Origin of the sequence: Bradyrhizobium sp. AS23.2, assembly GCF_001908185.1 — a bacterium.
Lineage (GTDB): Bacteria > Pseudomonadota > Alphaproteobacteria > Rhizobiales > Xanthobacteraceae > Bradyrhizobium.
On record NZ_LGHM01000018.1, the window covers coordinates 1 to 56,280 of the forward strand.

A 56,280-nucleotide genomic window follows, 5' to 3' on the forward strand; every position below is an offset into this window, starting at 1 on the left:
CGCAACCGCGCCCGACACCGGGTTCACCAGCCGCTGATACTGAACCGCAAAGATGTACGCGTTCGCGCCGGTCGGCATCGCCGCGAACAGCACGACCACGCCGGCAGCAAGCGGCGGCAGGTTCAACAGCTTGGCGAGCAGGAAGGCGGCCGCCGGCATCGCCAGCAGTTTTAGCGCGCTCATGACGATGATGCCGAGCTTCTCGCCCTTGACCTCGAAGCGAAACAGATTGATGCCGAGCGCAATCAGTGCTGCCGGCGATCCCGCCTGCGCGAGCAGTTCGATCGTCCTGTCGACGACGGGATTGAGGCCGGGGCCGGTGAGGCGCCAGACGACGCCGAAGCCGATCGCCAGCATCAGCGGATTGCGCGCGAGATCTGCCAGCACAGGCCGGATCACCGACAGGGGCGAGCCGGTTTGCTTGCGGCTGACCAACTCCATCTGCAGGATGCCGCAGAGCCAGAGCAGGGGAGTGTTTACCGACAGGATCAGCGCCATTGGTCCCGCGGCCTCGTTGCCAAGCGCCGAGAGCGTGAGCGGAATGCCCAGCATCACGATGTTGCCGTAGACCGAGCCGATCGCGAACACGACGCCGTCCTCGCGGTCCTCGCGCCGCTCGCGCAGCAGGGCCGACAGCGCCAGCGCCGCGATCCAGGTGATGGCGAGGGCGCCGTAATAGGCGCCCCACATCCGGTAGGGGCTGACATCGGGGAATTCCGACACGACGATGGTGCGGAACAGCAGGGCGGGAATGGCGATGCTGAAGGCGAATTCGGAGATGCCCTCGTGCGCGGTCTCGGAGACGAAGCGAAACAGCACCGCCGCATAGCCGGCCGCGATCAGGGCAAAGACCGGCGCGACAATCAACACGGTGGCCATGCGACCCTCACCTGAAGGGGATATCCGCTGACCACCCCACACATCCCTAGTGATCGCATCATGCCGCTGTTTTGCCCGACGTGTCAAAGGAGTTTCGTAAAATCCGCAAACGGTCGCTTCCGCCCTCATTGGCTACTGTGCATGGGGTTGTTTTCGCGTTTTTTGCCGGAGGGGCACGAGAGACCCACGCCGGACCCGATCTAGCCAGTTCTGCCAGAGGGTTAGCCGCAGTCTTCCCCACACACAGCTGTCATCCCCCGCGAAAGCGGGGGATCCAGTACGCCGCGGCCCCTCGGGGAACGTCAGACGCCTCTGGAATACTGGGTCACCCGCCCCAGTGCGCAATTGCGCACAAGGCGGGTGACGACAGCGGAGAAGATGCCAGCCTGACCGGCCTGTTGCCCAGAGCGCACAGCTCGCGGGTTTCGCTTTTCCGCGCGTTGCCAACCAACCGGCGTTCACCCACTATTCCCTCCGACTCGACATTTGGGAGGATCGATGCCGGCCTTTCGCTTGAGAACATCGTTGGCTGCCGCAACCTTCGGGATTGCCATGGCCGTCCTGGTCCAGCCGGGCGCTGGCTTCGCCTATACGCCCGAACAGCAGCAGGCCTGCTCGCCCGACGCGATGCGGCTGTGCGGCGAGTTCGTTCCGAACGTCGACGCCATCACCGCCTGCATGATCCAGAAGAAGGCGCAGCTCTCGCCGCAATGCCGGGTCTACTTCCGCCAGGGACCGGAGCCGGGCGAGGCCCGTGCCGGCAACCCGACCAAGCCGCACACCGCCAGGAAGAGCAGCAAGCCGGCTCCTAAGGCGAGCAAGAAGAAAAAGACCGAGCCAAGCTGAGCGCTTCGTCGCCCGTTCCAATCGTGAAACTCCGTCATGCCCGGGTAAAAGCGCGAAGCGCGCTGGACATCCCGGGCATTCGCGTTTCAGGCGCCTTTGTGCACATTCGCGTGTGAATGGACATGAGCGCGGCGGCGATATCCTCCGATCGCGGGAGGCGTGACATCGTCTCGCAGCCCTGAGTCAAAATGACTGACATCAGCTACGCGACAGCCACCGGACTCCTTTTGTTCGCACGCACCGCGCGCATGCTTGCGGCGATTTCAGCGCTAGCGATGGAAAAGGGTTTGCGCGGAGAGGTTGCGTTCCGGTTTTTCCCGCATTGCTGCCTGGAAAACGCACGAATGCCCGGGTGAAAGGCGTTTCATTGCGATTTGTGACTCATCGCACGGAGCAGTGTGACTCAAAAGCCAACACGTCTTGTTATTTCATGACTGCGACGCAACCGCCGGTAAATATTTCTTTCCCGAATCAGCGCGCTGATTCATTTTCGCCGCCTGGGGTCAACTGGAGGCCAAGGTATGAACGTTATTGTTTTTGCATCGCGTAAAGGCGGCTCGGGCAAGAGTACCCTGGCCGCACATCTCGCCGCGCAGATCAAGGCGAGCAAGCAGGTCATGCTCGTGGACGCGGATCCGCAGGGCTCGCTCACGCTGTGGCACAAGCTGCGTGGCACCAACGAGCCGCCGATCAAGGCTGCGGTGAACTCCGTCAGCGGCATCGTCTCCGCTGCCAAGCGCGACGGATATGAATGGGTGTTGATCGACACGCCGCCGAATCTGTCGGCCGTCGTCGACGACGCGATCAGGAACGCGACGATGGTGATCATTCCGGCGCGTCCCGGCGTGTTCGACGTCAACGCGGTGCAGGAAACGATCCAGATGTGCCGCGCGGCGCGCAAGCCCTACGCGGTCGTGGTCAACGGGGCGCCGGCCCGTCGCGACGAGTCCGAAAGCCCGATCGTCACCATCGCCCGCGAAGCGCTGGCAAAATTCCGTGCTCCGGTCTGGGGCGGCCAGATCACCAACCGTTCGGACCTCTTGATGGCGCTGAGCCATGGCGAGGGTGCACGGGAATATCAGGCCGAGAGCCGTGCGGCTCAGGAAATTGCAAGGCTGTGGGCGGCGATCGAGCGTTCGGTTAAGGCTATTCGCGGCACAGCGTCGGCATCCGGCGCAATGCACAAGCAGGCAGCATAATTTTCATCATTCATTCCCCGGACGAAAAACGCGCAGCAGTCTGCGCGTTTTGCGTTTTTCGGGGATGATGACGAGAGCACGATCCGGACTCGAATCCGAAGGGATCGTGCTCAAGCAACAGAGTGGAGCGCGATGACGACGCGCCCTACGCCACCAGCAGCATGTAGAACACGATGACCGGCGACAGCGTCAGGATCACCGACCAGATGCCGACGGACCAGAGAATGTCCGCGGTGGTAAAGCTCTGCTCTCCGGCGTCATAATGTGACACCGCTTCATTCCGACTATTCACAAACGCCCCCGCGATTTCTTCGCTTATGGACGTGAACGATAGGCGGGATGTTTTAAGATTCCGCCCGGCAAGCCAGTGCGCATTTGAACACAGGTGCTACCCACGGATTAACCATCCGCGTCAGCCGATCAGCCAGACGCGAAAGCCGTGGATGCGCCATGCCGCGGCCGCGAAGGTTCTTCGCGAGCGGTTAACCACGGGCGCGCCGTTTCACTCCTTCTCCTCCGCCGTCATTCCGGGGCGCGACGAAGTCGCGAGCCCGGAATCCATCGTTCGGCGAAGTTGGTGGATGAATGGATTCTCAGATGCGCAATTGCGCATCATAGCTCGCGCTGCGCGCGCCCCGGAATGACGACAAGTACTCCCCCGCACGCGGGGAGAGGCAAAGAAAGCGCTACGCCGCCACCTGCATCCTTCGCTCGATCTCGCGATCGAGCGTGGCGGCGAGTTCGCTGCTGACTTCCACCATGGGCAGGCGCACTTCGGGGCTGTCGATCAGGCCGCATCGCCACAGCCAGTACTTCGCCGGCGCGGGGCTCGGTTCGGCGAACAACAGGCGCGTCAGCTCGGCGACCTCGTGCCAGCGTGCCAGCGCCGCATCGTGGTTGCCGCGCTTCAGCTCGGCATAGACGGCAGCGAACGTCGCGGTCTCGACATGGGCCGACAGCACGATGCCGCCGTCGGCGCCGTCGGTGAGCGCCTCGAAGTAGTTCGCATCCTCGCCGGTGAGCACGCGAAAACCCCTGGGTCTGTCGCGCAGCAGCGCGATCGATTGCTCGCGGTTCGCGCCGCAATCCTTCAGCCCGACGATGTTGGGGTGTTCGGCAAGCCGCAGCAGAGTCTGGTTGGTGATGTTGACCGAGGTGCGATAGGGGATGTTGTAGAGTGCGAGCGGCCAGGCGGCATGATCGGCGAGCGCCTCGAAATGTGCCAGGAGTCCGCGCTGCGACGGCCGCACATAATAGGGGCTCGCGATCAGATAGCCGTCGATCGGCCAGTCCGCGGTCTCGTCGAGACGATCCTTCAGCCGCGAAGTGTCCGCGCCTGACAGTCCGAGGCAGATCGGTAGCTTGCGGTGGCCGGCCGCCATCTCGTCGCGCACGACAGCGACGAGGCGCTCGAGCTCAGCCTCGCGCAGCGTCATGCCCTCACCGGAGGTCGCCCCCAGTATGAAGCCGTCGACGGCTTGTGTGCTGTAATGCCGCGTCAGCCGCCGCAGCGACGTCTCATCGAGACGACCGTCGCGAAACGGTGTCACCAGCGGCAGCCACAGCCCGTGCAAATGATCTTGTAAACCGGTCATGTTCCTTCTCCTTCTCTGGAAGACCTGAGACGGAGGGCACATGAAAAAACCCCGTCCAGGCGGCGGGGTTTTCGGGATTTGCTGCGATGACGAAGCTTATGAGCGCGCGCAGAAAACCGAGGTCCCCGGATGGGGGCCTTTTTTCGAGACGATTGCGCACGACTTCGTGATCATTGGTAAATGATGCGGGGTATGCCCGGAACTGTCAATACACGCGGAGGGCGAAAGCCAATTTGCATGAAAAAAAGCCGGGCCCAAGAGAGCCCGGCTTGAGGTATTGGCCACGTGAGGCCGACACAATCACCTTCCAAGAGGGATTACTGAACTTCCGCGCCACTGGAGGAGGGGGACAAATGCGCAACGCGAACGTTCAGCGTGGAAACATTATGGGCTCGCCTCACGCCATGCAGCAACCGTCCAGGTCGCATGTCAGTCATGCGGAAATCAGGACGGCCAGCGCTGCGCCTTGCTCACCACGAAGTCGCGGAACACCTGCACGCGCGCGACCGTCTTCAGCTCCTCGGGATAGACGAAATACGTGTCGAGCTGGATCGAATCCGATTCACCGAAGAGCTGCACAAGCTTGCTCTGTTCCTCGACGAGATAGTCGGGCAGCGCCGCGATGCCGAGGCCCTGCTGGCAGGCGCGCACGAGGCCGAGGATGTTGTTGACCTTGAAATAGGCTTCGCGCGGACCCGAGCCGTTGCGCCCGGCTTCGATCAGCCAGTTGCGGTTCTGCAAGTGCGGCGCGAAGGTGCCGTCGGAGAGCGTGATGATGCGGTGCGAGTCGAGTTCTTCCAGCGTGCGCGGCGTGCCGAAGCGCTTGATGTATTCCGGCGAGCAATAGGCGTGGAAGCCCATCGCGAACAGCTTGCGCTGGATGAGGTCCGGCTGCGTCGGCTTGCGGGTGCGGATCGCAACGTCCGCCTCGCGCATCGACAGGTCGAGCTCCTCGTCGGTGACGATCAGCGAGATGCGAATCTCGGGATAGAGCGCGGTGAATTCGCCGAGCCGCGGGATCAGCCAATTGATGCCGACGCCGGGCGTGGTGGTGATCTTGAGATCGCCGCTCGGCCGCTCGCGGCTGTCGGTTAGTTTCGCGCGCGCCGCCTGGAGCTGCATGAACACGTCATGCGCGGTGCGGAACAGCAGGTCGCCCTGCTCGGTGAGGATCAGGCCGCGGGCGTGGCGGTGGAACAGCGAGACCGAGAGCTCCTGCTCCAGCGCGGAGACCTGGCGTGACACCGCCGATTGCGACAGGCCGAGCTGCTCTCCCGCATGCGTGAAGCTTCCCGCTTCCGCCGCCGCGTGAAACACCTTCAGCTTGTCCCAATCCATATCCGTAAATCCGTCGCGTGTTCGAGGCATGATCTTTATTCCGCTGCCGCGCGCTCGCTGGCGCGCAGGGCCAGGAAACGTTCGGCTTCGAGAGCTGCCATGCAGCCGAGGCCGGCGGCCGTGACGGCCTGGCGATAGGTCTCGTCGGCAACGTCGCCGGCGGCGAACAGGCCTGGCACCGAAGTGGCGGTCGAGTTCGGGGCGACCTCGACATAGCCCGACGGTTTGAGCTTGACCTGGCCCTTCACGAGCTCGGTCGCCGGCGCATGGCCGATGGCGATGAAGACGCCGTCGGCCTTCAGCTTGGTGAGTGCGCCGGTCTTGACGTTCTTGAGGCGGACATGGGTGACCTTGCTCGGATTGGAGTCACCGCAGATCTCGTGGATGGCGCTTTCCCAGACCACCTTGATCTTGGGGTGCTTGAACAGGCGCTCCTGCAGGATCCGCTCGGCGCGGAAATGGTCGCGGCGGTGAACCACCGTCACCTGCGAGGCGAAATTGGTCAGGAACAATGCTTCTTCGACCGCGGTGTTGCCGCCGCCGACCACGATCACTTCCTTGCCGCGGTAGAAGAAGCCGTCGCAGGTGGCGCAGGCCGAGACGCCGAAACCCTTGAAGGTCTCTTCGGAGGAAATCCCGAGCCAGCGCGCCTGGGCGCCGGTGGCGAGAACGACGGTGTCAGCGAGATAGACGTCACCGGAGTCGCAGGTGAGGCGGAACGGCCGCTGCGAGGTGTCGAGCTTGATCACCAGATCAGTCTTGATCTGGGTGCCCATATGCAGCGCCTGCTTCTCCATCTGTTCCATCAGCCAAGGGCCCTGGATCACGTCGGCGAAGCCCGGATAGTTCTCGACGTCGGTGGTGATGGTGAGCTGGCCGCCCGGCTGGATGCCCTGGATCAGGATCGGCTCAAGCATCGCGCGCGCGGCGTAGATCGCCGCGGTGTAGCCGGCGGGGCCGGAGCCAATGATGACGACCTTAGCGTGGACAGCGGACATTTTGACGGACGCCTTTCACGGGGGATTTGCAGCGCGGGCGCGGAACGTGCCGGGAGGGCCTTGCGGAGGCGCTGAAATATCAGAGCTAATCTAAGCCTTCTGGTGAGCCATGCAAGAATTGCATTCCCAATCAGCGGATTTTTCCAACAAGGAACAAAAGTCGATTGGCGTGATTGCGCAATAAAATTGCGCAACGGGGCGGGACTGGCTATGAGGATTGCATCAGACCCACCCGATACCGCCATAAAGGCCAGGAGTTCCAATCACGTGTCGCGGAACCTAGACGAGATCGACCTCAAAATTCTCGCCGAGATCCAGGCCGACGGTCGAATCACAAATGTCGAGCTGGCCAAACGGGTCGGTATTTCGCCCCCGCCCTGCCTGCGCCGCGTCCGGGCGCTGGAGGAGGAGGGCTACATCCACGGCTACCGGGGGCTCCTCGATGCCCGCAAGCTCGGCTTCGACGTCACGGTGTTTGCCGCGGTGCACCTGTCCAGCCAGGCCGAGACGGATTTGCGGGCCTTCGAGGAGTTCGTCCGCGCCGAGCCGCTGGTGCGGGAGTGCTGGATGCTGTCGGGCGAGGTCGACTTCATCCTGAAATGCGTCGCGCCTGACATGGCGACCTTCCAGGATTTTGTCACCCACCTCACCGCCGCGCCCCACGTTCGTAACGTGCGGACCTCGCTGGTGCTGCACAACTCGAAATATGAGGCGGCGGTGCCGCTGGACGTGAAGGGACGAAGGTAGCTTTCTCAATTTCGTGCGGCGGACGCAGCGCAGCGCCATAAGCGCGTTTGCGCGCGTCTTCGACGCGCTATAGCGGTGCGCTGCAGAGCCGGGGCCCTCATCGCGCCTTCCCGTGTTGCCTTCTGGGTCCCGGCTCTGCGCAGCAACGCTAAGGGCGTTGCAGCGCGTCCGGGACACGAGAGCGAGGGCGCCGCCCCTTCCGTCATTGCGAGCGTAGCGAAGCAATCCAGAGTCTTTCTGCGGAGACAGTCTGGATTGCTTCGCTACGCTCGCAATGACGAGTGGTGAGGCCGAACGCCTACGTCTCACAAGCCAAGCAGCACGCAGAAACAAAAAGGCCGCGCGGGGCGCGGCCTTTTCAAACGTCAACGCGGACGACGGCAAATCCTTACCGCCACTCCACCTTGGTGATCTCATACGCCTTGGCGCCGCCGGGCGTGTTGACCTCGACGGAAGAGCCCTTCTTCTTGCCGATCAGCGCGCGTGCGAGCGGCGAGGTGATGGAAATGCGGCCCTTCTTGGCATCGGCCTCGACCTCGCCGACGATTTGCCACACCGTCTTCTTCTCGGTGTCCTCGTCGACCAGCGTCACGGTTGCGCCGAACTTGATGGTGTCGCCGGAGAGTTTCGAGATGTCGATGATGTCGGCGCGCGCGAGCTTGTCCTCAAGCTCGGCAATGCGGCCTTCATTGTGCGACTGCTCTTCCTTCGCGGCGTGATATTCCGCGTTCTCCGACAGGTCTCCGTGCGAGCGCGCCTCGGCGATATGCTCGATGATCCGCGGACGGTCCACGGACTGGCGATGCTTCAATTCTTCCCCGAGCGCGGCAAATCCGGCCGAAGTCATCGGAACCTTTTCCATCTCTTCTCTCGTCCTTCGGTTGCGCGCCCCAGGAGCGAGGGTGCGACAACCTTGATTCGTCGGTATTCCTGGGGCTGAACACACGGCCACCGGAACGTTTGTGGGTCTGGCGCCGGAACAGAACAACCACATGGCCGGACAGTTCCTCCGGCCATTGTGGCTTCATCGCCAATCACTTAGCGGAGGCTTCGCCGCCGCTAGCAATCAGGTTTCCGAAAAGTAGCTCTGCAGGGTACGAACCTCAAGGTCCCCGCCCAGATAGGCGCGGATGCCCTGCGCGGCCGCCACGGCCCCGGAAAGAGTGGTGTAATACGGCACTTTATGCAAGAGGGCCGCACGCCGCAGCGAACGGCTGTCGGCCAGTGCCTGCGGGCCTTCGGTGGTGTTGAAGACGAGCTGAACGTCGCCGTTGGTGATGGCGTCGACGATGTGCGGCCGCCCTTCCAGAACCTTGTTCACCTTCTCGGTCGGAATGCCGTGTTCGGTCAGGTAGCGCGCCGTGCCCGAAGTCGCCAGCACCTTGAAGCCGAGCGAATGCAATTCGCGAACAGCCTCGGCGATGCGCGTCTTGTCGCTCTCGCGCACCGAGACGAACACGGTGCCCTTGCGTGGTACTGGCGTGCCGCCGCCGAGCTGGCTTTTCGCAAACGCGACTTCGAAGTTGCGATCGATGCCCATGACCTCGCCGGTCGAGCGCATCTCGGGACCGAGCACCGTGTCGACGCCGGGGAAGCGCGCGAACGGGAACACCGATTCCTTGACGCCGACATGCTTGAGCTGCGCCTTCTTCAGCTTGAAGTCGGCGAGCTTCTCGCCAGCCATGATGCGCGCGGCGATCTTGGCGACCGGCGTGCCGACCACCTTGGCGACGAACGGCACCGTGCGCGAAGCGCGCGGATTGACTTCGAGCACGTAGATCTCGCCGTCCTTGATGGCGTATTGCACGTTCATCAGGCCGACGACGTCGAGGCCGAGCGCGAGCTCGCGGGTCTGTCGCTCCAGCTCCTCGATCATCTTGGCATCGAGCGAGTAGGGCGGCAGCGAGCAGGCGGAGTCGCCGGAGTGGATGCCGGCTTCCTCGATGTGCTCCATGATGCCCACGATGAAGGTGTCCTTGCCGTCGGAAAGGCAGTCCACGTCCACTTCGGTGGCGTCCGACAGATAGCGGTCGAACAACAGCGGGTTCTTGCCGAGCACGGTGTTGATCTGCCCGGTCTTGTCGTTCGGATAGCGTGCCTTGACGTCGGCGGGCACCAGCTCCGGCAGCGTGCCGAGCAAATAGTCGTTGAGCTGGTTCTCCTCGCGGATGATCTGCATTGCGCGGCCGCCAAGCACGTAGGATGGACGCACCACCAGCGGCAAGCCGAGATCGGCCGAGACGAGGCGGGCCTGCTCGACCGAATAGGCGATGCCATTCTTCGGCTGCTTCAAGCGCAGCTTGTCGAGCACGCGCTTGAAGCGGTCACGGTCTTCGGCAAGGTCGATGGCGTCGGGCGAGGTGCCGAGGATCGGCACTTCGGCAGCTTCCAGCGCACGCGCGAGCTTCAGCGGCGTCTGGCCGCCGAACTGCACGATCACGCCATGCAGCGTGCCGTTGGTACGCTCGGTTGCGATGATCTCCAGCACGTCCTCGGCCGTGAGCGGCTCGAAATAGAGGCGATCGGCGGTGTCGTAGTCGGTCGACACTGTCTCCGGATTGCAATTGACCATGATGGTCTCGTAACCGGCATCCGAGAGCGCGAAGCAGGCGTGGCAGCAGCAATAGTCGAACTCGATGCCCTGGCCGATGCGGTTCGGACCGCCGCCGAGGATGATGACCTTCTTCCGGTCCGACGGCGCACTCTCGTCCGCGGCATTGCCGGCGAATGGCGACTCATAGGTCGAGTACATGTAGGCCGTGGGTGAGGCGAATTCGGCAGCGCAAGTGTCGATGCGCTTGAACACGGGACGGACGCCCAGCGCGTGACGCTTGGCGCTAACTTCCGCATCCGTGGTATGCGCGAGCACCGCAAGCCGCGCGTCCGAGAAGCCCATGGCTTTCAGCGTGCGCATGCCGAAGGCGTTGGAGGGAAGACCGCTCTTCTTGATCTTCTCTTCCATGTCGACGATGCCGCGCATCTCGCCAAGGAACCATGGGTCGATCTTGCAGGAGTTGAAGATGTCCTCGTTGGACCAGCCGAGCCGCATCGCCTGCGCGACCTGCAGCAGCCGGTTTGGCGTCGGCGTGCCGAGCGCGGCGCGGATCGCGTTCTTGTCGTCGCCCTGGCCGAGGCCCTCGATTTCGATCTCGTCGAGGCCGGTGAGCCCGGTCTCGAGCCCGCGCAGCGCCTTCTGAAGGCTTTCCTGGAAGGTGCGGCCGATCGCCATGACCTCGCCGACCGACTTCATCGAGGTGGTCAGGGTGGAAGAGGCGCCCGGGAATTTCTCGAAGGCGAAACGCGGGATCTTGGTCACCACGTAGTCGATGGTCGGCTCGAACGAGGCCGGCGTCGCGCCGCCAGTGATGTCGTTGGCGATCTCGTCCAGCGTGTAGCCGATCGCGAGCTTGGCCGCGACCTTCGCGATCGGGAAGCCCGTCGCTTTCGAGGCCAGCGCCGAGGAGCGCGACACGCGCGGGTTCATTTCGATGACGACCATGCGGCCGTCTTCGGGATTGACGCCGAACTGCACATTGGAGCCGCCGGTCTCGACGCCGATCTCGCGCAGCACCGCCAGCGAGGCGTCGCGCATGATCTGGTATTCCTTGTCGGTCAGGGTCAGCGCCGGTGCCACCGTGATGGAGTCGCCGGTGTGCACGCCCATCGGATCGAAATTCTCGATCGAGCAGACGATGATGCAATTGTCCTTCTTGTCGCGCACCACCTCCATCTCGAACTCTTTCCAGCCGAGCACGGATTCTTCGATCAGGACTTCGTTGGTCGGAGACGCATCGAGGCCGCGCTCGATGATGTCGAGGAACTCTTCCTTGTTGTAGGCGATGCCGCCGCCGGTGCCGCCCATGGTGAAGGAGGGCCGGATGATCGCGGGCAGGCCGATCTCGGAGAGTGCCATCATCGCCTGACCGAGCGCATATTCCTGATAGCGCTTGCGGCGGTCGCCTTCGCCGAGAGTCCATTGCCGGTCGAGCTCTTCGAGAGCCGCGCCCGACAGCTTCTCGCGTTCGGCGTGGTATTTGTCGCGGAAGGACTTCTTCAGCTCGGACGCGTTGGCGAGCCGCGACTTCGGCGTCTGCAGCCCGATCTTCTCCATGGCGTTGCGGAAAAGCTGGCGGTCCTCGGCCTTGTCGATGGCATCAGCGGTGGCGCCGATCATTTCGACGTCGAATTTTTCGAGCGTGCCCTGCCGGCGCAGCGACAGCGCGCAGTTCAGCGCGGTCTGGCCGCCCATGGTCGGCAGCAGCGCAAAGCCGCCGGGAATGACGTGACGTTCCTTCTCGATGATCCTGGCGACGATCTCGGGCGTGATCGGCTCGATATAGGTCGCATCGGCCAATTCCGGGTCGGTCATGATGGTGGCCGGGTTGGAATTGACGAGGACGATGCGATAGCCCTCTTCCTTCAGCGTCTTCACCGCCTGTGTGCCCGAATAGTCGAATTCGCAGGCCTGGCCGATCACGATGGGACCGGCGCCGATGATGAGGATGGTGGTGATGTCTGTACGTTTGGGCATCAACTCTCGCCGGACTGGAATCTGGGCACAAAAAAAAGGGCGCGCTTGCTGCGCGTCCCCTGAGCCGAAGCGCGATCAGCAAAAGTGGCGCCCGGTTTTGCGTCCGACCGCGCTTCGATATGAAAGAAACGCATGATCTTCACGCCAAACCGCCTACACTTTGGCGGATCATGCGTTGGCGCGTGGTCTTCCCTCGCGCGCGGGTGGGTCTTAGACCAGATTCCGGGGCGGCGAAACCCCGAAAAATGTCCATCAACCGGCAATTTTGACGGGTTTTGGCCGTGCCTGCCAGCCACGGGCGAGATGCACCAGAAGCGAGGCCGCAACGCTCGATCCGCCGATCCAGCCGAGGTCGTTTGGCGAGAGGGTGGCCAGCACCGCACCGCCCAGCGCCCCGCCGATGGCGAAGCCGAGATACATCGCGGAAGCGTTGAGCGAGAGCGCGATCATCGAGGCCTGCGGCTCGATCCGGATGATGCTGGCGAGTTGTGCCGGATAGAACGCCCAGCCCGAGATGCCCCAGAGGAAGATCGCGCCGAGCACCGCGTAATGCGCCTCTTCGGGCATCAGCTTCAGGATCAGCGAATGCAGGATCAGCGCACTCGCCATGCCGGCAAGCCCGAGCGCCGCGGTTGCGAGCGTGCCGAGCCGGTCCGCCAAAATGCCGCCGAGCATGTTTCCGATCGCGGCCGCGCCGCCAAACACCAGCAGCGCGAGGCTGATCTGCGAAGCGTCGAATCCGAGGCCGCGCAGCGGCACCGCGAAATAGGTGAACACGGTGAAGCCTCCGAGCGCCCACAAGATCGTGATCAGCAGTGCGACCAGGACATTGCTGTGACGCGCCACCGCCAGCCGTTCGCCGAGCGAGGCCGTGTTTCGCGGCAGGCCGCGGGGCAGTCCCAGCAGAAGGCCGGCGAGCGCGACGGCGCCGATCAGGGCAACCATCGCGAAGGTCGCGCGCCAGCCGAACAGGCTGCCGACGAGATTGCCGAGAGGGACCCCGATCACGGTCGCAACCGTGATGCCCGAGGTGACCAGCGCCACGGCGCGGCCGCGACGTTCGGGCGACGCGACCGCCACGGACACCGCCAGCGCCGTCGGCACGCAAAGCCCGGCCCCGAGCGCCATCAGCATCCGCGAGGCCAGCAGCAGCGCGTAGCCGGAGGCAACCACCGCGGCGAGATTTCCGGCGATGAAGGTCGACAGCGCCAGGGCCAGCACGGTGCGGCGGTCGATGTTGTTCAGCGTCACCGCCAGGATCGGCGAGCCCACGGCATAGGTGAGGGCATAGGCGGTGACGAGTTGGCCGGCTGCCGAGACGGAAATCGAGAGATCGGTGGCGATCGCCGGCAAAAGCCCCGCAATGACAAAGCCTTCCGTGCCGATCGCGAAGGCGGCCAGGGCCAGCCAGAACACGCTCATTGGACAGTATTCCTATGTTCAACGCTTATTGAACTATCGACGGCGAAGGGCGAGGAGTCAATTGGTTCAAGAACTATTGAACATCGGCGCCGCCTCGTTATGATTGCCGGGCCATGAGCCGCACACCTCATCATCCCACCCGTGAGCAGATCGAGCTGCCGACGGTTCTGGATTGCCTGAGCGATCCGATCCGGCTCGCCATCGTCTACCAGCTCGCCCAGCAGGAACGTGTCAGCAGTGAATTGTGCTGCGGCGACTTCAGCGCCCTCGCCGGCAAATCCAACCTCGCCTATCACTTCGCCAAGCTGCGCGAATGCGGGCTGATGCTGACCCGCGTAGCGGGAACCAACCGCTTCATGCGGCTGCGTCGCGAGGATCTGGACGCGCGCTTCCCTGGCCTGCTCAATGCCGTGATCAACTCCGCAGCCAGGGATGCCGGCCGGCTTCAACCGCTTTTCGAGTGCGAAACGGTCGGCGCGGAGGGAAGCTGAGACGATTGCGCGCAAGCGCCCGATTTGCCCGGCGCGTCAATGCCTTCGCGAGATGCAGCGAGGCATCCGCCGGAAATCATCGGCTACTGTGCATGGGGTTGTTTTCGAGATTTTGGTTTTGGGCGGCTTGCAGAGCCGAGCCCGGCTTCGCCCTTCGGGCTATGCCGAGGCAGCCTTCGCTACGATAGGGCTCGCCCAGCCGAAGCGGCGTCAGCCGCGAAGGCTGGAGACCCGGCCTGGATTTGAACCAGGATGAAGAGCGATGCACCGCCCTCGCGTAGACGCTTCCGCCACCGGGCCGTGGCGATCATGACCGATCGGGGTGCGGCAAGCCACCTCAGGCGATCGTTATGCTTAACGGACCAGGGGCGGCCGCGCGATGAAGGTCATGCGCCAGCGATTGTGGCCGACATTGGTTTGGGCGCGCTGAACCGCGAACCCGGCCGCAGTGAGCTTGCCGGTGATCTCCTCCTCGCTGTAGCGCTGCAGTCCGATGCGCGAGCGCAGATGACGGTAATCTGACAGCGCGGTGCTGATCAGCCCGATCAGCGCGTCCCTCAGGAAGCCGTGGCGCAGGCCGAAGCTGAGCAGCGCCATCACGTCCCGGCCCATACCGACCTCGGGTTGGAGGATGTCGCCGAGCACCAGCTTGCCGGACGGGGTCAGCAATCGCCGGATGTCGAGGAGCGCGCCGTCGAGCTCCTCCGGCGTCATGTATTGCGCGACCGAGTTCATCACGACGAGGTCGATGGACTGGTCCTGCATCTTGCGGACGTCGTCGAGCGAGCGGACGCGGATATTCGTGCTCGGGGCGAAGCGCGCGATCAGCCGGCCGCGGACACCGGGGGCGGGCTCGGCGAGGATCAGCTCTCCGCAGGCGGCCGCCACCTGGCTCGCCGACAGCGCCTCGCCGCAGGCATAGTCCAGCACCGTCGCCTCGGGCGAGGGGATGTAGCCGATGATGTCCCGCGCGATGATCTGGAAGTGCAAATCGCGATGCAGCTTGCTGACATAGATCGTATGCGTGGAGTCGTAATAATCGATCCAATCGTCCATGGTATCCGAGAGCCTCGGCCAAACAGTTCCTGGGCAGGAACCGGCGCTGCCCGCCTTGCGTTAGGGGTGCGACGGCGCACCGTCAATGTCCGCGTCCTAACAGGAAGGTTTCCCGTGAGCAAAGCCCCCAACAAGGTCTCGCCCGACCTCGACACCCCCACCGATCTGTCGTCCCAGGCGGTCAACAAGGTTTCCGAGGCGCTCAACGTGCTTCTGGCCGACGCGTTCGCGCTCTATCTCAAGACCAAGAATTTCCACTGGCACGTCAGCGGCCGGCATTTCCGCGACTATCATCTGCTGCTCGACGAGCAGTCGGACCAGATCTTCGCCACCACCGACCAGCTCGCCGAGCGCGTCCGCAAGATCGGCGGCGCCACGCTGAAGTCGATCGGCCAGGTCGCCAAGCTCCAGACCATCAAGGACAACGACGAGGACTACGTCCCGCCGCGACAGATGCTGCGCGAGCTGATGCAGGACAACAAGCACGTCGCTGCCGCGATGCGTAAAGCGCATGAGGTCTGCGACGAGGCCGGCGATGTCGCCAGCGCAAGCATCCTCGAAGTCTTCATCGACGAAACCGAGCGCCGCACCTGGTTCCTGTTCGAAGCCACCCGCCAGGAAGGCGGCAACGAGGCGTAAGGGCGGATTGCCGTAGGGTGGGTTAGCCGAAGGCGTAACCCACCACGTCGGTGCACGCGAAAACGGAAGAGGTGGGTTACGCCGAGCGACTGCGCTTCGCGCAGCCGCAGGGCTAACCCACCCTACGGCGTCGCGCGGTTGGCTACCGCCACAGCCGCATCATTGCTCCGTCCTTGCCCGTGACCGGATCGGCCGGCGGCAGTGCGACCTTCGGAATCGTCTTCAGCGCCTTGGCATGATTCTCGAGCGTTGCCCGCGTGATCTCCATCTTCGACCCCGGCGGATAGGCGCCAATAACGCAGAAATCGCCGCTGGCCTTGACGCATTGATGTCCAGTCCCTGCCGGCAGGATCGCGACGTCGCCTGCCTTGATCTCCAGCTCGCGGCCATGGTCGCCGCCGAAGCGGACGCGCGCGCTTCCACGCGCGACGCCGAGCACCTCATGCACGGTCGCGTGGTAGTGCAGATAGTCGTAGACGCCGTTGCGCCACGTGCCGCCCCAACTGTTCTTGCGGAACAGGTTCTCGATGGTCTCTTCCGGTTGCTTCGTGTCGAGCTTCACCGCGCCCTGATAGGCGAGGAAGGGAAGGACGTTGTTCGGCACGAGCCCGTCGTCCTCGAACACGATCGCGAGCGGTTCGGCATTGTCGCGGACGACGGTCATGGCAGACCTCCCAGTGGCAACAGACCAGGGATCAAGACGGCGGAGGCGCTACTTGTTCCAGACCCAGTCCACACGCCGGCTTGACCGAGATCAAGGCGCAGGCGGCCATTCAAGGGCACGCAGCTCGATGGATAAGGGATGGAACGCCATGTACGCATCGGATGTTGCGCAGCGCCATTTTTCGGCGGCCCTCGACGAGGCGGAGACGACCGGCCTCGGGCACGAAGCCGTCTGCCGCGCCTTGCTGAGTCCTGGTGATTTCGAAATATCTCGAGACGAGGCCGGTCGCCGACATCCAGGCGGAGCTGCGCTTCATCGCCGAGAATTGTGATCCCGACACGGACTTCATGTTCATGCGTCCATGACAGCAGGTGGCCGGTGCCCGGCGGATTCGCCCGCCGGGCGGCCTGTACGGCTTACGCGCTCTTCGTCTGCCGCATCAGATCGGCAAAACGCTGGAACAGATAGTGCGAGTCGCGCGGGCCCGGTGAGGCCTCGGGGTGGTACTGCACCGAGAACACCGGCTTGCCGTCGAGCTGGATGCCGCAATTGGAGCCGTCGAACAGCGAGATGTGAGTCTGCGTCGCGCCCTTCGGCAGCGTCGTCTCATCGACCGCAAAGCCGTGGTTCATCGAGGTGATCTCGACCTTGCCGGTGGTCTCGTCCTTCACGGGATGATTGGCGCCGTGATGGCCCTGATGCATCTTCTTCGTCTTCGCGCCGACGGCGAGACCGAGCATCTGGTGGCCGAGGCAGATGCCGAAGGTCGGCGTGCCTGACTTGATCACGTCCTGAATCACAGGCACGGCATATTTGCCGGTCGCGGCCGGATCGCCCGGACCGTTGGACAGGAACACGCCGTCCGGCTTCATCGCCAGGATGTCTTCGGAGGAGGTCGTCGCCGGCACCACCGTCACCTTGCAGCCGACGCCGGCGAGCAGGCGCAGGATGTTGCGCTTGATGCCGTAATCGATCGCGACGACGTTGAACTCCGGCTTGTCCTGCCGGCCAAAACCCTTGTCCCACAACCAGGGCGTCTCATCCCAGGTGAAGCGCTGGCCGGAGGTGACCATCGGCACAAGGTCCATGCCCTCGAGCCCCGGCCATTCGCGCGCCTCTTCCTTCAGCCCGTGCAGGTCGAACTCGCCGGTCTTGGAATGCGCAATTACGGCATTGGGCATGCCCTTGCTGCGGATCAGCGCGGTCAGCGCGCGGGTGTCGATGCCGGAGAGTCCGATGATGCCGCGCGCCTTCAGCCACTGGTCGAGGTGCTTGGTGGCGCGGTAGTTCGAGGGATCGGTGATCGCGGTGCGCAGGATCACGCCGCGCGCGCCGGGCGTCGCGGCCATGTTCACCGTCTCGATGTCTTCCTCGTTGGTACCGACGTTGCCGATATGCGGGAAGGTGAAGGTGATGAGCTGGCCGGCATAAGAGGGATCGGTCAGGATCTCCTCATAGCCGGTCATCGCGGTGTTGAAGCAGATTTCACCGACGGCGTGGCCTTCGGCGCCGAGACCGAAGCCTTCGAGCACCGTGCCATCGGCAAGCACGAGGAGCGCGGTCGGCTTGTGGTCCGGCCAGGCGGGATCGTTGTCATGTTGTGTCATGAGCCCGTTTCATAGTCGCCTCACGTGCGCGCGTCAAAGCGGGAGAGGGCCGATTCACATGCGTTTTTGCATATTTGACAGGCCCCCTCAGGCACTTAAGCTTGGCAGAATAATTTCCGGCAATTTCCTGGGCTTGCGAGGTAATAATGGACCAGACCACCCCGATCGTCCTTGTTCCGGGGCTGGCCTCCTCGGCCCGGATCTATGCGCCAGTGGTCCCGGCGCTCTGGCGGTTCGGTCCGGTGATGGTCGCCAACCATATTCGCGACGACAGCATGACAGCGATCGCCCGTCGTCTGCTGAGCGAGGCGCCGCCGCGCTTCGCGCTCGCCGGCCATTCCATGGGCGGCTACATCGCGCTCGAGATCATGCGCCAGGCGCCCGACCGCGTGATAAGGCTCGCGCTCATCAACACCCAGGCGCGGCCCGACACGCCGGAGGCGACTGCACGCCGCCGCGGCCTGATGGAGCGCGCGAGGCGCGGCGAGCTGCGCGCGGCACGCGAGGAGATGTTTCCCGAACTGGTGCATCCCTCGCGCCGCGACGACGCCGGCATTCGCCGGCTCGTGCATGAGCAGGGCGAGGACGTCGGCGTTGAAGGCTATCTGCGGCAGCAGACCGCGATCATCGCGCGGGCCGATTCACGGCCGACGCTTGCGACGATCAAATGCCCGACGCTGGTGCTGACGGGGGATCAGGACAACACGATCCCGAACGCATTCTCGAAGGAGATGGCGGACGGCATTGCCGGCGCGAAGCTCGTGGTTCTGGCCAATTGCGGACACCTGCCGCAGCCGGAGCAGCCCGAGGCGACGGCACAGGCGCTGGTCGAATGGCTCGGAACCCCGGTTGTCTCGGGGCGGCGAACGGCCTAGATCAGGCGTCGGATATTCGAAGGGATCACGATCATGTTGCGCGACGACATCAACAATGCGGTCAAGGAGGCCATGAAGGCCAAGGACGAGCGCAAGCTCACCACGCTGCGCATGGTCAACTCGACCATCAAGAACGCGGACATCGAAGCGCGCGGCAATGGCAAGCCGCCGCTGTCGGACGCCGATCTGCTCGCCGTGCTCCAGAAGATGATCAAGCAGCGCCAGGAAGCGGTCGAGCTCTACGACAAGGGCGGCCGAGCCGAGCTCGCCGCCCAGGAGCGCGAGGAGATCGCAGTGATCTCGGCATATTTGCCGAAGCAGATGTCGGACGACGAGGTGAAGAAGGCGATCTCGGACGCGATCGGCGAGACGGGCGCGGCCGGCATGAAGGACATGGGCAAGGTGATCGCCGTCTTGAGGGCGAAGTACGCTGGCCAGATGGATTTCGGCAAGGCTTCTGGTCTCGTGAAGGCGGCGCTGTCGGGCTGAGTTGTCATTCCGGGGCGACGCGTCAGCGTCGACCCCCGGAATCCATCGCGCTGCTGAATCCGTTGCTCAATGGATTCCGGGCTCGCGCTTCGCGCGCCCCGGAATGACGAAGAACACACAGGGAGGCAACCGATGACCGCCGCGATCAAACCGTTTCGCATCGCTGTCAGCGACGACATTCTCACCGACCTGAAATCGCGCGTGGCACGCACGCGCTGGCCGGAGGCGGAGCTGGTCGACGACTGGAGCCAGGGCGCCCCGCTGAAGTGGATCCAGGAGATCTGCACCTACTGGGCGAACGGCTACGACTGGCGGGCGCGCGAGGCGAAGCTCAATCGCTTCGACCAGTTCACCACCGAGATCGACGGGCTCGACATCCACTTCCTGCATGTGCGCTCGAAGGAGCCGTCAGCGCTGCCGCTGATCATCACCCATGGCTGGCCCGGCTCGATCGTGGAATTCCAGAAGGTCATCGCACCGCTGGTCGATCCCGCCGCGCATGGCGGCAATCCCGCCGATGCTTTCCACGTTGTCTGTCCGTCCCTGCCGGGCTTTGGCTTTTCCGCCAAGCCCAGGACCACCGGCTGGGGCGTCGACCGCATCGCTGCGACCTGGGCGAAGCTGATGGATCGGCTCGGCTATATCAGCTACGGCGCGCAAGGCGGCGACTGGGGTTCTGCGGTAACGACTTCGCTCGGCGCGCAGGACGCGGAGCATTGCGCCGGCATCCACATCACGCTCGCCTTTAACGCGGCGCCGAAGCTCGAGGGCGAGCCGACGCCGGAGGAGAAGCGCGCACTCGCCGGCCTCAAGCATTACGTCGATCTCGACTCCGGTTACTCGAAGCAGCAATCGACGAGGCCGCAAACGCTCGGCTATGGCCTGACGGATTCGCCGAGCGGGCAGGCGGCCTGGATCCTGGAGAAATTCTGGGCCTGGACCGATTGCAACGGCCATCCCGAGAACATCTTCGAGAAGGACGAGCTGCTCGACAACGTCATGCTCTACTGGGTGACGGAGACGGCGACTTCCTCCGCGCGGCTCTATTGGGAGAGTTTTGGCAAGCGCCGGACCACGCCCAAGGTCGGCGTGCCGACAGGTGTCGCCGTGTTCCCGAAGGAGATCATCACGCCGGTGCGGCGCTGGATGGAGCCGAATTTCCAGGACATCACGCACTGGAGCGAGATGGAGAAGGGCGGACATTTCGCTGCATTCGAGCAGCCAGAGCTGTTCGTGCGCGATGTTAGGAAGTTTTTCCGGACGGTGCGGTGAGCCTCCACTGTCATTCCGGGGCGCCCGCAGGGCGAACCCGGAATCCATCGGGCCGCAGCAAACGCCGCGCAATGGATTCTCAGATGCGCAACTGCGCATCATAGTTCGACGCTGGCGCGTCGCCCCGGAATGACGCCGCGGGGCTTGTCCCGCGCGATCGCGGCTCTAGACTGGGCACTAACAACAAGACACCGGGAAGACGACCAAGCCCATGCTGACCGAAGCCAAGACCTACGACGAGCTCTACCGCAACTTCCGCTGGGACGTCCCGACGCGCTTCAACATGGCGGAGGCGTGCTGCGACCGCCATGCCGACGGCACCGGCCGCCTCGCGCTGGTCTATGTTGACGAGAACGGCGAAACCACCCGCACCTCCTTCGACGAGGTCGCGGACATGTCGCGCCGCTTCGCCAACGTGCTGAAGGCGGACGGGCTCTCGCGCGGCGATCGCGTCGCGGTGTTCCTGTCGCAATCGCTGGAACTGCCGATCGCGCATATGGCGGCGTTCCGCGCCGGGCTGATCTCGATCCCGCTGTTTGCGCTGTTCGGAGAGGACGCGCTGGAATTCCGCCTGTCGAATTCGCAAGCCAGGGCCATCATCACCGACGAGGCCGGCTGGGAGAAGCTGACGAAGATCCGCGATCGGTTGCCCTATTTGCAGGACATCTATGTCACGAGCGGCGCCGTCCACGCCGGCGCAAAGCCGTTCTGGTCAGCGATCGAAACTGCGTCTGAGGACTTTGCGACCGTCGATACCTCCGCCGACGATCCCGCGCTGATCATCTACACCTCAGGCACGACAGGCAATCCAAAGGGCGCGCTGCATGCGCACCGCGTCGTGCTTGGTCATCTCCCGAACGTCGAGATGTGTCACAACTTCCTGCCGCGTCCGGGCGATCTGATGTGGACGCCGGCGGACTGGGCCTGGATCGGAGGTCTCGTCAACGGCCTGTTCGCATTCTGGTATCACGGCATCCCCCTGGTCGGCCATCGTGCGCGAAAGTTCGAGCCGCAGGCGGCGATGCAGATGATGGCCGACCTAGGCGTCCGCAACGTCTTCCTCCCGCCGACCGCGCTGAAGCTGATGCGGCAGGCCGGCGTGAAGCATTCCGGCGTCAAGCTGCGCAGCATCTTTACCGGCGGTGAGTCGCTCGGCGGCGAGCTGCTGGGCTGGGTGCGCGAGACCTTCGGCATCGACGCGCATGAGGTGTTCGGCCAGACCGAGTGCAATCTCGTGATCGGCAGCAACTCGAACCTGTTTCCGATCCGCCCGGGCTCGATGGGCAAGGCGACGCCCGGCTTCGACGTCCGCATCGTCAACGACAAGGGCGAGGAGCAGCCACGCGGCCAGCGCGGCATCATCGGCGTGCGCCAGCCGTGCCCGTGCACGATGATCGAGTACTGGCGCAATCCGGAGGCGACGGCGAAGAAATATGCCGGCGAATTTCTGCTCACCGGCGATCTCGGCGTGCAGGATGAGGACGGCTATTTCTGGTACGTCAGCCGCGAGGACGACGTCATCACCACGGCCGGCTATCGCGTCGGCCCGTCCGAGATCGAGCACACGCTGATGAAGCATCCATCGGTGGCGATGGCGGCCGTGGTCGGCATTCCCGATCCGATCCGCACCGAGTCGATCAAGGCCTGGATCGTGCTGCGTCCGGGCTTTGCGGCGAGCGACACGCTGGCGCGCGAGCTCCAGGAGTTCGTCAAGGCGCAACTCGCCGCCCACGAATATCCGCGCTTCGTCGAGTTCGCCGAGACGCTGCCGATGACGGCGACCGGCAAGGTGCTGCGGCGCGAGCTGCGCGCGAGGGGGTAGGGCTCTTCACCCTCTCCCCTTGTGGGTCCCCTTGTGGGAGAGGGTGGCTCGCCGCGAGAGCGGCGAGACGGGTGAGGGGTATGTCTCCGCATATGAGCTCGCGGATAGAACCCCTCATCCGGCGCTTCGCGCCACCTTCTCCCACAAGGGGAGAAGGAAGAAGACACATCGCGGTATTACTCGACCACTCGCCGCCTACCTTACACGTGCAAGCCGCGCCCTCTCACGCTAACATCGGCCCCAACAACATCGCGACGAAGATCGCGTAAGGGAGGAAGCTGATGTCCATCTCGGGCAAGGTCGATCCGGTGGTGCGCCCCGTTGCGGCGACGGATATCGCCGAGGCGCTGGCCGAGGGCCTGCGTGATTTCCAGGCGCTGCCGCTCTACGGGCTGTGCTTCGGCGCGCTCTACGCCGCCGGCGGCATCGTCATCATGCTGTGCCTCACCGCCTTCGGCATGGTCTATCTCGTCTATCCCTTGGCCGCGGGCTTCGCGCTGATCGGCCCTTTCGTTGCAATCGGCCTTTACGAGATCAGCCGCCGCCGCGAGCGCGGTGAGCCGGTCTCCTTCGGCGCGATCTGGTCCGCGATACGCTCGCGCAGCGAGATCGGCTGGATGGCGTTCGTCACGTTGTTCGTGTTCGTGATCTGGATGTACCAGGTACGGCTCCTGATCGCGCTGCTGCTCGGGCTGCACGCCTCGTTCTCGAGCCTTCAGGAATTCATGACGGTGGTTCTGACCACCAGCGAGGGCTTGCTGTTCCTTGCGATCGGCAACGTCGTCGGGGCCGTGCTGTCGCTGATCCTGTTCTCGCTGACCGTGGTGTCGTTTCCGCTACTGCTCGATCGCGAGGTCGATTTCGTCACCGCCATGGTGACGAGCGTGCGGGCGGTGGTGACGAGTCCGCTGCCGATGATTGGCTGGGTGGCCGTGATCGCGATGCTGCTGATCGTCTCGGCGCTGCCTTACTTTCTCGGGCTGATCGTGACGCTGCCCGTGCTCGGGCATGCGACCTGGCATCTCTATCGGCGGCTGGTGGTGCCGGTGTAAGGGCGTCGCCCCCGCGAAGGCGGGGGAGAAGTTGTGACGCTGAACTGGTAACCACGGGTCTTCGCCAAACCCTATCCTGTGGTTATGGGTCCCGGGCTCGCGCTTCGCGCGCCCCGGGACGACAGAGTGCTACGGCGTCTTGATCCCCATCGCCTTCAATGCTTCGAGCATTTTCATGGGCGGCGACATCTTGATTTGCGGCGCCTTGCCCGTCTCCAGCAGGCTCTTCAGCCCCGACAGGATCGCCGGCCAGCCGGTGCGGCCGCCGGAGAGGATGTCGTCGCTGAGGGGGGCGGTCGTGTCGCTCGCTCATGGTGAGGCGGACGGCTTCGCCGGCAGGCTCGATCTCGTAGGTGACGAGCGTGCTGCCGAGCTTTTCGACGAGATCCGGCCAGTTGACGTTCCAGCTCACCGTCAGCTTCTTCGGCGGATCGTATTCGAAGACCTCGCCGGAAATGTGCTCCGAACCATCGGGTGCGCGCACGATGAAGGTACCGCCGAGCTTTGGCTGCATCTCCACCGCAAAACCAGAGAAGTATTTGCGGCTGAACTCGGCCGAGGTCAGCGCCTCCCACACCTTCTCCGGCGTCGAAGCGATGTAGATGGTGTAAACCGTCAGTGGCTTGAACTGATCGAGGTTCATTTTGCGTCGAATCCCTTGTTGAGGGCTGCGCGCGGAATGGCGAGCACCTTGCCTCTTTCCAGCAGGCTCTTGAGCCCGGACAGGATCGCCGGCCAGCCATTGGAGACGGCGCCAAGATATTTGCCGCCCTCGACGAAGCCATCATGCAGCACGGTTAAACGCACGAGTGCGCCGAACGGTTCGATGGTGAAGGTCACCCGCGAAATCGGTTCGCCGCGCAGCTCTTCGAACTTCTGGTGCTTGAAGCTGTAGGACAGCCGCCGCGGCGGATCGGCCTCCAAAATCTCTCCGGAATCGGTAGTCTCGCCGTCCAGCAGGAGCGCGAAGGGGGAGCCGACCTTCCAGTCTGACCGGACCTCGGCGCCGAACCAGTATTGCTTCGTGAACTCGCTATTGGTCAGCGCGTCCCACAGTTTTTCCGGCGTGGTCTCGATATAGGTGACGTAGACGAATTCGGGCCGGGCCATCACGCCGCATCCTTCGCGCAGCTCGGGGGGACGATTTCGATCGTATGGCCGGTCTCGAGCATGCTCTTGAGGTTGGACAGCACCATCGGCCAGCCGCCGGAGATGTCGCGCAGCGCCTTGCCGTCCTCGCCAAGCTCGTCATGCGTGACCGTCAGCTTGACGACTTTGCCGCGTGGTTCGAGATCGAAGGTGACGCGCGAAGTTCCTTCACCCGCAGCTTCAGGCTTGCGATTGTGCCAGCTGTACGCGAGCCGTTGCATCGGATCGAAGGTGATGACCTCGCCCTCCACCTTCGGATTGCCGTTATTGGTGAGCCTGTAGGGCGCGCCTTGCTTCCAGTCGGAGGTGATGCGATGGCCGAACCAGTAACGCTCGGTGAAATCGCCATCGGTCAAGGCCTGCCACAGCGCCTCGGGTGTCGTCTCGATGTAGGTCACGTAGACGTAGCTCGGCTTACTCATCGCGCATCTCCAACTGGCGTTTCAATTCGCTGAGCGCAGCGAGCTTGCCGCGCTCGAATTTCTTGATCCAGCGTTCGCCGATCTGATGGATCGGTACCGGGTTCAGATAGTGCAGCTTCTCGCGGCCGTGCCTGATGGTGGTGACCAGGTTGGCTTCTTCCAGAATGACAAGGTGCTTCGTCACTGCCTGCCGCGTCATCGCGAGGCCTTCGCAGAGTTCGTTCAACGTCTGGCCGTTTTTGGCATGAAGCCTGTCCAGCAGCGACCGTCGTGACGCGTCGGCGAGCGCTTTGAAGACCTCATCCATGGCAGGGATAATATGCAACCAAATAGTTGCATGTCAAGTGCGACGTCATTCCGAAACCGCGCAGCGGTTATCCGGAATCTCGAGATTTCTCAGGTGCGCAACTGTGCACCATAGTTCGCACTTCGTGCGCCCCGGAATTGACCGGCCGCCAAATCGTGTTTTGGTGGCCCGCAAGCGGTTGTGCTAGCCTTGAAGTTCAGCCAACGCAGATTGGTTCCGGGAGGATCGATGATCAGCCGTGTTCACTTTGCTGCCTGCCTCGTCATTTTTGCTTGCAGCACCGCCGCCCAGGCCCAGAAGCAGCAGGTGATCGGCGCGCCGCCGGAAGCCTCAAACATGAAGCTGGTCGGCACAAATGATCTGCAAGCGCGTAGCGCCTATCAGCCGACCATCCAGCACCAGGGCGACCGCTGGATCGCCTATATCGGCCACCACGGCGGCACCGATGACGTGCCCAGTCCCGTCAATCCCATGACCGGCCAGGCGGAGCCGAATGGAACGTCGATCGTCGACGTCACTGATCCCTCGCATCCAAAATATCTGCGGCATCTGCCGGGACAGGAAGGCAAGTATGAATCCGGCGGCGCGCAGATGGTGCGCGTCTGCGATGGCAAGTCGTTGCCGAAGGGCGACCCCAACGCGGTCTACATGCTGCGCACCTTCGGCAGCGAGGCGCATGAGATCTGGAACGTCGCCGATCCCGCCAGCCCCGTGCTCGTCACGCGCATCGGCGGCCTGAAGGACACGCACAAGAGCTGGTGGGAGTGCGACACCGGCATTGCTTATCTCGTTTCCGGCGCGCCCGACTGGCGCACGCGGCGCATGACGCAGGTCTACGATCTCGGTGATCCCGCGCATCCGCAAAAAATCCGCGACTTCGGTCTGCCCGGCCAGGAGCCTGGATCGACCGGCGCGGTGCCGACCGAGCTGCACGGCCCGATCTCGACCGGACCGAATGGCAACCGCGTCTATTTCGGCTATGGCACCAACAAGGGCGGCATCCTGCAGATCGTTGATCGCGAAAAGCTGTTGACCGGGCCGAAGGAGCCGACACCGGACAATCTGCGCTATCCAGAGATTTCGCGCCTTCCGATGTCCGCCTTCAACGGCGCGCACACGACGTTTCCGATGCTCGACATGCCCGTCGCTGAATTCGCCGAGGACAAGGACGGCAAGACGCGCGACATCGTGATGATCGTGGACGAGGCGATTCTCAACGAATGCAGTGAGGCAAGGCAGATGGTGTGGTTCGCCGACGTCACGACCGAGACGCGGCCGATGATGATCTCGAGCTACACCGTGCCAGAGGCGAGCGGACAGTTCTGCCAGCGCGGCGGCCGGTTCGGCTCGCATTCCTCGAACGAGAGCATGGCGCCGGTCTACTACAAGAAGATGGCCTTTATCGCCTTCTTCAATGCCGGTGTGCGCGCGCTCGACATCCGCGATCCCTATCATCCCAAGGAAGTCGGCTACTTCATTCCGTCGATCACGAGCGCGACGGACAAGCGGTGCATTCCGATCGAGGGTGGCGCGCGCTGCAAGGTTGCGATCCAGACCAACAATGTCGAGACGGATGATCGCGGGTACATCTACATCGTCGATCGCGCCAATACCGGCCTGCATATTCTCGAACTGACCGGGCCCGCGCGCGCCGTCGCCGGCCTGCCGAAGAACTGACGATGCGGCGCGGGGCGACGATAGCGCTTGCGGCGATCGCGCTCGGTGCGTCCGGTGTCGGCGCCTATCAGCTTGCGCCGGCTCCAGTGGAGCAGACCGCGCATTGGCGGGAGATCGCATGGCCGTTCCCGCGCGACGGCTGGCCGATGGGGCGCGCATTTCGTTGCGATGGCGCCTGCACCGGCGCCGAGCTCTACGTGCGCGCCAAGCGCAGCTTCTGCAATTGTGATCGCGGCGTTGCCGATGACGATGAGGTGGATCGCGTTGCTGACGTCGATCTGATCAGCCCGCGCTTTTCGGCGATGGCACTGGGTGAGGAAGTGAGCATCGGAGACATGCGCGGCCGCGCGAGGCGCTATGATCTCGACATGCCTGACGGCGCCCGTCACGCCGCGATCGGCGTTGCCGTCTCACGCCGCTGCGATCTCTTCGTTGCGGCGGTGCGGGGGCGTGGAGACGCAAGCGCTGTACAGCGCGCGGCGCTCGCGTTCCTGGAAACCCAGGAGATGAAGATATGGGTGACGGCGGCGCTGGACGGAAGGTGAGGGGCTAGCGCACTTTCCGCGCCCACTGCGGTCATCACCCGCCTTGTGCGCACTTGCGCACTGGAGCGGGTGATCCAGTACTCCGAGACGGTTGTGGGTACGGAGAAGCCGCAGCGTACTGGATACCCGCCTTCGCGGGGTATGACACCGGTGTTTGAGGCTCGCGAGCGCCGTATCGTTACGTCTTCCGTTCCGGCTCTCGCCATGCATTAATGTGCCAAACCGCCTTCAGCGAGTCCTCCCGATGATGTCCATGCAAGCCTACCTCGCCTTCGTCGCCGCCTGCATCGCGCTGGCGCTGCTGCCGGGGCCGATCGTCACCCTCGTCATCGCCAACGGCCTGCGCCATGGCACGCGCGCCGCGCTGACCAATGTCGCGGGCGCGCAGGCGGGCCTTGCCATCGTCATCGGCGTCGTCGCGGTTGGCCTGACCTCGCTGATGGCGACCATGGGTTACTGGTTCGACTGGGTGCGCTTTGCGGGCGCCGCCTATCTGATCTGGCTCGGCGTCAAGCTGATCTGGGCGCCGATCGAAGGCCTCAATGTCGACGAGCCGCCGGCGCCGCCGCGCGGCGGATTCTTCCTGCAAGGCTTCCTGGTGCTGCTATCGAACCCGAAGGTGCTGATCTTCTTCGGCGCCTTCATCCCGCAGTTCATGGACATGAACCGCGCTCATTTCCCGCAGGTCGCGCTGCTGGGCGCCACCTTCATGGTAACCGCGGTGATGACGGATGCGCTGTACGCCATCGCGGCCGGGCGCGCCCGGAAATTCTTCTCGGCCCGCCGCACGCGGCTGATGTCGCGCATCTCCGGCGGCTTCATGATCGGCGGCGGCATCTGGCTGGCCCTGACCCGGGCGAAATAACGTCCCTCGAACCGTGTCGGGCTTGAACCCTTCGCGGCGGCGATGCGTCCAATCGGGCATTGCCGCTGACGAAGGAATTTGGCCGTGCCCGATCTGCCCTGGTCTGTCTATGCGATGCTGCTCGCACCGCTCGGACTCTTCCTGGTTGCCGCTGTCGTCAAGACCTGGCAGGCGCGCGAGGCGCGAAGCTGGCCGCAGACCCCGGGGAGGGTCGTCCGCTCGGTTGCAGAGGTTCGCGAGGTCCGGGTGTCCGACGATGACCGCGAGGAGGGCCATCGCCTCGAAAGCCGCAATTTCGCGAACGTGACCTACGAATACGCGGTCGGCGGCCGCAAGCTGCGCAACGACCGCATCTCGATCGGCGAGGACCTCGGCAACTTCCAGGTCGCCGTGAAGCTCGCGAAATATCCCGCCGGCAGCATTGTCACCGTCTACTACAATCCGCGCCATCCCGATCAGGCCGTGCTCGAGCGCGATCTGCCCAAAGGCCTGTGGGGCTGCCTCGGCATCGGCACTTTGGTCGTCCTTGCTATCGTGTTCGGCTCGGCCTTCGGGCTCAACCAGAGCTATGCCTACCTCGCACATCACATTGCGCGGCCCGACCTCGCTGGCCTCGTCGTCGGCTTCGGAGCGTTCGGTCTCGCCGTCGCGCTGATGGGATTTGCCGTGCAGCGGCAGGCCTCGATGGCGACGCGCTGGCCGGTCGTGCCGGGCACGATCAAGCTGTCGGGAATCGAGGAATATCACGAGGCCAGCGAGCCTGGCGAGGCGCGCGGCAGCGAGATGTTCGGCAATCGGGTGACCTACACCTACCGCTATCGGAACGTCAGCTACACCAATGAATGGGCGCGCGTCGCTGCCGGTTCGCCGGCCACGTCCGACAAGATGGCGAAGAAGCTGATGTCGCGCTATCAGGACGGCGCGACCGTTGAGGTCCGCGTCAATCCCGACAACCCGGCCGAAGCGACGCTTGATGCCCGCGGTGACGGGCGCATCGCCTATGTGCTGTGGGGCATCGCCGCGATTTTCGCTGCGATCGCGGTGTTCGTCGCGACGCGCGGCGGCTGATTGTCACCTCGCCCCGCTTGCGGGGAGAGGTCGGCTCGCAAAGCGAGCCGGGTGAGGGGGAGCCTCCGCGAGTCTAACTATCACCGTCCTCGCGGAGGCTCCCCCTCACCCCAACCCTCTCCCCGCAAGCGGGGCGAGGGAGCACACCGACGTCCCGGCTGCGGTTTAGGACACAAGCCCGCCGCCGACCCTTCGCATCTCGTGCGAGCTGTCATGCCGGATTTTTATAGCTGGGGAGGTCTCTGCTTCTGAGCGTTAGGGGCGCACGTTCATTGTCCCATTCACCGCTGTCGCTGCCCGCGAAGGCGGGCAATCCAGTATTCCAGAGGGCACAGTGCTTGAGCCGAGAAGCCGCGGCGTACTGGATGCCCCGCGTTCGCGGGGCATGACAGCGGAGGTTGGGGAGGCAGCTTGCCCCAAGGTACTCCGTAGAGCGCGCCTACCCCGGAATCCGCACCGGCAGCGATTCATATCCCTTGATGAAGCTCGAATAGATCCGCTTTGGCTCGCCAACCACCTCGATCCGGTCGAACCGCTTCAGCATCTCTTCCCAGACGATCCGGAGCTGCAGCTCGGCGAGGCGCATGCCGACGCAGCGGTGGATTCCGAAGCCGAAGGAGAGGTGCGTGCGCGGCCGCGGGCGGTCGATGATGAACTCGTTCGGCTTCTCGAACATCTCCTCGTCGCGGTTGCCCGAGACGTACCACATCACGACGCGGTCGCCCTTCCTGATGTGCTTGCCGCCGATCTCGGTGTCCTGAAGCGCGGTCCGCCGCATATGCGCGAGCGGCGTCTGCCAGCGGATCACCTCCGGCACCATGGAATCGATCAGCGCCGGGTTCTTCCGCAGCATCTCGTATTGGTCCGGGTTCTCGTTCAGCGCCAGCACCGAGCCGGTCATGGTGTTGCGCGTGGTGTCGTTGCCGCCGACGATGAGCAGGATGATGTTGCCCATGAGATTGTCGGGGTCCATGAAGCGGGTGGCGTCGTTATGGGCCATCAGCGACAGCAGGTCGTTGCGCGGCGCGGAATTGACGCGCTCGTTCCAGAGCTTCGACATATAGGCGTAGCACTCGTCCATCTCGCGGCGGCGCTCCTCGGCGGAGGCGACGATGCCGCTCTTGGGCAGCGCGGTCGAGACGTCCGACCAGCGCGTCAGCTTGCGCCGCTCCTCCCAGGGGAAGTCGAACAGGGTCGCGAGCATCTGCGTCGTCAGCTCGATCGAGACGCGCTCGACGAAGTTGAAGGTCTCGTTGCGGGGCAGATTGTCGAGCACGGTCTGCGAGCGCTGGCGGATCAGCTTGGCCAGCTCGTCCAGATGCGCCGGCGTGAACATCGGCGACACCGTCTTGCGCTGCGCCGAATGACGCGGCTGGTCCATGGCGATGAAGCTCGGCCAGTCATAGCCTTCCGGCACGTCGCGGATCGAGATGCCGCCGAGCGTCGAGTCGGAGGAGAAGATGCCGTGGTTGGTGTCGACATGCATGATGTCGCTGTACTTCACCACCGACCAGTAGGGCTCGATCGGCGCGTTGGTGCAGTAGTGCACCGGCTCTTCCTTGCGCAGCCGCTCGAACCACGGCCACAAGGTGTCGTCCTGGAACAGCCTGGGCGCGCCGGGGTGGAATTGCGCCAGCGGCGTCGCATACGCCTCTTCACGGGCCCTGCTCATGCGTTCGGCCTTGTCCACTTTAACCGGCGTTTGGATGTTCATGTATTGGCTCCAGTGTTTTGCCGCTCGCCTCGCTTGCGGGGGAAGCCGGAATTCGAGCGAAGCTTGAATTTCGGGTGAGGGGAACTCTCCGCGAACCGGCTCTCACCGTCCCTGTGGAGACCCCCCCCTCACCCCAACCCTCTCCCCGCAAGCGGGGAGAGGAAGTCGTTTCACGCCACAATCTTGACCGGCAGCGTTTCCAAACCCTTTACGAAGCTCGAATAGACCCGCTTGGGCTCGCCGACCACGTCGATCTGGTCGAATCGCTTCAGGATCTCTTCCCAGATAATCTTGAGCTGGAGTTCGGCAAGCCGCAAGCCGACGCAGCGGTGGATGCCGAAGCCGAAGGAGAGGTGCGTGCGCGGGCGGGCGCGGTCGATGATGAAATCGTACGGCTGCTCGATCGCCTCCTCGTCGCGATTGCCCGAGACGTACCACATCACGACCTTGTCACCTTTCTTGATCTGCTTGCCCCGGAACTCGAAGTCGGACAGCGCCGTGCGCCGCATATGTGCCAGCGGCGTCTGCCAGCGGATCACTTCCGGCACGAAGCTGTCGAGCAGCGCGGGGTTTTCGCGCAGCTTGCGATATTGATCCGGATGCTGGCTCAGCGCGTAGATCGAGCCTGACATGGTGTTGCGGGTGGTGTCATTGCCGCCGACGATCAAAAGGATGAGATTGCCGAGGAAGTTCTTTGCATCCATGTCGCGCGTCGCAGCGCCATGCGCCATCATGGAGAGCAGGTCGCTCTTCGGCGGCTGCTCGGTGCGCTCCTTCCACAGCCGCGAAAAGTAGGCCGCGCATTCCGCGAGCTCGGCCATCCGTTCGTCCTCGGTGGCGACGAGGCCGTCGGGCCCGGGAATGGTGGTCGCGATATCCGACCAGCGCGTCAGCTTGCGGCGGTCCTCCCAGGGGAAATCGAACAGCACCGCGAGCATCTGCGTGGTGAGCTCGATCGAGACGCGGTCGACCCAGTCGAACACCTCGCCGCGCGGCAAATTGTCGAGGCACTCGGCCGACCGCTTGCGGATGTTGAGTGCGAGATTGTCCAGATGTGTCGGCGTGAACATCGGCGCCACGGTCTTGCGCTGCGCGGCGTGGCGCGGCGGGTCCATCGAGATGAAGCTCTCGCGGCGCAGATCCGGATCGATGTCGCGGATCGTGATGCCGCCGAGCGAGGAGGCCGAGGAGAACACCGAATGGTTGGTCTCGATCTCCATGATGTCGTTGTACCGCGTCACCGACCAGTACGGCCCGAACATCGAGTCCTTGCAGTAATGCACGGGATCTTCGCGGCGCAGGCGATCGAAATAGGGCCAGAACGTATCGGTCCTGAACAATTCGGGATCGCCCGGATCGAATTGCTCCAGCGGCAGTGACGATGCGCGCGCGCGCAAGGTGTCGAGCCTTTCCGCGCTCTCGATGGTCCCATGCATGACCGTTCTCCCTGGTGTGAACCGCGCGTTCTCGTTGAATTCTGCGCTGCGGTATTTGATTTGCAATTACAGCCTGTTATCTGCGTCGGGGCAAGGGAGAGTTTTGCCACATCCAACCTTCGCGAGAGTGCCGGACGGCCGTCACGCTCGTGTACCAACGTGATCCTGCGCACGTCGTTTGGTGGGGAGTCGCGCAGGAAATCGACCGGAATCGGGGTAAATCGAACCCGGCCATCTTGGGGATCGACTAACCTCTGATCTATAGTTTGATCGCAACAGGCCAGCACCCCGAGGTTGCCGCCGTGAACGACTTGCAATGGGCCCCCGTCGGGCCGCCCCAACCGGTCCCGCCGCCGCTGCCGCCCACGCGGGTCGATTTCACGGGCAACCGCTCCGAATTCCGCAAAATGGTCACCAAGGGCGCCCTGCTCGAGCTCGTGACCTTCGGCTTCTACCGGTTCTGGCTCGTCACCGACATCCGCCGTCATTTGTGGTCGCACACCGCGATCGACGGCGATGCCGCCGAATACACCGGCCGCGGCAAGGAGCTCCTGATCGGCTTCCTGTTCGCGCTCGCGATCCTGGTGCCGATCTATCTCGCCTATTTCCTCGTCGGTATCGAGTTCGAGCGCTGGCAGGGCTTTGCCTCGACGCCGCTCTTCATCAGCTTCTACGCCTTCGGCCAGTTCGCGATTTTTCGCGCGCGACGCTATCGTCTGACCCGCACGGTCTGGCGCGGCGTGCGCTTCTGGATGGATGGATCGGGCTGGGCCTATTCGCTCCGCGCCATGCTCTGGGGCCTGCTGGTGTTCCTGACCCTTGGCCTGGCGCTGCCCTGGCGCGCGGCTTCGCTCGAACGCTACAAGATGCAGCATACCCATTACGGAGATCTGCGTGGCGACTTCGAAGGCGACGGCTGGGCGTTCTTCAAGCGCGGCTGGTGGCTGTGGCTCCTGAGCCCGATGGCGCTCGTGATCTTCCCGCTCGCGCCGTTCTTCTATGCCGAGTTCAAGGCACGCGAATGGCGCTGGTGGCTCGACGGCATCCGCATCGGCGGCGTGAGCCTGTCCTCGGATTTGCCGCACAACGCGTTCTACGGAATCTACTGGAAAGTGGTCGGCTGGTGGATGCTGCTGAGCGTTCTGTTCGGGCTTTACGTCGCGGGTGCGGCCGGACTGGTCGCTTCGGCCGGCGTGTCAATCGCTGGACCCGACGCGATCGTGCGGAGCGTTCCGCTTCTCTGCATGTTGGTTATCGGTTACTTCGCGCTTGCTCTCGCGCTTAACATCGTCATGCGGGTCTATCTCCAGCGCGATCTGTGGGCCAAGGTGCTGGAAACCGTCGAGGTGCATGACATCGCAGCCGCCGCGGACGTGCGCGGCAGCGGTGAGCTCGCCAGTGCGCTCGGCGAAGGCTTCGCCGATGGGCTCGATGTTGCGGGATTCTGAGCTGTGAGTGACGTGTCCGCTGAGGCCTTAGCGCAGTCCGCCAAGCCGACGATCTTCTTCGACGGCGTGTCGAGCCGCAGGCGGCAGGTGACGCTGACGCTCGGTGATGCGCTCGAGATCCTCGAAGAGGGTGGAACGCCCGTTCGCTGGGCCTATGCCGACATCCGCCGGGCCGACAGTCCTGCTGGCATCCTGCGTCTTGCCTGCACAACCGCGCCGCCACTGGCGCGGCTCGAAATCCGCGACACTGCGCTGGCCGCTGAGGTGACCGCCCGCTGCACGCGCCTCGACGAGCACCAGACCACACGCCGCGGGATTGCCAAGATCGTCGGCTGGTCGGTGGCCGCCGCCGTCTCCATCCTCTGCGTCGTGTTGTTCGGCGTGCCGCTCGCCGCCGACCGTCTCGCGCCGCTGGTGCCGAAGCCGGTCGAACGACGCATCGGCGATGCCGCCGAAGTCCAGATGAAAACCATCTTCGGCCGCGGCGTGTGCGAAGACCCCGCGGGCAAGGCCGCGTTCACGAAACTCGTCAATCGCCTGCGCGATGCCGCGGGCCTCGACGACGATTCCATGACGGCGGGCGTGCTGCCGACCTCGGTGCCGAACGCGTTTGCGCTGCCAGGCGGCAAGGTGTTCGTGTTGAAGGGCCTGCTCGACAAGGCCGAAAACCCCGACGAGCTCGCCGGTGTCCTCGCCCACGAGCTCGGCCATCTCAAGCATCACGACAACATGCGCGGCCTGATCTACAACGGCGGCACCTCGTTCCTGATCGGCCTGTTGTTCGGCGACGTCACCGGCTCGAGCGCCGTGATCTTCGCCTCGCGCAGCGTGGTCGAAGCCTCCTATTCGCGCGAGGCCGAGACCAATGCCGATACCTTCGCGATCGAGATCATGCACGCGCTCGGCCGCTCGCCCAAGCCCGCAGCCGAACTGATGTTTCGCATCACCGGCAAGGAAGGCGGCTCTGGTTTCACGACGATCCTCGCCAGCCACCCGCTGACCGAGGATCGCCTTGCCCGCATGACGAGGGAAGACCGCCCCGCAAGCGGTCCGCCGCTGTTGACGGATAAGGAGTGGGAGGCGCTGAAGGGGGTTTGCGGCAGCGGGAAGATTTGAGCTTGCCGCCTATCGCGTCCCGTAAGCGCGATCGCCGGCGTCGCCGAGGCCCGGCAGAATAAAGCCGTTCTCGTCGAGCCCTTCGTCCACCGCCGCCGTCCAGATCGGCACGTCCGGGTGTAATCCGCGCAGCCGCTCGAGTCCCTCGGGCGCAGCGATCAGGCAGGCGAGCCGAATATCCTTGGCACCGCGCTCCTTCAGCCGGTCGATCGCGGCGACGGCCGTGTTGGCGGTCGCGACCACCGACGTCACGACGATCGCGAGGCGCTCGCTGAGATCGGACGGCGATTTGAAGAAATACTCGACCGCCGTAAAACTGTGTGGCTCGCGATAGAGCCCGATATGCGCGACGCGCGCGGTCGGCACCAGATCCATCATGCCGTCGACGAAGGTCGTGCCGGCGCGCAGCATCGGCACGAACACCAGCTTCTTGCCGGCGATCTTGGCCGAGTGCATCCGCGCCAGCGGCGTGTCGACCACGACGTCGGTGAGCGGCAGGTCGCGCGTCACCTCGTAGCACAGCAGCATGCCGATCTCCTTGATCAGCTCCCGGAACGATTTCGTCGAGATGGATTTGTCCCGTACCAGGGTCAGCTTGTGCTGCACCAGTGGATGATCGACGATCGTGACGCCTTCCATGTAACGCTCCTGACGAAATGCACTCTGGTTGAATCGCGACGAGCTGGCGCTTTCTTCCTTCTCCCCTTGTGGAAGAAGGTGGCGCGCTTTGGAGCGCAATTGCGTTCCTGAGCGCGCCGGATAAGGGGTACTGTCCGCGAACTCCAATGAGAGAGACGCCCGCGGAGACAGGCCCCTCACCCGGCTTCGCTTTCGCGAAGCCACCCCCTCCCACAAGACAAGGGGAGAGGGTTACTAGAAAACCGTGCCGTCGCTGATCACCTTGAGCGGCGGCGCGCCGTCGGGGCGGCGCGCGAAGGCGATGGCCCGGCCCGCTGCCCAGGTGCCGCCTTCCAGGATGCTGGCGAGCGGCAACGACTCCGGGGGGCGGCCGAGCCTGGCGCGGATGCGATCTGCCAAAAGATCGAGCAGCGCCACAGTCAGCGCGCGCCACTCGACGACGAGCAGCGAGTCCACCGCATGCGCGCGCTCGGCATCGCCGGCGTCGCGCAGGCGCAGCACCTCATGATCGACGAACAGGCCGCCGTTGCGGTATTCGGCTAGCCCGGTCAGCCCGTCGATGTCGGTGACCTCAAACCCGGCGCGCTGCAGCGGTTCGATCAGCGAGTAGCTCAGCCATTGCGACAGCTTGTGCAGGGGAACGAGGCCCGTGGTTGCGCCGTCCGTCTCGATGGCCGGATGGCGCCAGCAATCGCCGAGCGGAATTCCGGCAAGCGCGAGTCGCGACGGCCAGATCGGCCCGAGCTGGTTCAACACCGCGGAGAGAATGGCGGGCGCCGCGATGGCCCCGTCCGTCGCCTGCGCCGCGATGTGATCGAACAAGCCGCCCGGCCGCGGCGTATCTTGCAAGCCGAAGACCTCCACACGCTCCGCCACCAGCCGGCCCAGGCGCTGTAACAGATCCGTGCGCCCCTCAAGGCCGAGCAGCGGATTTGCATTCGTCACCTGGAAGGCGGATGTGAGCGCGGCGAGGGGCAATTGCGCGAGCACGTCCGCATCGACCCTGAACGGCGTACGGGCATCGCGCGCAAAGAGGCCGCTTGCGAACATGTCGAGGCTTGCGATCGCGAGGCCCTCGGATCGGCCGATGTCTTGCCCCGCCACCGTGTCGCGGTATCGCCACGTCGCGCCTGCGCCGGCATCGAGCAGCACGCTGACGATGGCGAGGTCGAACTCCGCGCGCGCCCGCGCCGCGCGGTCGGGCCACGTTGCAGCGTCGGCAAGCCGCGCCCAGCGATCGACGCCGCCGAGCACGAAGTGCCGCCACCGCGCGTGAAAGGGAATGTCCAGCGTCGGATAGGCCTTGCGCGTCACCCCGAGCACGGCCTCCGCAATACCGTCCATGCGGTCGAGATCGATCGTGAAGTGACTCAAGGCACCGGCGAGGCCGAGCTCGAGCATCTGCCCGGCGCGCGCGCGAACCGCCTTTGCGGTGAGCAGCGAACGTGCCTGCAGTTCCAAAGCGTCCGCCATCGCGTGATCAGTATTTTTCCAGCGAGCGCCCGACCACGCCGTTCACGTCCTCTTCCGGCGCAATGTCGGTCGAGTAATAGCCGGCGGCCTTCTTCGCGGCGATCTCGACATAGGCGTCGGCCGGGATCAGCTCCGGTGGGATCGGCACGCGCTCGACGATGTCGATGCCTTGCGAGGTGAGCGCGTCATATTTCATGTCGCTCATCGACAGGAAGCGGTCGATGCGCTTCAGGCCGAGCCAGTGGATCGTATCCGGCATCAATTGCTGGAAGCGAGCATCCTGGACGCCTGCGACACATTCGGTGCGCTCGAAATAGGCCGCGGCCGCGTCACCATCCTCCTGGCGCTTGCGCGCATTGTAGACCAGGAATTTCGTGACCTCGCCGAGCGCGCGTCCTTCCTTGCGGTTGTAGACGACGAGCCCGAGCCCGCCATCCTGCGCGCCGCGCGCGGATTCCTCGATGCCGTGGATCAGGTAGGGCCGGCAGGTGCAGATGTCGGAGCCGAACACGTCGGAGCCGTTGCATTCGTCATGCACGCGGCAGGTGATCTTGGTGCGGTGGTCCGGCAGCTTGGTGACGTCGCCGAACATGTAGACGGTGGTACCGCCGATCGGGGGCAGAAACACCTTCATGTCCGGCCGCGTCACGAGTTCGGGGAACATGCCGGCGGTCTGCTCGAACAGCGTGCGCCGCAGCTCGGTCTCGTTGGTGCCGAAGCGATGCGCGAGACCAGGCAGGTGCCAGACCGGATCGATCGCGATCTTCACGACCGACACACTGCCGTTGGCGTGCACGACCTCGCCGTCGGCACGCAGGCGTTTTGCTGCTAGCGCCTCGCGGATCTCCGGCAGGTCCAGCCGCGCGCGCGTCACCGCGATGCTCGGCCTGATGTCGGCGCCCTCGGCGATCTCCTGGCGGAAATTTTCGGCGACGAGATGCCCCCAGGGATCGAGCGCGACGATCTTGGCGGGATCGCTCCACTGCGGAAACGGCCCGATGGTCGCCGCCGGGAAGGTGTTGGTGAGGTCGGGGCGCCGGATCGGATCGAGCGCGCCGGCTGAGACGGCGAGCGCCCGGTACATCGCGTAGGATCCGCCATGGCTGCCGATCACGTTGCGATCCTGCGCGCGCGATACCGTGCCGATGACCGGACCGCGGGAGCGAGCGTCCGCGGCGCCCCAGTGGATCGGAAAGGCGGCCTTCCTGCCCGGCTCCGGATGGGAGGTGAGGCGGATGTGGTCGGTACGGTTCGCGCGGCTCATGACCAAACTCCCAAAAAGCCAACGGCCCGCCGCTCGGACGGGCCTGGCTCGGTCGCGTAGCCGGTTGAGGAACATCGGCGACGCAAGCTCAATCCAACATATTGTAGCGGCCAGCCACGACAGACAAGTTAATGCGTCGCGCGACAAGGCCGTTGCCGATGCCGTTCATATAGGTATCGGCGTGCCCGTCCTGAATGGCGCAAAAGCGCCGCTCTGGACTGCGGTTCCCGAAGGAGCGACGGACTATATATATGGAATTATTCGTGTTTTTTAAGGGGCCCGGCCGCGCCTCTAGATCAATTGCCGGTCGCCCCCCGGGGCATCCGGATCACCGGGCGAAACAACGAAGGCTCGGCACCACGGCTGAAGCTAATGCGCGGATCGTCCAGCTCGACATAGGGATGCCTTCGGCAAGGTCGTTCGCTGCGACGGTGATGCGGTCAAGAAAGGGATGGTCAGCTTGCACAAATCGGCCGTCCACCCCTCCCAACAGGTGACTGGATAAAACCTGCACATTCAGACATATCGACGACCCGATCGGCTCTGTCCCGGAGAACGCCATGCCCGCCGCCAGCTACATCGATCCCCGCAACGGAAAGCTCTATCCGCTGGACCAGCCGCGCTGGTGCTCGGACGAGCGCACGCCGCTTCTGGTGACGCCGGGGGCAGGGATGTCGCGCGAGGAGATCGAGCCTCGCACGCGATCGCTCTGGCGCTACAGGGCGGCGCTGCCGGTCGAGATCGCAAAGCCGATCACGCTCGGCGAAGGCTGCACGCCATTGGTCGCGCAGGATTGGGGCGACCTGCGGCCGTTGTTCAAGCTCGAATGGTTCAACCCGACCGGCAGCTTCAAGGACAGGGGCTCCTCCGTGATGCTGTCCTTCCTGCGGCAGGTCGGCGTTGACGCCATTCTGGAGGACAGCTCCGGCAATGGCGGCTCGTCGATGGCGGGGCTCGGTGCCGCCGGCGGCATGCGCGTGAAGATCCTGGCGCCTGCGTCGACGTCGCCGGCCAAGATCGCGCAGGTGCGTGCCTATGGCGCCGCGGTGCAGCTCGTCGAGGGCCCGCGCGAGGAGTCGGAGGCCGAGGCCATCCGCCAGTCGCATCAGACCTTCTATGCCAGCCACAACTGGCAGCCGTTCTTCCTCGAAGGCACCAAGTCGCTCGCCTATGAGATCTGGGAGGATCTTGGCTTCCGCGCGCCGGACAATGTCATCGTCCCCGTCGGCGCCGGCAGCAGCCTGCTCGGTTGCGCCTTCGGCTTCCGCGAGTTGCTCAAGGCCGGCCAGATCGCGAAGCTGCCGCGCCTGTTCGCTGCGCAGCCACTGAATTGCTCGCCGATCGATGCGAGTTTTCAGGCTGGCGTGGATACGCCGGTGCCGCGCGAGGTCAACAGGACCATCGCCGAGGGCACCGCCATCAAAAATCCCCTGCGCCTGCGCGAGATCATCGGCGCGTTGCGCGAGAGTGGCGGCGGCACCGTGGCGCTGACCGAGGACGAGATCGTTGCTGCCCTGCGCCGTCTCGCGCGTCAGGGCCTGTTCGCCGAGCCGACCAGCGCCAGCGCGGCCGCCGCGCTGGACAAACTCGCTGGCGCTGGGGCCATCAAGGCGAACGAGACCACGGTGGCGGTCCTCACCGGCACGGGCCTCAAGGCCGCAACCACCGTTGCCGATCTCGTGCAATAGGGCGGTCAGTCCGTAGTTCGTAGGATGGGTAGAGCGGAGCGAAACCCATCATGTCCTCACTGCGGAGAGAGTGCGATGGGTTTCGCTGCGCTCTACCCATCCTACTGATTTCTTCATCATGCGAAACGTTCCGATGCCGCCGATCGCTGGCGGTGTACCGTGCTCCGTCATTGCGAGCGCAGCGAAGCAATCCAGAGTCTTGCCCGCGGAGGGATTCTGGATTGCTTCGCTGCGCTCGCAATGACGGCGCCGCTACTCCGCCAGATTGTTCACGCGCTTCACAAAGGCGCGCACGTCGGCGAGCACGTCGGGCAGCACCGCCCTGACCTCCTCCACGGTCATGCCGGGCTTGATGCGGGGGTCGTAGAGCAGATTGAGGATGTATTGGTCGTAGACGTCGAAATAGCCCATCGAGACGTTGTCGTTGAACATCGTCCACGGCACGCTCGCGGTGTCGTTGATCGGACCGAGCGATTGCAGCAGCTCCTCATAGGCGCAATCGAGGAAGGTGAAATCGCCGTTATCGACCGTGAGGATGACGTCGGAGTGCTCGATCTCGAAATTGTCGTTCTTGCGGAAGCCGGACAGGCATTGCGGATCGAGCGAGGTGCGGATCTCGCGCGCCTTCTCGGCGCCGTAGAAGCTTGCGATGGTGCGGTAGAGATCGCGGTCGCGCACCAGCTTCACCCGCACATTCGCGGCCTCGCTGGCGGTGGTCATGGCGATGTCGAGATGCTGCACGCGCGTGCCGATGTCGGCCACGACTCTTGCGAGTTGCGTCTTGCGATCGGCGCGGTCGCTTTCGGCGAACACCCGCACCGGTCCGTCGAACTTGCGGATGCGGTCGACACGACCGGCGAGGTGATATTCGGCGCCGAACGCAGTCTTCAGAAAGCCTTCGACGATCTCGCCGTCGGTGAAGCTCTTTTTCTCGGAGCGCTGGCGCGAAGCGACCGCCGGCAATTCGCCGGCGGCAGCCATGGTCGCGATGTCAGGCACGCAGGTGAGCGCTACGAACGCCAGCAGGACGATGCGAAAGCCGGACGAGGGCGGGGAGAATGCGCTCATTGCTCTCCGACGCTGCCGCATTCGGAAGCGACGCACAAGACCGCAAATTCACGCGCCCTGCGGGTTCCCGCCGCAGTCGCCGGGTCTAGAGCCATTTCCGTTCCGATGGAACGGGGCTCCAGATTCTTGTTCGGACGCGTTTTCTTCACGCGAACCGGAATCCACTTCGCTCGAAAACGCTCTAGTTGTCGAGCACGACCACGGTGGTGCCCACCGAGACGCGGCCGTAGAGGTCGGTGACGTCGTCATTGGTCATGCGGAAGCAGCCCGAGGACACCGCCTGGCCAATCGTCTCCGGCTCGTTGGAGCCGTGGATGCGGTAGAGCGTCGAGCCCAGATATATGGCGCGCGCGCCGAGCGGATTCTCGATGCCGCCCTTCATGTGACGCGGCAGGTCCGGCCGGCGCGCCAGCATCTGTGACGGCGGCGTCCAGTCCGGCCATTCCTTCTTGGCGGTGATCTTGTGGACCCCGCCCCAGCGGAAGCCGTCGCGGCCGACGCCGATGCCATAGCGCAGCGCCTGGCCGTTCTGGAGCACCAGATAAAGGCGGCGCTCCCTGGTGTTCACCACGACCGTGCCGGGCGCGTAATTGCCGTTATACATCACGGTGGAGCGGGGGATCGGGTTGGCGCCGGAGCGGAAGAAGTTCGGGCCGCCGCCCATGATGTCGCGCGAGTCGAACTCCTCGGCGAGGGCGCCGGCCGCCGTGGCCGACAGCAGTGCGATGGCGGCAATCGGCGCGGCAAAAAACCGGATCATTGTTTCCCCCCAACAAAAATCGCTTCAACGAAAGCCAGAGGCCATATTTGCAGGCATTCCGCAAGCCACGGCGCCGTGAGCGCCGTCATCCCCTGCGATTGGCGTTACCAAATCGGCAACCATGCCAATCTGCCGAAAAGCGTTAGCCAAACCGGCGCATTGTCGTGCGGGGCAGGGCCGCAATGCCGGCTCTTGCTTTGACGAAGGCTGCGAACAATGATTGATCGGACGGATATCTGGACATTGCCGGTTGCAGGAGCTGAAGAATGAACGGTGCCGAAAGCCTGGTGCGGACGATGGTCAAGGGTGGGGTCGATGTCTGCTTCACCAATCCGGGCACCTCCGAGATGCATTTTGTCGCAGCGCTCGACCGCGTGCCGGGCATGCGCTGTGTGCTCGGCCTGTTCGAAGGCGTGGTGACCGGTGCCGCCGATGGCTATTTCCGCATGAAGGGCACGCCGGCCTCGACCCTGCTGCATCTCGGCCCCGGCCTCGCCAATGGCCTTGCCAACCTGCACAACGCCAAGAAGGCGAACTCGGGCATCGTCAACATCGTCGGCCAGCATGCGGTCTACCACATCGGCTACAACGCGCCGCTGACCTCGGACATCGAGGGCCTTGCCCGTCCGATGTCGTCCTGGGTCCGCACCTCGCCGGATGCCAAATCGGTTGCCGCCGACGGCGCTGCGGCGATTGCCGCCGCCAGGAGCGCCCCGCCGCAGATCGCGACCCTGATCCTGCCCGCCGACACCGCCTGGAACGAGGCCGACGGCATTGCCGAGGTGCCGGCCGAGCAGCAGCGCGCCAGCTATTCGCCGCAGGCGGTCGAGCAGGCCGCCAGGATTTTGCACGGTGACGGCGAAGGCACGCTGCTGCTGATGACCGGCAGCGCGCTGAGCGAGCAGGGTCTGGCGCTGGCCGAGCGCATCGCGAACAAGACCGGCTGCACCGTGATGGGCCCGACCTTCCGTCCCAAGATGGCGCGCGGCCGCGGCCGCTACTCGATCGACCGCATCCACTACGTGATCGAGAACGCGCTGCCGATGCTGGCGAAGTTTCGCCATATCGTGCTGGTCGAGTCCGACGATCCCGTGGCGTTCTTCGCCTATCCGAACAGGCCGAGCATGCTCAAGCCCGAGGGCTGCGAGGTGCATCGCATGACCTCCTGGGGCGAGAACTCGGTCGCGGCGCTGGATGCACTCGCCGGCGCGGTCAAGGCAAGCGCGAAGGACGTCAAGCCGCAGGCCTTGCAGGAGCTGGTCAAGCCGACCGGCGCGCTGACCTTCGCCTCGATCGCGCAGGCGATCGCGTGCGCGATCCCGGAGAATGCGATCCTGGTCGACGAATCCCTGACCACCGGCCGCGGCTTCTTCCCGCCGACGGCGGCAGCCGCCCCGCACGACTGGCTCCAGAACATGGGCGGCTCGATCGGCTTCTCCACGCCGCTCTCGATCGGCGCCGCGATCGCCTGTCCGGACCGCAAAGTGATCTGCATGGTCGGCGACGGCAGCGCGATGTACACGATCCAGTCGCTGTGGACGCAGGCCCGCGAGAACCTCAACATCGTCACCATCGTGTTCGCCAACCGCATCTACCAGATCCTGCGCGGCGAGTTCGACAATGTCGGCGCCGGCGAGCCCGGCCAGCGCGCCAACGACATGCTGCGCCTCGACCGGCCGACGCTCGATTTCGTCGCGCTGGCCAAAGGCATGGGCGTGCCCGGCCGCGCCGTCACCAACGCCGACGAGTTCAACAAGGCGCTGGCCGAAGCCGTCGCCGAGCCGGGGCCGCGATTGATCGAAGTCCAGATGTAGGGGAGCAGTCTACAGGGCGCCGAAGGCCGGGGGGCACGATGCAGACCGAGCTGAACAAGGTGATCGCGGCGCTCCAGGACTTATACGCCCACGAAGGATTCCTGTTCGAGAACGACATCGGCGAGCGGGCGGTGACCCACCGCTTCGCTGCCTATCTCGAGCGGCAGTTCCCGGGCTGGTCGGTCGACTGCAATTACGACCGGCTCGGCGAGCGCACGCTGCTTCTGCCGCACGGCTCCATCATCTCGACCGACGATCATCTGGGAAAGTCGATCTATCCGGATGTCGTCGTGCATCAGCGCGAGATCCCGAAGAACCTGCTCGCCGTCGAGATCCGCAAGGCAAGCAATCACACCTCGCTCGAGCACGACCAGCACAAGCTGATGGCGATGACCGATGCGGATATCTGGTTTGCCTATTGGATCGGCGTGCTGCTGGTGCTGGACCAGCACAATGTGACCGCGTCGGAAGTCTATGCCGGCGGTATTGTCGATCAGCCGCTATCGCTCTGGTTCGCGGCGCGACTGGAGGAGGTCGGCCTCAAGGCTGCTCATTGAGGTGCCTCACGGCAACAAGACCGCCCGCATGGCGGGCGGCCTTTGCGTCATCGACCGTCGCAAGCTTAGTGCAGGGGATCGCCCTGTCCGAGCGCGTAGGCTACGAGGTCCTTCAGCGCGAAGCCGGAGCCCGTCACCGGCGCCCAATTCGGGTCGAGGGACAGCACGGAGGATGCGTCGCCGAACATCATGCCCAGGAAAACCTCGGCCACGATGCGACCGCCGACCGGCCCGAGCTGCGGCGTGTTGATGGGGCCAGGCGCGCCGGTAGCCGGGATCGTGACGGGGGTCTGGAATTGCCGCGCCTCCGCCAGGATGTAGGCCCAAAGCGGGCAATTGTCGGCAAACGCGCCGTTCGCGATGGTCGCGATCTTGGTCTGCGGATCACCCGTGCCGGGCTCATCGACGGCCTTGCCGATCACGATCTGGTCGTCCGTCAGCGGCGTCAGATGCATTGCCCTGGCGACGGCCTGGCCGGACGGCAGGCCGAGCCGCCAGCCGCGCTCGAGATTGCGCAGCGCCAGCGATGATGGATTGGACGCGACTTCCGGCGGCAGTTTGCGCAGCGGGTCGACCAGCGCGGTGTCGATGCGATAGGCGAACTGAAGCCGCTTCTTGTTGTCGGCATTGGTATCGTCGTCCTCGACACCATAGGCCCGCGTGTCGAGATCGATGAAGCGGCCCCAGTCGATGGCGCGCCCCGGGCCTATCGCGCGGAAACCGGTCAGCGCATTTTTGTCAGGGTTGTTGGGGTCGGGGAATATCTGCAACAGCATGTTGGCTGCATCGTTCAGTCGATAGCCGGGGCGAATCATGGAGTGCCCGAGCCGATAGGCCGCGACCGAGAACTCGACCGGCATGAACGGAAAAGTCTTCCAGTGATAGAAGGCGAGCTTGCTGCGATCGTAGCGGCCCGCGGTCCTCAGCTCGTCGAGTACGCTGGCGTGGACGATGCGCGGAAGGAAGTCGTTCAGCACGACGTATTGATAATGGAAGCGGACGCGCTGCTGCACGTCTTCGAACGACAGGCTGTCATTGTCGTCAACCATGCGGTTGTGAAAGCGCAGCATCAAGGCCTGGAACTGCGAGACGATGCTGTTCTCGTCGTTGCGGGGATCGCCGATCAGCGCGCGGCCCTTGAAGCGTGGCAGGTCGCTGGCATCGGACACGCCGGTGCCGTTCACTGTCTCGCCGAGCAGGAGCTTGATGCCGTCATACATGTAGGGCTGGTCGTTCGGACCGCGGCCGTAGAGGTTGTCCAGGTCGAGCGCCGGTGTGCGGAAGTCGACGAGCCCGTCAGGATCCTGCTGCTTGGTCAGCGAACTCATCGGATCGAAGGTGATGTCGTGGTCGATGAACTGGCCGAAGTAAGTGTAGAGCGCGGGGATACCGCTCTCTTCCGCGTCCGGTCCGTCCTTCGGGGGATCGAAGCTGGCGACCATCTTGTCGGCCAGCGCCGAAAGGTTTGCGATGTTGTCGGCGTCGGTCGGGCCGAATTTCGCCGGTGTGACGTTGCGGAACATGCGGCCGAAGCGGCCTTGCGAAAGCGGCGAACGTGTTGCGTTCAGACCGCGCGGAACAATGCTGTGGCGGCTGCTCATTGAAAACATCTCCCTGAAAAGCTACGACGGAACGAATAGAGCTAAGGTTGATCGAAACAGGGTATGCATTTTAGGCTAGATCTGGCGATGCGACGCCACAAGCCGTTGCTTCACACAGCGCTCGGCTCCGACGTGTTCCGGTAGGGAGCGTTGCCAACAAGCTGCGGCCGCGCTTTGCAAATTTTTCGCGGAGCGACGACGGATAACATTCTCGTCATCGACAGGCGCAAGCGATTTTGAGGGCGTCGATTCGCCGGGCCGTCGGTGAAGCGGATCGTCTTCACGTAAAAATTGTGGCGGCCCGCCGTCATGCGCGCACGCCGCCGCGTCGTCAGTAGTTGCGCTGCTGCGAGAACGCGTAGCGCGGATTGATGCCGCAATAGGCCGACGTGCCGGAGGCGGTGGCGAGGCACTGCTGATAGCTCGCGAACTGGCAGTTGCCGGGATAGCCCCAGATACGGCCTTGCAGGCAGTATCTGTCATTTTCCGCATGGGCCTGAGCCGCCGGGAATGTCGCGGCGATCAGGGCTGAGAATGATGCGAGCGTGAGAATGGTGCGACGCATTTCAATCTCCTTCGCGAACGAGTGGATGGGAATCTCAACCGAGCCTTGGTGTTCCGAGAACTGACGCTCGGAGGAGTTCGATCTGTCTTGGGTCGGCGCGGTGCGTTGCGTTCGCGATGAGGCTCATCATGACGCAGCCCGTGGCCGGCGATGTGATCTCGGCCACAGTTCGCCGCTGGGCTCCGCCCTATCGTGGGCAGACTTGCACGCGTCGATCCGGGAGGCCTACGCTTCGTCTCATTCGGATCAGGAAATTTTGGAGGTTCTGATGCAAAGGTCATACTTGCTGGCTATGACAGCAGCGCTGGCGCTTATCATGCATACACCGCTCGCGCTGGCCCAGACTGCGCCAGCCGCCGGCGGAACCACGGCGCCTGCAGCGACAACCACTGCGCCGGCTGCGACGACGCCTGCGCCGGGCGCGACCAGCTCCACTCCGTCACCTAATCCGAAGAAGAGCACGTCGAAGAAGCCAGCAAAGAAGAAGATGACCCGGCAGCAGGAGATCGATCATTCAGTCGATACCGGCACCGTTCCGGCACGGTACCGCAGCTCGGTGCCCAAGCAGTACCAGCAATATATCCCGTTCGATAAGCAGTGACGGATTGACGGATCGCAGGGCGGCGCGACGTGATCAGCCCGTTGTGCCGCCGGTGCCATCGAGAGGCGGCCCTGGCCAGGGGGCTATCGCATAGGGTTGAGAAGCTGCCGAACGTGCTCGGCCTGCATGGTTCGAGACGCCCGCCTATCGCGGGCTCCTCACCATGAGGGTTTGATATCTCGCCGCGAACCGCAACCTCATCCTGAGGGCCCGCCGTAGGCGGGCGTCTCGAAGGATGGCCGCAGGCGAGCTTCCAGCCACGCCTTTCCACAAATGCGATTGCCCTGGCCAGCGGGCCCGACCACACATCCCTTGTGGCGGTCTGCAAGAGCGGTGCTAGAGTAGGCCAAAGCCCCGGGGGGATTAATGAGTGATGACGTGAAGGATGCTGGCCTTGTGGCGATGATCAGCAGCATCCTTGGAGGCAACAAGCGCGCAGACAGCATTGCATCGCCGCCGCCCGCTGAAGTTCCACCAATAGCGCCGACGAACGGATTCGAGGCGGTTGAGGCGTCCATCCCGGAAGCGCCATCGATCAAGCACGAAGATGCGTCCAACGTCGCGCCGGCCGCTGTAACGCCGGTCGAGCAACCGGTGAAAATTGCCACGACGCCGGATGGCAAGCGATTGTTGCCTGCGGAGGCGATCGCCGAGCTCGTGCTCGGAGAGTTGCGCAAGATCGAGGATTTTCCGGCGACCGGCGCCTCGGTCACGGTCTACGGCTACCGGCATTGGAACGCCATGATCACCTTCGCGCCGTTCTCGACCACGTTCCAGAATGCAACACGGTTCCGCCAGGCCATGCCGGATCTCGTCTTCAAGCTCCGTCGTTTCGTCGAACTTGAGATATAATCCGGGGTCAAATCACCGGCGTTGGCCCGGCGCGATTCCCGTTGGTGAATCGCGGCGGGGAGGCGCAGCGGTCACCCGAAACAGTTCGACAGGATTTTCGAATTGAGCGTTGCCTTTACCAAGGAAGAGAGCGCCGAAACCGCGTCCGAGACGCTGTTGCCGGATCGCCCGATCTCGCCGCATCCAAACTTCGTGACGGAAGCAGGCCTCCAGGCCTTGCAGACGCAGCTTCAGGAAGCGCGCGAAGCCTATGAGGCCGCGCAAGCCATCGAGGACGTCAACGAGAAGCGTCGGCAGTCGGCGGTGCCTTTGCGCGACGCGCGCTATTTGGCTGAACGGCTGCGCACGGCGCAGGTTATTCCGAATTCGGAGGCGACCGACACAGTCGCCTTCGGCAGCACAGTGACCTTCAGCCGTGCCGACGGCCGCGTGCAAACCTACCGCATTGTCGGCGAGGACGAAGCCGATCCAAAGGCCGGGTCGATCTCGTTCGTAGCCCCAGTCGCGAAGTCGCTGATGGGGAAGGCGGTCGGCGACGTCATCGGTTCAGGCGCGCAGGAGATCGAGATTTTGTCGATTGGGTAGGGGCGCGCAGGGCGAGGCGAGGATTGCTATCGACAGGAGCAATCTCATTCGCCTAAAGCATGATCCATACGTTTCCGTTGTCTTGTCCTGATATCGATGGTCTCCGCTGTGTCCGCGCAACAAAGCCCGATGGTTGGATGAGACGGTTTCTGTCGGGAGCGTTGCCGTTTTACGCGCTGGCCGGATTGGCCATGTGCATGTACCTCGTCTTGTACAAGACGAACCTCTTCGACTTGAACGCCATCGTCGAGGGTGCGACCGGTTCATGGTGGTTTCCGGTCTTCATGTTCGTCTGCGTGCTCCTGGAGTCGGTCTTCCCGTATTTTGGCTATTTTCCCGGAACCGCCCTCATTTTGATGTCCGTGGCGCTCAATCCGAAGCCCGCGGACGTCTCCGTTTTTATCGTGGCGTGGCTGGCCATCATCGTGGGGGCCGTTCTGAGTTACGGACAGGCTCGTTTTTTCAGACCGTTCTTGCAGCGGGTTGCCTCAAAAGCGGCACTGAGCCGATGTGAGTCCCTTTTCGACGCCTACGGTCCTTACGCGCGCGTTGCTTTGTTCGTTCATCCCAACGCTTGCGCGATGTATTTCACGGCACTCGGACTTCTCGGCCGGAACCTGGCGCGAGAACTCGCCCATCTTTGCGTGGGTGCAGCGGCCTCTGTGGGCATTCTGTTCGTCGTCGTGACCAGACTTGTGTCGTCCGTAGGCGCCACCGATGATGGGGAATTGCAGGTGCTGCTGGCGGCAGGGCTGGTCGCCATCGGGACCCTCGTCGGTCTCTACGCGGCCTGGCGGCCGGATCGGGCCGCCTAGATGTGGAAAAGTTCGTTCGCTATATCCGGGGGCTGCGGTCAGCTATCTCGGGGCGGTTTAGCTGGCTGTTCCAGTTGTTTCCGCCGTCCCACCTGCCAAAGTTAAGAAGCGCTGTGCTACAGCTTGTGCCCGCAGCGTGGCGGCGAGAATTGCAAATCCTTGCAATTCTGCGCCCTTCTTCAGAATTTCGATTGACCCCATCAGAGTGGTCAGAACCGTTGAGCAAACTATCTGGTAAGTCGAATCGATTTCTTCGTCGCTCACGGCGGGCTCAATGTCGATGCCATCGAACTGTCCATCAGCGCTCCGTATTGCGTAACGGCTGAGAGCAGTCATGCTGGGGTGTCCCGAATCGGATGAAAGTTGGGAGTAAAACAAATAAAGGCGTCCAAAATCATCGCTCAGTTCAGAAACAGCTTTTGGGTTGAGCATTCTCCCGCGTCTGGCATTCTCGTTTTGTTGCAACCAAGTTCGAAGCCGAACCTGTATGGCTGGATCGAGTTCGGGATGATTTTCGAATAGATACTGAGTCTGTGACGTTTTTCGCTTGGCTTCGTCGGCCAGCATCTTTTCCGCAAACTCGTTGCCCTGCTCTCTCAGACCGGCAACCCAAAACGCGTTCTCGACACAACAGCGAGTCAGTGCTCTCGCTTCGACGATCCTTCGTTCTTCAAGTAGAAGAATTACACCTTTGAGATGGGACAGTGTCCGCCCGAGCAGCGCAATGGTTAGAGCTTTTTCGTCAGCAAAACCCGCCTCCGTAAATTTTACGTCGGCGGCTTCTATGATGTCATAGCCCGCTCTTCCGACGTCAATGCATATACTTGACCAGCTATGTATGTCAGTCATGGCCATCGCAGCGCTGTTTTCTGTTTCTTCTCTTCGTCGAACAATCCGCAGATTTTCGGCTCTCCGGATGATGCCATCATGCCGGTGTTTTGCCCGACGGAGCAAGTCGATTCGGAAAAGGCGTAACCCATTGATCCGACTGACGCCGGCTACTGTGCATGGGGTTGTTTTCGACATTTTTGATGGGACGGGTGACGAGCGCCGCCCGGCGTCGATGATCGTCCGCAACCACTATGGTTCAGGAAGGTGAATGGTGGGCGCACAAGGGATCGAACCTTGGACCTCTCCCGTGTGAAGGGTGCGGCGCAATGTTTTACGCGAATAAAATCAATCACTTGAGCGCGATGCGGTGCATGATGCACGGCCCATGCACGTCCTCTGGCATCTCGGTCGCACGGCCCCATATTAGGCTATTAGTCCTAATCAGGGGTACTCATTACAATGACAGAAGATTTCAAGGCGGCCTACGAGAGCGGCAAGGCGGCTAAAGAAGCTGCCGCAGCGAACAAGGCGACCGCTGACGCGCAGAGAAAGCAGGAACGTGATCTCGGGATGGCCACTGCGGAGAAGTGGATCAGGGAAAACGTGCGCCCCGTTTTCGAGGAAGTTCAGCGGCAAATGGAGGGCACCATTTCAGTCGCTCTGCCGGGCTCGCCGAGCGAGACCCCGGTCGGATGGAACGACAAAATCACGCTGGGGAACCGTCCCCAACAGCGGAAGCTTTCGGTCAACGCCCTCGCGGAAGGATACGTCAAAATCTACATTGACGACGGCGAAGGTTTGGAATTTGGCAACTTCCATGAACCGAAAGCTGCCGAGATACGTGACCTGCTAAAAAGCATGGTGAAGGGAATCGCAGAGACTGGCGGCTAGGGCGCTATGCCGCTCGCTGGGCCTGCCACTCGGCGAGCGCCTTCACTCCCGCCTCGCGCTCGGCTTTCTTCAGCGTCTTCGCCCGGCGGCCGACAAGCTCCACCGGCGTCTTCATCCAATCCTGATCGAGCCATTCCTGAATCGTCGGCAGCTTGTTGATGGCCTCGATCAGCGGCGGTTGGGGGACGCTCGTATAAAGACGGCTCATGTCATCGGCGACGTGTCCCATGATCTGATCCTTCTTATATGGGTGGACATCCCTGATGACGAGTTCGGTCGATACGGTGTGCCGGCCCGTGTAGGGGGCAACGTCGAAGATATGGGTCCGCAGCCGGGCGGCGGCGATCCCCTTCTTCATCTGTCCGCCGTTGTCGTCATAGACCGTAAACGGCTCGTTCTCCCAGGTCCGCACCAAACGACCCGGCCGGTTCTCGACCATGTCGGTTAGCATAGGAACCAACGCCTCATGGATCGGGACGCCGCGCGCTTCGCCGATCTTGGATTTCGCCAGGGTGATCCAGCGGCCGGGCACGTTGACCTGCGTCGTGTTCATGACGAACAGTTCGATGGGGCGCATGCCGGTGTAGAAGAGGATCGTGAAGACGGTCTGGTTGGCGACGCCCAAGCCCTTGATGAAGTCCCAGGCGATCCCGTAGGGCACCGGATAGGAGCCGACGCGCTTCGGCCCGAAACTCTCGACGTTGGTCCCCTTCGGCTTCTTCGGCCTGATCCATTTCTTCGGTATCGCCCACTCCATTATGACGGCGTGCGACCACACCGCAATGAACGGCGTCCATAGCTGGCGGTTGAGCGTGTCCGGCCGGACGTTCGGATAGAGCGCCTTGCCGATGTCGTTCATCATCGGTTGCGTGATGTCCTTCAGCGGTGTGCCGATCAGATGCGACATCAGGCCGGACCACTTGCCGGTCTCTTCGTCGAACGTCCCCAAGAAGCGCGGCGAGCCGCCGTTCTCCAAATAGGACTCGGCCGCCTGATCGAATGTCACCACGGCCTTCTTGCCGTGGACGACTTCATTCAGAAGCTCGGCCTCGCGCTTCGTCAGGATGCCTTCCGCCGCCGCTTTGTTAGTAGTCTTTGTAGATTCCCTGATCTCGTTCCCTTGGGCGTCCGTGCCCCGGATGACCCAGGAGTGGTGCGGCTCGCGCCGCCATAGATAGAGCCGCATATATTTCCTCCAAGGTGCTGCGTTAGATTCGACTGCTTCTGCCAGCGCCTCGCAGGTGCCGGATGAAAGCCGTGCTGTGTGCTAGGACATTTTCAAGCGGTCATAATTTGCCTGGGCGTCTGTTATGTGATCGATCGTCTCTTCCAACTCTTCGGGGGGGGCAGCGAGTCATGCGCCTCTGCTAGCGCTTCAAGCCATGTTGCGACGCTAGGCGGGACCTTTGCCTGACCGGACGCCCAGCGTCGCGCCAAACGATCATCGCATTCAAGAACCGCCGCGAGACATCGCTGCGTCCAACGTAATGAAGTCAGTGCCTTGTGAAAGCGATCAGCAGTCATTCTGAATTTTATGAAGGTTGATCGTAGCGCACAGTCGTTCGCACGCCGTTTGAACGTGTTGCCTGGGGTTCGGTTAGATCGTCGCTAAAATCTCAAGACCTGCCTGCCGATCAGCGAAGTTGTGTCCGCATTATGCGGACATAGGTCCGCCTGTCAACGCTTGTCAGTGAGGGGCTTTGAGATGTGGCAAATCGAAATCGCGCCTGCAGCGCCAGAGATTTCTACTGGCGCCCTTCGCATCGTGTCTTTCCGAACAAATCATTAGAAGGAAAATTCTAAAAATCAGAAATTTAACTTGTGTCGTCGGGCAAAACAGTGGTCTCGTGTCGTGAGAACGAATCGGGAACATCTGCGCATTGGGTGCTATATGTGGGGATAACCAGGGGGGGCGAAGGGCCGATTGGAGAATCATGTGCGAGTCATGATCGCGGATTTCGAGAAGCAACTCTTCATATGCCCTTAGCAGGTAGGTCGCGGGGCTAGTTTGACAAACAGGAGGTCGGGCAGTGTCTGACCAGGAATTGAGGAATGAAAATCTGATCGAGGTGCTAAAGCGCAACGGCGACTTTAGCAAGAATTATGGACCATGGCTCGGCGCCTTGTTGCTTTGGCTCGCGATGAAGGCGGCCAAACCTCGATCCTTTTGGTGGACCGGGCTGGTTGCTGTAGCGGTCGGTCTGGCTACCTGGCTCCATGGTCACGGGCTGCCTCCTTTTATTTCCAATTGGCTTGGCTAAGGTCATCCACAACTGGGGGAGGAAAGTGGCAAGCCCCCGGTGGGGAGGGGCGATGAAGATATTCTGGTCCTGGCTGTCGGACTATGATCCCAAGATTTCGCATTATTTCGTGCGGGACGCCCTGAAGGCTGCAATCAAGAAGCTGAAGCAGGCAGAGGATGTCGAGGAACCTTCAGAGGCCGACCGGCGTGTCAATCTGGAGTTGGACCACGACACCAAGGGTCTCTCGGGCATGCCAGACATCGCGGCATCAATATTTGCTAAGATTGATGCGTCTGCGGCCTTTGTTGCGGACCTGACGCCTGTAGCGACTTCACCATCCAAGAAAGACAAAGACGGCAATGAAGTCGGCTTGCGGCCGGTGATGAATCCAAACGTCGCGATTGAGCTGGGATATGCGCTGAAGTCGAGGGGCTGGGAGCGCTGCATCGGGGTGCTTAATCTCGCTTACGGCTCAGTCGATACATTACCATTCGATATCCAGCAGAAGCGTTGGCCGTTCACATACAATTTGCCCGACGGAGCCTCGAAGGAAGACATCAAGGCAGCCTCAGAGAAACTTATCAATGCTCTCGTTGAGGGGTTGCGGCCATTTCTCAAGCAGAAACCAGCAGGAGCTGCCCCAAAGTTTGAAGAAACAGTTCCGGTTCGACCCCCGGCACTTTGGTTTGCCAAGGACCAATCACTCGGGGCGCGGCGAGATAATTCCCAACCCGTCATGCCGTTCGAGAAGGTTTTCTATCTCAAGCTCAGCCCTACGAAAGATCTGCCTAAGCTTCTCTCTCACGCGGTGCTGAACCAGACTGCGAGCCGGTATGCTTCTTTCTCACTCGGCGGCAGCTATTCTTGGCTGGCCAACGAGTGGGGCGCTGCAATGTCAGAAGCCGCAGGCCACACCAACAACGTTGATAATGTCACGCAGCATTTCCATAATGGTGAGATCTGGGGCCTCAACGCCGATATCCTTCGGCATGGCGAGAGCGGTCAATATCAATATCTGCTGATTGATCAGGTAGAACGGCTCTATCGGCAATGCCTTCCATACTACATTGATTGTATGACCCGTGAGTATGGTGTCGAGGTGCCAATCAAGATGGTGGCTGGCGCGGTCGGCGTGAAGGGCAGACGCATAGCCTGGAGCGGAGGTCCCGGCAGCGGCATCGCGAAGATGATTAAGGATTCCGTTGAACACGAGGCCCTTCTCAATGTGATCGAGCAAGGCGCCATTGATAAATTCCTACTGCGCTTCTTCGAGAAGATATTTGAAGCAGCCGGCGAAGCCAGGCCAGAAAACTTCGGCGGCTTTCCCCCATAACGTGAAAGGCCCGGAAGGGCCTTCGTCGTTCAATTGACCCGGTGGTTAGTCGGTTTGCTGCCATCGTGGATGATGTGAGCATTAGACCTGAAGAAGGTCGACGCATCGGGTTAATCTGTCCTTGATGGTGCGCACGGCGGCAGCCGTATCAGGCAATCCATACCACTTGCCCTTGTTCGACTGATATTGTCGGCGGGGCTTTCGCGCGATAGGCGTTGATCGTGCGGTTAGCGATCATCATGGGGCGCCGCTCGCCGGACCGGATCTGATCCTCGTTAAACCGAACCAGAAACTCAGTTGAAGCGTCAGCCTCTCGCAGCTCGCCAGACTTCTCTAGGAAGCCCCAGTCAATGTTGAAAGAGTCCTCTACGACGCTGAACCTGTACATGACTTGAAAACGTCATGCACAGGCCACTGTTCCTATTTGCGCGTGAGGCCTTTGAAAGAGCTGGCCCGCAACAACCCTTCGGAAGTGATGTCCCGGTACTCGACCTCAGCGTAGAACTTCGGCTCGACCCACGTTGCCTTGGGCTTCCTGATAGGCTTTGTGAGCTTTTGCTTAGGGCTCACAACGGTACCTAGCGCCTTACGGATCTCCGCCGACTTCGTCCGACTCCAGCCCTTTCGACCTTCCCCATATAGCGCAGCTCTTTGCCATCCCTCTTGCCGAGGTAGAGTGCGGCGACGCCGGAGGGGTCCTTGACGAAGCCAACTACAGGGAATTTCTCGCGCTGGACCGTCTTGACCTTAAGCCAAGCTTCAGTCCGCTCCGATCGATACGGCGCGTCGGCCTTCTTGGAGACGATGCCTTCGTAGTTGAGCTTGCTTGCCGCCTCGAAAAACTCATTGCCGTCACCGGTAAGGTGCTCGCTGTAGAGCGCCGGAGCTTCGATGCCTTGCTCCTCGAACAGCTCCTTCAAGACCTCCTTACGCTCAACCTGCGGCGCTCTGCGCAAGTCTTTGCCGTCGAGCCACAAGAGATCGAAGGCGTAGAACAACAAGCGATCCTGACGGCCTCCTGCTAGCTCGGCCTGTAGTTCGGAGAAGTTGGTCCGGCCCTCGTGGACCACGACTACCTCGCCGTCGATGATGGCTTGGCCAGGGACGTCGAGGGCGCCAGCAATGACGGAGAACCGCTTGATCCAATTCAGCCCGTTGCGGGTGAAGGCGCTGCGGTCGTCACCGTCGATGTGGAATTGCGTGCGGTAGCCGTCGTATTTGATCTCGTGGAGCCATTGCTCGCCCGAGGGAGCCTTGCTCTTGAGAATCGCGAGCTGGGGTTTAATGAACCCCGGCATCGCCGGGTTGGTACGCCTCGCCACGCTACTCACACAAATACCCGCCGCCGGGTTGGGGCCAGACGGTGGGCAGTTAACTCAACTTACCCACGCAAGACAATGCTTAGGGAATGTCGCCGTTCCTGCGGGTCTG

55 protein-coding genes and 2 pseudogenes (1 of these 57 only partly in view) are annotated in these 56,280 nt (G+C 63.2%); 27 read left to right on the forward strand and 30 right to left on the reverse strand.

Going from position 1 to position 56,280, the window contains the following annotated elements:
* The coding region (locus tag AC630_RS03650) for an AEC family transporter (RefSeq protein WP_074117115.1) at positions 1-879 on the reverse strand (879 nt) is incomplete at its 3' end.
* 498 nt (positions 880-1,377) lie between these two features.
* Between AC630_RS03650 and AC630_RS03655 the strand changes: the two genes are divergently transcribed.
* Positions 1,378-1,725, forward strand: coding sequence for a hypothetical protein (locus AC630_RS03655; protein WP_074117116.1), 348 nt, complete (start codon positions 1,378-1,380; stop codon positions 1,723-1,725).
* Between the two features lie 521 nt (positions 1,726-2,246).
* Positions 2,247-2,924, forward strand: coding sequence for an AAA family ATPase (locus AC630_RS03660; protein WP_074117117.1), 678 nt, complete (start codon positions 2,247-2,249; stop codon positions 2,922-2,924).
* Between the two features lie 145 nt (positions 2,925-3,069).
* Here the strand turns inward: AC630_RS03660 and AC630_RS47730 are convergent, their stop codons facing one another.
* On the reverse strand, positions 3,070-3,195 hold the full coding sequence (locus AC630_RS47730; protein ID WP_283808384.1) for a hypothetical protein: 126 nt from the start codon (positions 3,193-3,195) through the stop codon (positions 3,070-3,072).
* A gap of 415 nt (positions 3,196-3,610) precedes the next feature.
* Positions 3,611-4,519, reverse strand: a complete 909-nt coding sequence (locus AC630_RS03665) for a 4-hydroxy-tetrahydrodipicolinate synthase family protein (protein WP_074117118.1) — start codon at positions 4,517-4,519, stop codon at positions 3,611-3,613.
* Positions 4,520-4,559: 40 nt separating this feature from the next.
* On the opposite strand from AC630_RS03665, the gene AC630_RS45180 reads away from it, so the two are divergent.
* On the forward strand, positions 4,560-4,703 hold the full coding sequence (locus AC630_RS45180; protein WP_167561123.1) for a hypothetical protein: 144 nt from the start codon (positions 4,560-4,562) through the stop codon (positions 4,701-4,703).
* Positions 4,704-4,963: 260 nt separating this feature from the next.
* On the opposite strand, the gene AC630_RS03670 is transcribed toward AC630_RS45180, so the two are convergent.
* Complete coding sequence (locus AC630_RS03670; RefSeq protein ID WP_074117119.1) at positions 4,964-5,887, reverse strand: LysR family transcriptional regulator; 924 nt, start codon at positions 5,885-5,887, stop codon at positions 4,964-4,966.
* A 5-nt stretch (positions 5,888-5,892) separates the two neighbouring features.
* Complete coding sequence (gene trxB, locus AC630_RS03675) at positions 5,893-6,855, reverse strand: thioredoxin-disulfide reductase (protein WP_074117120.1); 963 nt, start codon at positions 6,853-6,855, stop codon at positions 5,893-5,895.
* 267 nt (positions 6,856-7,122) lie between these two features.
* Between trxB and AC630_RS03680 the strand changes: the two genes are divergently transcribed.
* Positions 7,123-7,602: an Lrp/AsnC family transcriptional regulator gene (locus AC630_RS03680; protein WP_074117121.1), complete on the forward strand. Its 480-nt coding sequence runs from the start codon at positions 7,123-7,125 to the stop codon at positions 7,600-7,602.
* A gap of 388 nt (positions 7,603-7,990) precedes the next feature.
* On the opposite strand, the gene greA (AC630_RS03685) is transcribed toward AC630_RS03680, so the two are convergent.
* From greA (AC630_RS03685) to AC630_RS03695, 3 genes are all read right to left on the reverse strand, one after another.
* Positions 7,991-8,464: a transcription elongation factor GreA gene (gene greA / locus AC630_RS03685; RefSeq protein ID WP_074117122.1), complete on the reverse strand. Its 474-nt coding sequence runs from the start codon at positions 8,462-8,464 to the stop codon at positions 7,991-7,993.
* A 204-nt stretch (positions 8,465-8,668) separates the two neighbouring features.
* On the reverse strand, positions 8,669-12,133 hold the full coding sequence (gene carB, locus AC630_RS03690; RefSeq protein ID WP_074117123.1) for a carbamoyl-phosphate synthase large subunit: 3,465 nt from the start codon (positions 12,131-12,133) through the stop codon (positions 8,669-8,671).
* A gap of 252 nt (positions 12,134-12,385) precedes the next feature.
* The gene (locus AC630_RS03695) at positions 12,386-13,555 is read right to left on the reverse strand and encodes an MFS transporter (RefSeq protein ID WP_074117124.1); all 1,170 of its coding nucleotides are present in this window, start codon (positions 13,553-13,555) and stop codon (positions 12,386-12,388) included.
* A 113-nt stretch (positions 13,556-13,668) separates the two neighbouring features.
* Between AC630_RS03695 and AC630_RS03700 the strand changes: the two genes are divergently transcribed.
* On the forward strand, positions 13,669-14,046 hold the full coding sequence (locus AC630_RS03700; protein WP_074117125.1) for an ArsR/SmtB family transcription factor: 378 nt from the start codon (positions 13,669-13,671) through the stop codon (positions 14,044-14,046).
* A 354-nt stretch (positions 14,047-14,400) separates the two neighbouring features.
* Here the strand turns inward: AC630_RS03700 and AC630_RS03705 are convergent, their stop codons facing one another.
* Entirely contained in the window at positions 14,401-15,102 is a 702-nt protein-coding gene (locus AC630_RS03705) for a class I SAM-dependent methyltransferase (RefSeq protein ID WP_074117126.1), read from the reverse strand.
* Positions 15,103-15,216: 114 nt separating this feature from the next.
* Between AC630_RS03705 and AC630_RS03710 the strand changes: the two genes are divergently transcribed.
* Positions 15,217-15,741: a Dps family protein gene (locus tag AC630_RS03710; RefSeq protein WP_074117127.1), complete on the forward strand. Its 525-nt coding sequence runs from the start codon at positions 15,217-15,219 to the stop codon at positions 15,739-15,741.
* A gap of 142 nt (positions 15,742-15,883) precedes the next feature.
* Here AC630_RS03710 and AC630_RS03715 read toward each other — a convergent pair whose 3' ends face one another.
* A complete protein-coding gene (locus tag AC630_RS03715; protein WP_074117128.1) occupies positions 15,884-16,405 on the reverse strand; it encodes a cupin domain-containing protein in 522 nt (173 codons plus the stop codon).
* A 416-nt stretch (positions 16,406-16,821) separates the two neighbouring features.
* Positions 16,822-18,012: a glutamine-hydrolyzing carbamoyl-phosphate synthase small subunit gene (carA, locus tag AC630_RS03725; protein ID WP_074117129.1), complete on the reverse strand. Its 1,191-nt coding sequence runs from the start codon at positions 18,010-18,012 to the stop codon at positions 16,822-16,824.
* A gap of 146 nt (positions 18,013-18,158) precedes the next feature.
* On the opposite strand from carA, the gene AC630_RS03730 reads away from it, so the two are divergent.
* The 5 genes from AC630_RS03730 (at position 18,159) to AC630_RS03750 (ending at position 23,522) form a co-directional block, all read left to right on the forward strand.
* Positions 18,159-18,887, forward strand: coding sequence for an alpha/beta fold hydrolase (locus tag AC630_RS03730; protein ID WP_074117130.1), 729 nt, complete (start codon positions 18,159-18,161; stop codon positions 18,885-18,887).
* Between the two features lie 33 nt (positions 18,888-18,920).
* Entirely contained in the window at positions 18,921-19,376 is a 456-nt protein-coding gene (locus tag AC630_RS03735; RefSeq protein ID WP_074117131.1) for a GatB/YqeY domain-containing protein, read from the forward strand.
* Between the two features lie 132 nt (positions 19,377-19,508).
* Complete coding sequence (locus AC630_RS03740) at positions 19,509-20,648, forward strand: epoxide hydrolase family protein (protein WP_074117132.1); 1,140 nt, start codon at positions 19,509-19,511, stop codon at positions 20,646-20,648.
* A gap of 211 nt (positions 20,649-20,859) precedes the next feature.
* A complete protein-coding gene (locus AC630_RS03745; RefSeq protein ID WP_074117133.1) occupies positions 20,860-22,470 on the forward strand; it encodes an acyl-CoA synthetase in 1,611 nt (536 codons plus the stop codon).
* A 281-nt stretch (positions 22,471-22,751) separates the two neighbouring features.
* Positions 22,752-23,522, forward strand: a complete 771-nt coding sequence (locus tag AC630_RS03750; RefSeq protein WP_074117134.1) for a DUF2189 domain-containing protein — start codon at positions 22,752-22,754, stop codon at positions 23,520-23,522.
* A 129-nt stretch (positions 23,523-23,651) separates the two neighbouring features.
* Here AC630_RS03750 and AC630_RS03755 read toward each other — a convergent pair.
* The 4 genes and pseudogenes from AC630_RS03755 to AC630_RS03770 form a co-directional block, all read right to left on the reverse strand.
* A pseudogene (locus tag AC630_RS03755) lies at positions 23,652-24,165 on the reverse strand (SRPBCC family protein).
* Positions 24,162-24,632 carry an SRPBCC family protein gene (locus AC630_RS03760; protein WP_074117135.1) on the reverse strand — a complete coding sequence of 157 codons (471 nt, stop codon included), beginning with the start codon at positions 24,630-24,632 and terminating at the stop codon, positions 24,162-24,164. Before AC630_RS03760 ends, AC630_RS03755 begins: the two are co-directional and overlap by 4 nt.
* Positions 24,632-25,093, reverse strand: a complete 462-nt coding sequence (locus AC630_RS03765; protein ID WP_074117136.1) for an SRPBCC family protein — start codon at positions 25,091-25,093, stop codon at positions 24,632-24,634. Before AC630_RS03765 ends, AC630_RS03760 begins: the two co-directional genes overlap by 1 nt.
* Entirely contained in the window at positions 25,086-25,400 is a 315-nt protein-coding gene (locus AC630_RS03770; RefSeq protein ID WP_074117137.1) for an ArsR/SmtB family transcription factor, read from the reverse strand. The genes AC630_RS03765 and AC630_RS03770 overlap by 8 nt, the downstream gene beginning before the upstream one ends.
* A gap of 228 nt (positions 25,401-25,628) precedes the next feature.
* Between AC630_RS03770 and AC630_RS03775 the strand changes: the two genes are divergently transcribed.
* The 4 genes from AC630_RS03775 (at position 25,629) to AC630_RS03790 (ending at position 29,555) form a co-directional block, all read left to right on the forward strand.
* Positions 25,629-27,077 (forward strand): LVIVD repeat-containing protein, encoded by a 1,449-nt coding sequence (locus AC630_RS03775; RefSeq protein WP_074117138.1) that lies wholly within the window; start codon positions 25,629-25,631, stop codon positions 27,075-27,077.
* 2 nt (positions 27,078-27,079) lie between these two features.
* Complete coding sequence (locus AC630_RS03780) at positions 27,080-27,622, forward strand: hypothetical protein (RefSeq protein ID WP_074117139.1); 543 nt, start codon at positions 27,080-27,082, stop codon at positions 27,620-27,622.
* Positions 27,623-27,866: 244 nt separating this feature from the next.
* Positions 27,867-28,487 carry a LysE family translocator gene (locus AC630_RS03785; protein ID WP_083636114.1) on the forward strand — a complete coding sequence of 207 codons (621 nt, stop codon included), beginning with the start codon at positions 27,867-27,869 and terminating at the stop codon, positions 28,485-28,487.
* 84 nt (positions 28,488-28,571) lie between these two features.
* Complete coding sequence (locus tag AC630_RS03790) at positions 28,572-29,555, forward strand: DUF3592 domain-containing protein (RefSeq protein ID WP_083636115.1); 984 nt, start codon at positions 28,572-28,574, stop codon at positions 29,553-29,555.
* Between the two features lie 439 nt (positions 29,556-29,994).
* On the opposite strand, the gene AC630_RS03795 is transcribed toward AC630_RS03790, so the two are convergent.
* Both AC630_RS03795 and AC630_RS03800 read right to left on the reverse strand, forming a co-directional pair.
* A complete protein-coding gene (locus AC630_RS03795) occupies positions 29,995-31,269 on the reverse strand; it encodes a cytochrome P450 (protein WP_074117140.1) in 1,275 nt (424 codons plus the stop codon).
* A gap of 170 nt (positions 31,270-31,439) precedes the next feature.
* Positions 31,440-32,705, reverse strand: a complete 1,266-nt coding sequence (locus tag AC630_RS03800) for a cytochrome P450 (RefSeq protein WP_074117141.1) — start codon at positions 32,703-32,705, stop codon at positions 31,440-31,442.
* Between the two features lie 302 nt (positions 32,706-33,007).
* Between AC630_RS03800 and AC630_RS03805 the strand changes: the two genes are divergently transcribed.
* On the forward strand, positions 33,008-34,153 hold the full coding sequence (locus tag AC630_RS03805) for a YjgN family protein (RefSeq protein ID WP_074117177.1): 1,146 nt from the start codon (positions 33,008-33,010) through the stop codon (positions 34,151-34,153).
* Positions 34,154-34,156: 3 nt separating this feature from the next.
* On the forward strand, positions 34,157-35,269 hold the full coding sequence (locus AC630_RS03810; protein WP_074117142.1) for a M48 family metallopeptidase: 1,113 nt from the start codon (positions 34,157-34,159) through the stop codon (positions 35,267-35,269).
* A 9-nt stretch (positions 35,270-35,278) separates the two neighbouring features.
* Here the strand turns inward: AC630_RS03810 and upp are convergent, their stop codons facing one another.
* The 4 genes from upp to AC630_RS03830 form a co-directional block, all read right to left on the reverse strand.
* Entirely contained in the window at positions 35,279-35,908 is a 630-nt protein-coding gene (gene upp / locus AC630_RS03815; protein WP_074117143.1) for a uracil phosphoribosyltransferase, read from the reverse strand.
* 234 nt (positions 35,909-36,142) lie between these two features.
* The gene (locus AC630_RS03820) at positions 36,143-37,381 is read right to left on the reverse strand and encodes a URC4/urg3 family protein (protein WP_074117144.1); all 1,239 of its coding nucleotides are present in this window, start codon (positions 37,379-37,381) and stop codon (positions 36,143-36,145) included.
* A 7-nt stretch (positions 37,382-37,388) separates the two neighbouring features.
* Positions 37,389-38,645, reverse strand: coding sequence for a GTP cyclohydrolase II (locus tag AC630_RS03825; protein WP_074117145.1), 1,257 nt, complete (start codon positions 38,643-38,645; stop codon positions 37,389-37,391).
* A 328-nt stretch (positions 38,646-38,973) separates the two neighbouring features.
* A complete protein-coding gene (locus AC630_RS03830; RefSeq protein WP_074117146.1) occupies positions 38,974-39,207 on the reverse strand; it encodes a hypothetical protein in 234 nt (77 codons plus the stop codon).
* Here AC630_RS03830 and AC630_RS03835 point away from each other — a divergent pair.
* A complete protein-coding gene (locus AC630_RS03835) occupies positions 39,206-40,333 on the forward strand; it encodes a threonine synthase (RefSeq protein ID WP_074117147.1) in 1,128 nt (375 codons plus the stop codon). The two genes, AC630_RS03830 and AC630_RS03835, sit on opposite strands and share 2 nt — an antisense overlap.
* Positions 40,334-40,585: 252 nt before the next feature.
* On the opposite strand, the gene AC630_RS03840 is transcribed toward AC630_RS03835, so the two are convergent.
* Positions 40,586-41,401 (reverse strand): DUF2927 domain-containing protein, encoded by an 816-nt coding sequence (locus AC630_RS03840; protein ID WP_074117148.1) that lies wholly within the window; start codon positions 41,399-41,401, stop codon positions 40,586-40,588.
* Positions 41,402-41,582: 181 nt separating this feature from the next.
* Positions 41,583-42,161, reverse strand: coding sequence for a L,D-transpeptidase (locus tag AC630_RS03845; RefSeq protein WP_074117149.1), 579 nt, complete (start codon positions 42,159-42,161; stop codon positions 41,583-41,585).
* Positions 42,162-42,427: 266 nt separating this feature from the next.
* Here AC630_RS03845 and AC630_RS03850 point away from each other — a divergent pair, with 266 nt between their 5' ends.
* A complete protein-coding gene (locus AC630_RS03850; protein ID WP_074117150.1) occupies positions 42,428-43,975 on the forward strand; it encodes an acetolactate synthase large subunit in 1,548 nt (515 codons plus the stop codon).
* A gap of 38 nt (positions 43,976-44,013) precedes the next feature.
* A complete protein-coding gene (locus AC630_RS03855; RefSeq protein ID WP_074117151.1) occupies positions 44,014-44,532 on the forward strand; it encodes a hypothetical protein in 519 nt (172 codons plus the stop codon).
* Between the two features lie 65 nt (positions 44,533-44,597).
* On the opposite strand, the gene AC630_RS03860 is transcribed toward AC630_RS03855, so the two are convergent.
* Positions 44,598-46,133: a peroxidase family protein gene (locus AC630_RS03860; protein WP_074117152.1), complete on the reverse strand. Its 1,536-nt coding sequence runs from the start codon at positions 46,131-46,133 to the stop codon at positions 44,598-44,600.
* Positions 46,134-46,464: 331 nt separating this feature from the next.
* Complete coding sequence (locus AC630_RS03865; protein WP_074117153.1) at positions 46,465-46,698, reverse strand: DUF3551 domain-containing protein; 234 nt, start codon at positions 46,696-46,698, stop codon at positions 46,465-46,467.
* A gap of 268 nt (positions 46,699-46,966) precedes the next feature.
* Here AC630_RS03865 and AC630_RS03870 point away from each other — a divergent pair, with 268 nt between their 5' ends.
* From AC630_RS03870 to AC630_RS03885, 4 genes are all read left to right on the forward strand, one after another.
* Positions 46,967-47,299 carry a hypothetical protein gene (locus AC630_RS03870; RefSeq protein WP_074117178.1) on the forward strand — a complete coding sequence of 111 codons (333 nt, stop codon included), beginning with the start codon at positions 46,967-46,969 and terminating at the stop codon, positions 47,297-47,299.
* A gap of 366 nt (positions 47,300-47,665) precedes the next feature.
* Complete coding sequence (locus AC630_RS03875) at positions 47,666-48,151, forward strand: hypothetical protein (protein ID WP_074117154.1); 486 nt, start codon at positions 47,666-47,668, stop codon at positions 48,149-48,151.
* Between the two features lie 102 nt (positions 48,152-48,253).
* Entirely contained in the window at positions 48,254-48,736 is a 483-nt protein-coding gene (greA, locus tag AC630_RS03880) for a transcription elongation factor GreA (RefSeq protein WP_074117155.1), read from the forward strand.
* A gap of 137 nt (positions 48,737-48,873) precedes the next feature.
* Positions 48,874-49,551: a hypothetical protein gene (locus AC630_RS03885; RefSeq protein WP_074117179.1), complete on the forward strand. Its 678-nt coding sequence runs from the start codon at positions 48,874-48,876 to the stop codon at positions 49,549-49,551.
* A gap of 57 nt (positions 49,552-49,608) precedes the next feature.
* On the opposite strand, the gene AC630_RS03890 is transcribed toward AC630_RS03885, so the two are convergent.
* Positions 49,609-50,406 carry a DUF5677 domain-containing protein gene (locus AC630_RS03890; RefSeq protein WP_074117156.1) on the reverse strand — a complete coding sequence of 266 codons (798 nt, stop codon included), beginning with the start codon at positions 50,404-50,406 and terminating at the stop codon, positions 49,609-49,611.
* Positions 50,407-50,841: 435 nt separating this feature from the next.
* On the opposite strand from AC630_RS03890, the gene AC630_RS03895 reads away from it, so the two are divergent.
* On the forward strand, positions 50,842-51,273 hold the full coding sequence (locus AC630_RS03895) for a hypothetical protein (RefSeq protein WP_074117157.1): 432 nt from the start codon (positions 50,842-50,844) through the stop codon (positions 51,271-51,273).
* Between the two features lie 4 nt (positions 51,274-51,277).
* On the opposite strand, the gene AC630_RS03900 is transcribed toward AC630_RS03895, so the two are convergent.
* Complete coding sequence (locus tag AC630_RS03900; RefSeq protein ID WP_074117158.1) at positions 51,278-52,459, reverse strand: tyrosine-type recombinase/integrase; 1,182 nt, start codon at positions 52,457-52,459, stop codon at positions 51,278-51,280.
* Positions 52,460-53,303: 844 nt separating this feature from the next.
* On the opposite strand from AC630_RS03900, the gene AC630_RS03910 reads away from it, so the two are divergent.
* Together AC630_RS03910 and AC630_RS03915 are read left to right on the forward strand one after the other, a co-directional pair.
* Positions 53,304-53,534 carry a hypothetical protein gene (locus AC630_RS03910; RefSeq protein ID WP_245330250.1) on the forward strand — a complete coding sequence of 77 codons (231 nt, stop codon included), beginning with the start codon at positions 53,304-53,306 and terminating at the stop codon, positions 53,532-53,534.
* Between the two features lie 52 nt (positions 53,535-53,586).
* Positions 53,587-54,849: a hypothetical protein gene (locus AC630_RS03915; RefSeq protein ID WP_143197792.1), complete on the forward strand. Its 1,263-nt coding sequence runs from the start codon at positions 53,587-53,589 to the stop codon at positions 54,847-54,849.
* A 420-nt stretch (positions 54,850-55,269) separates the two neighbouring features.
* Here the strand turns inward: AC630_RS03915 and AC630_RS46695 are convergent, their stop codons facing one another.
* The 3 genes and pseudogenes from AC630_RS46695 to AC630_RS46700 all read right to left on the reverse strand — a co-directional run.
* Positions 55,270-55,443 (reverse strand): ATP dependent DNA ligase, encoded by a 174-nt coding sequence (locus tag AC630_RS46695; RefSeq protein WP_349537942.1) that lies wholly within the window; start codon positions 55,441-55,443, stop codon positions 55,270-55,272.
* Positions 55,428-56,171 (reverse strand): ATP-dependent DNA ligase, encoded by a 744-nt coding sequence (locus AC630_RS03925; RefSeq protein WP_245330252.1) that lies wholly within the window; start codon positions 56,169-56,171, stop codon positions 55,428-55,430. The genes AC630_RS46695 and AC630_RS03925 overlap by 16 nt, the downstream gene beginning before the upstream one ends.
* 79 nt (positions 56,172-56,250) lie before the next feature.
* Positions 56,251-56,280, reverse strand: a pseudogene (locus tag AC630_RS46700) (hypothetical protein) (it continues 205 nt past the right edge of the window).

Bases quoted from the DNA above. Each gene is read 5' to 3' on its own strand.
- AC630_RS03770 (WP_074117137.1), bottom strand. From the start codon at position 25,400: ATGGATGAGGTCTTCAAAGCGCTCGCCGACGCGTCACGACGGTCGCTG.
- carA (WP_074117129.1), bottom strand. From the start codon at position 18,012: ATGACACAACATGACAACGATCCCGCCTGGCCGGACCACAAGCCGACC.
- AC630_RS03665 (WP_074117118.1), bottom strand. From the start codon at position 4,519: ATGACCGGTTTACAAGATCATTTGCACGGGCTGTGGCTGCCGCTGGTG.
- AC630_RS03700 (WP_074117125.1), top strand. From the start codon at position 13,669: ATGAGCCGCACACCTCATCATCCCACCCGTGAGCAGATCGAGCTGCCG.
- AC630_RS03885 (WP_074117179.1), top strand. From the start codon at position 48,874: ATGAGACGGTTTCTGTCGGGAGCGTTGCCGTTTTACGCGCTGGCCGGA.
- AC630_RS03730 (WP_074117130.1), top strand. From the start codon at position 18,159: ATGGACCAGACCACCCCGATCGTCCTTGTTCCGGGGCTGGCCTCCTCG.
- carB (WP_074117123.1), bottom strand. From the start codon at position 12,133: ATGCCCAAACGTACAGACATCACCACCATCCTCATCATCGGCGCCGGT.
- AC630_RS03715 (WP_074117128.1), bottom strand. From the start codon at position 16,405: ATGACCGTCGTCCGCGACAATGCCGAACCGCTCGCGATCGTGTTCGAG.
- AC630_RS03830 (WP_074117146.1), bottom strand. From the start codon at position 39,207: ATGGCGTTCTCCGGGACAGAGCCGATCGGGTCGTCGATATGTCTGAAT.
- AC630_RS03795 (WP_074117140.1), bottom strand. From the start codon at position 31,269: ATGAACATCCAAACGCCGGTTAAAGTGGACAAGGCCGAACGCATGAGC.
- AC630_RS03735 (WP_074117131.1), top strand. From the start codon at position 18,921: ATGTTGCGCGACGACATCAACAATGCGGTCAAGGAGGCCATGAAGGCC.
- AC630_RS03800 (WP_074117141.1), bottom strand. From the start codon at position 32,705: ATGCATGGGACCATCGAGAGCGCGGAAAGGCTCGACACCTTGCGCGCG.
- AC630_RS03820 (WP_074117144.1), bottom strand. From the start codon at position 37,381: ATGGCGGACGCTTTGGAACTGCAGGCACGTTCGCTGCTCACCGCAAAG.
- AC630_RS03765 (WP_074117136.1), bottom strand. From the start codon at position 25,093: ATGAGTAAGCCGAGCTACGTCTACGTGACCTACATCGAGACGACACCC.
- AC630_RS03705 (WP_074117126.1), bottom strand. From the start codon at position 15,102: ATGGACGATTGGATCGATTATTACGACTCCACGCATACGATCTATGTC.
- AC630_RS03850 (WP_074117150.1), top strand. From the start codon at position 42,428: ATGAACGGTGCCGAAAGCCTGGTGCGGACGATGGTCAAGGGTGGGGTC.
- AC630_RS03825 (WP_074117145.1), bottom strand. From the start codon at position 38,645: ATGAGCCGCGCGAACCGTACCGACCACATCCGCCTCACCTCCCATCCG.
- AC630_RS03745 (WP_074117133.1), top strand. From the start codon at position 20,860: ATGCTGACCGAAGCCAAGACCTACGACGAGCTCTACCGCAACTTCCGC.
- AC630_RS03750 (WP_074117134.1), top strand. From the start codon at position 22,752: ATGTCCATCTCGGGCAAGGTCGATCCGGTGGTGCGCCCCGTTGCGGCG.
- AC630_RS03865 (WP_074117153.1), bottom strand. From the start codon at position 46,698: ATGCGTCGCACCATTCTCACGCTCGCATCATTCTCAGCCCTGATCGCC.
- AC630_RS03875 (WP_074117154.1), top strand. From the start codon at position 47,666: ATGAGTGATGACGTGAAGGATGCTGGCCTTGTGGCGATGATCAGCAGC.
- AC630_RS03695 (WP_074117124.1), bottom strand. From the start codon at position 13,555: ATGAGCGTGTTCTGGCTGGCCCTGGCCGCCTTCGCGATCGGCACGGAA.
- AC630_RS03655 (WP_074117116.1), top strand. From the start codon at position 1,378: ATGCCGGCCTTTCGCTTGAGAACATCGTTGGCTGCCGCAACCTTCGGG.
- greA (WP_074117122.1), bottom strand. From the start codon at position 8,464: ATGGAAAAGGTTCCGATGACTTCGGCCGGATTTGCCGCGCTCGGGGAA.
- AC630_RS03845 (WP_074117149.1), bottom strand. From the start codon at position 42,161: ATGATCCGGTTTTTTGCCGCGCCGATTGCCGCCATCGCACTGCTGTCG.
- AC630_RS03915 (WP_143197792.1), top strand. From the start codon at position 53,587: ATGAAGATATTCTGGTCCTGGCTGTCGGACTATGATCCCAAGATTTCG.
- AC630_RS03855 (WP_074117151.1), top strand. From the start codon at position 44,014: ATGCAGACCGAGCTGAACAAGGTGATCGCGGCGCTCCAGGACTTATAC.
- AC630_RS03780 (WP_074117139.1), top strand. From the start codon at position 27,080: ATGCGGCGCGGGGCGACGATAGCGCTTGCGGCGATCGCGCTCGGTGCG.
- AC630_RS03890 (WP_074117156.1), bottom strand. From the start codon at position 50,406: ATGGCCATGACTGACATACATAGCTGGTCAAGTATATGCATTGACGTC.
- AC630_RS03740 (WP_074117132.1), top strand. From the start codon at position 19,509: ATGACCGCCGCGATCAAACCGTTTCGCATCGCTGTCAGCGACGACATT.
- AC630_RS03760 (WP_074117135.1), bottom strand. From the start codon at position 24,632: ATGGCCCGGCCCGAATTCGTCTACGTCACCTATATCGAGACCACGCCG.
- AC630_RS03660 (WP_074117117.1), top strand. From the start codon at position 2,247: ATGAACGTTATTGTTTTTGCATCGCGTAAAGGCGGCTCGGGCAAGAGT.
- upp (WP_074117143.1), bottom strand. From the start codon at position 35,908: ATGGAAGGCGTCACGATCGTCGATCATCCACTGGTGCAGCACAAGCTG.
- AC630_RS03900 (WP_074117158.1), bottom strand. From the start codon at position 52,459: ATGCGGCTCTATCTATGGCGGCGCGAGCCGCACCACTCCTGGGTCATC.
- AC630_RS03870 (WP_074117178.1), top strand. From the start codon at position 46,967: ATGCAAAGGTCATACTTGCTGGCTATGACAGCAGCGCTGGCGCTTATC.
- AC630_RS45180 (WP_167561123.1), top strand. From the start codon at position 4,560: ATGAAAAAACCCCGTCCAGGCGGCGGGGTTTTCGGGATTTGCTGCGAT.
- AC630_RS03835 (WP_074117147.1), top strand. From the start codon at position 39,206: ATGCCCGCCGCCAGCTACATCGATCCCCGCAACGGAAAGCTCTATCCG.
- AC630_RS03840 (WP_074117148.1), bottom strand. From the start codon at position 41,401: ATGAGCGCATTCTCCCCGCCCTCGTCCGGCTTTCGCATCGTCCTGCTG.
- AC630_RS03860 (WP_074117152.1), bottom strand. From the start codon at position 46,133: ATGAGCAGCCGCCACAGCATTGTTCCGCGCGGTCTGAACGCAACACGT.
- AC630_RS03895 (WP_074117157.1), top strand. From the start codon at position 50,842: ATGACAGAAGATTTCAAGGCGGCCTACGAGAGCGGCAAGGCGGCTAAA.
- AC630_RS03775 (WP_074117138.1), top strand. From the start codon at position 25,629: ATGATCAGCCGTGTTCACTTTGCTGCCTGCCTCGTCATTTTTGCTTGC.
- AC630_RS03670 (WP_074117119.1), bottom strand. From the start codon at position 5,887: ATGCCTCGAACACGCGACGGATTTACGGATATGGATTGGGACAAGCTG.
- trxB (WP_074117120.1), bottom strand. From the start codon at position 6,855: ATGTCCGCTGTCCACGCTAAGGTCGTCATCATTGGCTCCGGCCCCGCC.
- AC630_RS03785 (WP_083636114.1), top strand. From the start codon at position 27,867: ATGATGTCCATGCAAGCCTACCTCGCCTTCGTCGCCGCCTGCATCGCG.